Annotated in this window: 59 protein-coding genes and 5 pseudogenes (1 of these 64 cut by a window edge); 30 read left to right on the plus strand and 34 right to left on the minus strand. The window is 72.8% G+C overall.

Annotated features, from left to right (window positions below):
- Positions 1–262 carry the 3' portion of a 2TM domain-containing protein gene (locus EKO23_RS09785; RefSeq protein WP_134716694.1) on the plus strand. 20 nt of this gene lie to the left of the window's left edge, so the window shows 262 of its 282 coding nt (coding positions 21–282); the start codon falls outside the window, past its left edge; it ends in the stop codon at positions 260–262.
- A 39-nt stretch (positions 263–301) separates the two neighbouring features.
- Here EKO23_RS09785 and EKO23_RS09790 read toward each other — a convergent pair whose 3' ends face one another.
- The 4 genes from EKO23_RS09790 to EKO23_RS09805 all read right to left on the minus strand — a co-directional run bounded on the left by EKO23_RS09790 (position 302) and on the right by EKO23_RS09805 (position 3060).
- On the minus strand, positions 302–517 hold the full coding sequence (locus EKO23_RS09790; RefSeq protein WP_134716696.1) for an amphi-Trp domain-containing protein: 216 nt from the start codon (positions 515–517) through the stop codon (positions 302–304).
- A gap of 63 nt (positions 518–580) precedes the next feature.
- Positions 581–1210, minus strand: coding sequence for a carboxymuconolactone decarboxylase family protein (locus tag EKO23_RS09795; RefSeq protein ID WP_217702556.1), 630 nt, complete (start codon positions 1208–1210; stop codon positions 581–583).
- A gap of 88 nt (positions 1211–1298) precedes the next feature.
- On the minus strand, positions 1299–2609 hold the full coding sequence (locus tag EKO23_RS09800; RefSeq protein WP_134716698.1) for a phosphotransferase family protein: 1311 nt from the start codon (positions 2607–2609) through the stop codon (positions 1299–1301).
- A gap of 43 nt (positions 2610–2652) precedes the next feature.
- Positions 2653–3060, minus strand: a complete 408-nt coding sequence (locus tag EKO23_RS09805; protein WP_134716700.1) for a YccF domain-containing protein — start codon at positions 3058–3060, stop codon at positions 2653–2655.
- Between the two features lie 129 nt (positions 3061–3189).
- On the opposite strand from EKO23_RS09805, the gene EKO23_RS09810 reads away from it, so the two are divergent.
- Both EKO23_RS09810 and EKO23_RS09815 read left to right on the plus strand, forming a co-directional pair.
- Positions 3190–4026 carry a trypsin-like serine protease gene (locus EKO23_RS09810; RefSeq protein WP_134716702.1) on the plus strand — a complete coding sequence of 279 codons (837 nt, stop codon included), beginning with the start codon at positions 3190–3192 and terminating at the stop codon, positions 4024–4026.
- A gap of 71 nt (positions 4027–4097) precedes the next feature.
- On the plus strand, positions 4098–5366 hold the full coding sequence (locus tag EKO23_RS09815) for a hypothetical protein (protein WP_134716704.1): 1269 nt from the start codon (positions 4098–4100) through the stop codon (positions 5364–5366).
- Between the two features lie 61 nt (positions 5367–5427).
- Here EKO23_RS09815 and EKO23_RS09820 read toward each other — a convergent pair whose 3' ends face one another.
- Positions 5428–6018 (minus strand): carboxymuconolactone decarboxylase family protein, encoded by a 591-nt coding sequence (locus EKO23_RS09820; protein ID WP_134716706.1) that lies wholly within the window; start codon positions 6016–6018, stop codon positions 5428–5430.
- Positions 6019–6164: 146 nt separating this feature from the next.
- On the opposite strand from EKO23_RS09820, the gene EKO23_RS09825 reads away from it, so the two are divergent.
- The 4 genes from EKO23_RS09825 (at position 6165) to EKO23_RS09840 (ending at position 9884) form a co-directional block, all read left to right on the plus strand.
- Positions 6165–6737, plus strand: coding sequence for a DinB family protein (locus EKO23_RS09825; RefSeq protein WP_134716708.1), 573 nt, complete (start codon positions 6165–6167; stop codon positions 6735–6737).
- A complete protein-coding gene (locus EKO23_RS09830) occupies positions 6734–7543 on the plus strand; it encodes an isocitrate lyase/PEP mutase family protein (RefSeq protein ID WP_134716710.1) in 810 nt (269 codons plus the stop codon). Before EKO23_RS09825 ends, EKO23_RS09830 begins: the two co-directional genes overlap by 4 nt.
- Positions 7544–7678: 135 nt before the next feature.
- Positions 7679–8671: an HNH endonuclease gene (locus EKO23_RS09835; RefSeq protein WP_217702557.1), complete on the plus strand. Its 993-nt coding sequence runs from the start codon at positions 7679–7681 to the stop codon at positions 8669–8671.
- A gap of 256 nt (positions 8672–8927) precedes the next feature.
- Positions 8928–9884: an NAD(P)-dependent alcohol dehydrogenase gene (locus tag EKO23_RS09840; protein ID WP_134716714.1), complete on the plus strand. Its 957-nt coding sequence runs from the start codon at positions 8928–8930 to the stop codon at positions 9882–9884.
- 8 nt (positions 9885–9892) lie between these two features.
- Here the strand turns inward: EKO23_RS09840 and EKO23_RS09845 are convergent, their stop codons facing one another.
- Positions 9893–10303: a nuclear transport factor 2 family protein gene (locus EKO23_RS09845; protein ID WP_134716716.1), complete on the minus strand. Its 411-nt coding sequence runs from the start codon at positions 10301–10303 to the stop codon at positions 9893–9895.
- 174 nt (positions 10304–10477) lie between these two features.
- On the opposite strand from EKO23_RS09845, the pseudogene EKO23_RS26115 reads away from it, so the two are divergent.
- Positions 10478–10957: pseudogene (locus EKO23_RS26115) on the plus strand (helix-turn-helix domain-containing protein); the annotation flags it as partial.
- 326 nt (positions 10958–11283) lie between these two features.
- On the opposite strand, the gene malQ reads toward EKO23_RS26115, so the two are convergent.
- From malQ to EKO23_RS09865, 3 genes are read right to left on the minus strand one after another with little or no spacing between them, the layout of a single operon-like run.
- Positions 11284–12699: a 4-alpha-glucanotransferase gene (malQ, locus tag EKO23_RS09855; protein ID WP_134716718.1), complete on the minus strand. Its 1416-nt coding sequence runs from the start codon at positions 12697–12699 to the stop codon at positions 11284–11286.
- A 37-nt stretch (positions 12700–12736) separates the two neighbouring features.
- On the minus strand, positions 12737–13279 hold the full coding sequence (locus EKO23_RS09860) for a YciI family protein (protein ID WP_134716720.1): 543 nt from the start codon (positions 13277–13279) through the stop codon (positions 12737–12739).
- 10 nt (positions 13280–13289) lie between these two features.
- Positions 13290–13787, minus strand: a complete 498-nt coding sequence (locus tag EKO23_RS09865; protein WP_134716722.1) for a thioesterase family protein — start codon at positions 13785–13787, stop codon at positions 13290–13292.
- 74 nt (positions 13788–13861) lie between these two features.
- Here EKO23_RS09865 and EKO23_RS25680 point away from each other — a divergent pair, with 74 nt between their 5' ends.
- Positions 13862–14116 (plus strand): hypothetical protein, encoded by a 255-nt coding sequence (locus EKO23_RS25680; protein WP_175582682.1) that lies wholly within the window; start codon positions 13862–13864, stop codon positions 14114–14116.
- A gap of 677 nt (positions 14117–14793) precedes the next feature.
- The gene (locus EKO23_RS09875; protein ID WP_134716724.1) at positions 14794–15798 is read left to right on the plus strand and encodes an aldo/keto reductase family protein; all 1005 of its coding nucleotides are present in this window, start codon (positions 14794–14796) and stop codon (positions 15796–15798) included.
- A gap of 12 nt (positions 15799–15810) precedes the next feature.
- Here the strand turns inward: EKO23_RS09875 and EKO23_RS09880 are convergent, their stop codons facing one another.
- Both EKO23_RS09880 and EKO23_RS09885 read right to left on the minus strand, forming a co-directional pair.
- Positions 15811–16044, minus strand: coding sequence for a hypothetical protein (locus EKO23_RS09880; RefSeq protein ID WP_134716726.1), 234 nt, complete (start codon positions 16042–16044; stop codon positions 15811–15813).
- 739 nt (positions 16045–16783) lie between these two features.
- Positions 16784–17818 carry a C40 family peptidase gene (locus EKO23_RS09885; protein ID WP_217702558.1) on the minus strand — a complete coding sequence of 345 codons (1035 nt, stop codon included), beginning with the start codon at positions 17816–17818 and terminating at the stop codon, positions 16784–16786.
- Positions 17819–18067: 249 nt separating this feature from the next.
- On the opposite strand from EKO23_RS09885, the gene EKO23_RS09890 reads away from it, so the two are divergent.
- The 3 genes and pseudogenes from EKO23_RS09890 to EKO23_RS26120 all read left to right on the plus strand — a co-directional run bounded on the left by EKO23_RS09890 (position 18068) and on the right by EKO23_RS26120 (position 20514).
- Positions 18068–19093 carry a thiamine pyrophosphate-dependent dehydrogenase E1 component subunit alpha gene (locus EKO23_RS09890; RefSeq protein WP_134716730.1) on the plus strand — a complete coding sequence of 342 codons (1026 nt, stop codon included), beginning with the start codon at positions 18068–18070 and terminating at the stop codon, positions 19091–19093.
- Positions 19086–20018 (plus strand): annotated as a pseudogene (locus EKO23_RS26645) (alpha-ketoacid dehydrogenase subunit beta); the annotation flags it as partial. The gene EKO23_RS09890 and the pseudogene EKO23_RS26645, both read left to right, overlap by 8 nt.
- A 100-nt stretch (positions 20019–20118) precedes the next feature.
- On the plus strand, positions 20119–20514 hold the full coding sequence (locus tag EKO23_RS26120) for a hypothetical protein (RefSeq protein WP_134716732.1): 396 nt from the start codon (positions 20119–20121) through the stop codon (positions 20512–20514).
- On the opposite strand, the gene EKO23_RS25200 is transcribed toward EKO23_RS26120, so the two are convergent.
- Together EKO23_RS25200 and EKO23_RS09910 are read right to left on the minus strand one after the other, a co-directional pair.
- Positions 20492–21319: an SDR family oxidoreductase gene (locus EKO23_RS25200; RefSeq protein ID WP_167880406.1), complete on the minus strand. Its 828-nt coding sequence runs from the start codon at positions 21317–21319 to the stop codon at positions 20492–20494. The two genes, EKO23_RS26120 and EKO23_RS25200, sit on opposite strands and share 23 nt — an antisense overlap.
- A 161-nt stretch (positions 21320–21480) precedes the next feature.
- Positions 21481–22146, minus strand: a complete 666-nt coding sequence (locus EKO23_RS09910; RefSeq protein ID WP_134716736.1) for an AIM24 family protein — start codon at positions 22144–22146, stop codon at positions 21481–21483.
- 99 nt (positions 22147–22245) lie between these two features.
- Between EKO23_RS09910 and EKO23_RS09915 the strand changes: the two genes are divergently transcribed.
- Entirely contained in the window at positions 22246–23067 is an 822-nt protein-coding gene (locus EKO23_RS09915) for a DUF1684 domain-containing protein (protein ID WP_246051005.1), read from the plus strand.
- Here the strand turns inward: EKO23_RS09915 and EKO23_RS09920 are convergent.
- A complete protein-coding gene (locus tag EKO23_RS09920) occupies positions 23031–23621 on the minus strand; it encodes a dihydrofolate reductase family protein (protein ID WP_134716740.1) in 591 nt (196 codons plus the stop codon). The genes EKO23_RS09915 and EKO23_RS09920 overlap by 37 nt on opposite strands.
- A 101-nt stretch (positions 23622–23722) precedes the next feature.
- Complete coding sequence (locus tag EKO23_RS09925; protein ID WP_134716742.1) at positions 23723–24121, minus strand: nuclear transport factor 2 family protein; 399 nt, start codon at positions 24119–24121, stop codon at positions 23723–23725.
- Between the two features lie 89 nt (positions 24122–24210).
- On the opposite strand from EKO23_RS09925, the gene EKO23_RS09930 reads away from it, so the two are divergent.
- Positions 24211–24819 (plus strand): HAD family hydrolase, encoded by a 609-nt coding sequence (locus EKO23_RS09930; protein WP_134716744.1) that lies wholly within the window; start codon positions 24211–24213, stop codon positions 24817–24819.
- A gap of 12 nt (positions 24820–24831) precedes the next feature.
- Here the strand turns inward: EKO23_RS09930 and EKO23_RS09935 are convergent, their stop codons facing one another.
- Positions 24832–25554 carry a DUF4386 domain-containing protein gene (locus EKO23_RS09935; protein ID WP_134716746.1) on the minus strand — a complete coding sequence of 241 codons (723 nt, stop codon included), beginning with the start codon at positions 25552–25554 and terminating at the stop codon, positions 24832–24834.
- Between the two features lie 186 nt (positions 25555–25740).
- Positions 25741–25992, minus strand: a complete 252-nt coding sequence (locus EKO23_RS09940; RefSeq protein ID WP_134716748.1) for a potassium channel family protein — start codon at positions 25990–25992, stop codon at positions 25741–25743.
- Between the two features lie 543 nt (positions 25993–26535).
- Here EKO23_RS09940 and EKO23_RS09945 point away from each other — a divergent pair.
- On the plus strand, positions 26536–27318 hold the full coding sequence (locus EKO23_RS09945; protein ID WP_134716750.1) for an alpha/beta fold hydrolase: 783 nt from the start codon (positions 26536–26538) through the stop codon (positions 27316–27318).
- A 194-nt stretch (positions 27319–27512) separates the two neighbouring features.
- Here EKO23_RS09945 and EKO23_RS09950 read toward each other — a convergent pair whose 3' ends face one another.
- Entirely contained in the window at positions 27513–28193 is a 681-nt protein-coding gene (locus tag EKO23_RS09950) for a DUF998 domain-containing protein (RefSeq protein ID WP_167880407.1), read from the minus strand.
- 127 nt (positions 28194–28320) lie between these two features.
- On the opposite strand from EKO23_RS09950, the gene EKO23_RS09955 reads away from it, so the two are divergent.
- Both EKO23_RS09955 and EKO23_RS09960 read left to right on the plus strand, forming a co-directional pair.
- Complete coding sequence (locus tag EKO23_RS09955) at positions 28321–29472, plus strand: sensor histidine kinase (protein WP_134716754.1); 1152 nt, start codon at positions 28321–28323, stop codon at positions 29470–29472.
- Complete coding sequence (locus EKO23_RS09960; protein ID WP_134716756.1) at positions 29469–30155, plus strand: response regulator; 687 nt, start codon at positions 29469–29471, stop codon at positions 30153–30155. The genes EKO23_RS09955 and EKO23_RS09960 overlap by 4 nt, the downstream gene beginning before the upstream one ends.
- Before the next feature lie 8 nt (positions 30156–30163).
- Here the strand turns inward: EKO23_RS09960 and EKO23_RS09965 are convergent, their stop codons facing one another.
- Together EKO23_RS09965 and EKO23_RS09970 are read right to left on the minus strand one after the other, a co-directional pair.
- A complete protein-coding gene (locus tag EKO23_RS09965) occupies positions 30164–30814 on the minus strand; it encodes a LuxR C-terminal-related transcriptional regulator (RefSeq protein ID WP_134716758.1) in 651 nt (216 codons plus the stop codon).
- A complete protein-coding gene (locus EKO23_RS09970; RefSeq protein ID WP_134716760.1) occupies positions 30802–32766 on the minus strand; it encodes a sensor histidine kinase in 1965 nt (654 codons plus the stop codon). The genes EKO23_RS09965 and EKO23_RS09970 overlap by 13 nt, the downstream gene beginning before the upstream one ends.
- Positions 32767–32906: 140 nt before the next feature.
- Here EKO23_RS09970 and EKO23_RS09975 point away from each other — a divergent pair, with 140 nt between their 5' ends.
- Both EKO23_RS09975 and EKO23_RS09980 read left to right on the plus strand, forming a co-directional pair.
- Positions 32907–33590 (plus strand): hypothetical protein, encoded by a 684-nt coding sequence (locus tag EKO23_RS09975; RefSeq protein ID WP_134716762.1) that lies wholly within the window; start codon positions 32907–32909, stop codon positions 33588–33590.
- Positions 33542–35137: a hypothetical protein gene (locus EKO23_RS09980; RefSeq protein WP_134716764.1), complete on the plus strand. Its 1596-nt coding sequence runs from the start codon at positions 33542–33544 to the stop codon at positions 35135–35137. The genes EKO23_RS09975 and EKO23_RS09980 overlap by 49 nt, the downstream gene beginning before the upstream one ends.
- A gap of 100 nt (positions 35138–35237) precedes the next feature.
- Here EKO23_RS09980 and EKO23_RS09985 read toward each other — a convergent pair whose 3' ends face one another.
- The 3 genes and pseudogenes from EKO23_RS09985 to EKO23_RS26650 form a co-directional block, all read right to left on the minus strand.
- Positions 35238–36167 carry an MBL fold metallo-hydrolase gene (locus EKO23_RS09985; RefSeq protein ID WP_134716766.1) on the minus strand — a complete coding sequence of 310 codons (930 nt, stop codon included), beginning with the start codon at positions 36165–36167 and terminating at the stop codon, positions 35238–35240.
- On the minus strand, positions 36164–38098 hold the full coding sequence (locus tag EKO23_RS09990; RefSeq protein WP_246051006.1) for a helix-turn-helix transcriptional regulator: 1935 nt from the start codon (positions 38096–38098) through the stop codon (positions 36164–36166). The genes EKO23_RS09985 and EKO23_RS09990 overlap by 4 nt, the downstream gene beginning before the upstream one ends.
- A gap of 503 nt (positions 38099–38601) precedes the next feature.
- Positions 38602–39357, minus strand: a pseudogene (locus tag EKO23_RS26650) (ATP-binding protein); the annotation flags it as partial.
- Between EKO23_RS26650 and EKO23_RS26655 the strand changes: the two are divergent.
- Both EKO23_RS26655 and EKO23_RS10005 read left to right on the plus strand, forming a co-directional pair.
- A complete protein-coding gene (locus tag EKO23_RS26655; protein WP_425464389.1) occupies positions 39310–39750 on the plus strand; it encodes a hypothetical protein in 441 nt (146 codons plus the stop codon). The pseudogene EKO23_RS26650 and the gene EKO23_RS26655 overlap by 48 nt on opposite strands.
- Positions 39751–39884: 134 nt before the next feature.
- The gene (locus EKO23_RS10005; protein WP_134716774.1) at positions 39885–40799 is read left to right on the plus strand and encodes a glycerophosphodiester phosphodiesterase; all 915 of its coding nucleotides are present in this window, start codon (positions 39885–39887) and stop codon (positions 40797–40799) included.
- Between the two features lie 54 nt (positions 40800–40853).
- On the opposite strand, the gene EKO23_RS10010 is transcribed toward EKO23_RS10005, so the two are convergent.
- The 4 genes from EKO23_RS10010 to EKO23_RS10025 all read right to left on the minus strand — a co-directional run bounded on the left by EKO23_RS10010 (position 40854) and on the right by EKO23_RS10025 (position 42587).
- Positions 40854–41081, minus strand: a complete 228-nt coding sequence (locus tag EKO23_RS10010; RefSeq protein WP_134716776.1) for a hypothetical protein — start codon at positions 41079–41081, stop codon at positions 40854–40856.
- 60 nt (positions 41082–41141) lie between these two features.
- On the minus strand, positions 41142–41717 hold the full coding sequence (locus tag EKO23_RS10015; protein ID WP_134716778.1) for a GNAT family N-acetyltransferase: 576 nt from the start codon (positions 41715–41717) through the stop codon (positions 41142–41144).
- A complete protein-coding gene (locus tag EKO23_RS10020) occupies positions 41714–42019 on the minus strand; it encodes a DUF6191 domain-containing protein (protein WP_134716780.1) in 306 nt (101 codons plus the stop codon). The genes EKO23_RS10015 and EKO23_RS10020 overlap by 4 nt, the downstream gene beginning before the upstream one ends.
- A 100-nt stretch (positions 42020–42119) precedes the next feature.
- Positions 42120–42587 carry a hemerythrin domain-containing protein gene (locus tag EKO23_RS10025; RefSeq protein WP_134716782.1) on the minus strand — a complete coding sequence of 156 codons (468 nt, stop codon included), beginning with the start codon at positions 42585–42587 and terminating at the stop codon, positions 42120–42122.
- Positions 42588–42703: 116 nt separating this feature from the next.
- Here EKO23_RS10025 and EKO23_RS10030 point away from each other — a divergent pair, with 116 nt between their 5' ends.
- A complete protein-coding gene (locus EKO23_RS10030; RefSeq protein ID WP_246051007.1) occupies positions 42704–42955 on the plus strand; it encodes a hypothetical protein in 252 nt (83 codons plus the stop codon).
- 10 nt (positions 42956–42965) lie between these two features.
- Here the strand turns inward: EKO23_RS10030 and EKO23_RS10035 are convergent, their stop codons facing one another.
- From EKO23_RS10035 to EKO23_RS26665, 3 genes and pseudogenes are all read right to left on the minus strand, one after another.
- A complete protein-coding gene (locus tag EKO23_RS10035) occupies positions 42966–43505 on the minus strand; it encodes an amidase family protein (RefSeq protein ID WP_281280899.1) in 540 nt (179 codons plus the stop codon).
- Positions 43411–43737, minus strand: a pseudogene (locus EKO23_RS26660) (amidase family protein); the annotation flags it as partial. The gene EKO23_RS10035 and the pseudogene EKO23_RS26660, both read right to left, overlap by 95 nt.
- A 17-nt stretch (positions 43738–43754) precedes the next feature.
- Positions 43755–43874: pseudogene (locus EKO23_RS26665) on the minus strand (amidase family protein); the annotation flags it as partial.
- A 433-nt stretch (positions 43875–44307) separates the two neighbouring features.
- Here EKO23_RS26665 and EKO23_RS10050 point away from each other — a divergent pair.
- The 3 genes from EKO23_RS10050 (at position 44308) to EKO23_RS10060 (ending at position 47076) form a co-directional block, all read left to right on the plus strand.
- Positions 44308–45045, plus strand: a complete 738-nt coding sequence (locus EKO23_RS10050; RefSeq protein WP_134716788.1) for a dienelactone hydrolase family protein — start codon at positions 44308–44310, stop codon at positions 45043–45045.
- Positions 45046–45115: 70 nt separating this feature from the next.
- A complete protein-coding gene (locus EKO23_RS10055; protein WP_134716790.1) occupies positions 45116–46282 on the plus strand; it encodes an adenosylhomocysteinase in 1167 nt (388 codons plus the stop codon).
- A 35-nt stretch (positions 46283–46317) separates the two neighbouring features.
- Positions 46318–47076, plus strand: coding sequence for a hypothetical protein (locus tag EKO23_RS10060; protein WP_134716792.1), 759 nt, complete (start codon positions 46318–46320; stop codon positions 47074–47076).
- 5 nt (positions 47077–47081) lie between these two features.
- Here EKO23_RS10060 and EKO23_RS10065 read toward each other — a convergent pair whose 3' ends face one another.
- Together EKO23_RS10065 and EKO23_RS10070 are read right to left on the minus strand one after the other, a co-directional pair.
- Positions 47082–47735 (minus strand): response regulator, encoded by a 654-nt coding sequence (locus EKO23_RS10065; RefSeq protein WP_134716794.1) that lies wholly within the window; start codon positions 47733–47735, stop codon positions 47082–47084.
- Between the two features lie 39 nt (positions 47736–47774).
- The gene (locus tag EKO23_RS10070; RefSeq protein WP_134716796.1) at positions 47775–49235 is read right to left on the minus strand and encodes an MFS transporter; all 1461 of its coding nucleotides are present in this window, start codon (positions 49233–49235) and stop codon (positions 47775–47777) included.
- 233 nt (positions 49236–49468) lie between these two features.
- Here EKO23_RS10070 and EKO23_RS10075 point away from each other — a divergent pair, with 233 nt between their 5' ends.
- The 4 genes from EKO23_RS10075 (at position 49469) to EKO23_RS25210 (ending at position 52762) form a co-directional block, all read left to right on the plus strand.
- The gene (locus tag EKO23_RS10075) at positions 49469–49702 is read left to right on the plus strand and encodes a cation transporter (RefSeq protein WP_217702560.1); all 234 of its coding nucleotides are present in this window, start codon (positions 49469–49471) and stop codon (positions 49700–49702) included.
- Positions 49703–49773: 71 nt separating this feature from the next.
- Positions 49774–50703: an AAA family ATPase gene (locus EKO23_RS10080; RefSeq protein WP_167880408.1), complete on the plus strand. Its 930-nt coding sequence runs from the start codon at positions 49774–49776 to the stop codon at positions 50701–50703.
- Entirely contained in the window at positions 50697–52496 is a 1800-nt protein-coding gene (locus EKO23_RS10085) for a helix-turn-helix domain-containing protein (RefSeq protein WP_134716800.1), read from the plus strand. The genes EKO23_RS10080 and EKO23_RS10085 overlap by 7 nt, the downstream gene beginning before the upstream one ends.
- A gap of 113 nt (positions 52497–52609) precedes the next feature.
- Positions 52610–52762 carry a hypothetical protein gene (locus EKO23_RS25210; protein ID WP_167880409.1) on the plus strand — a complete coding sequence of 51 codons (153 nt, stop codon included), beginning with the start codon at positions 52610–52612 and terminating at the stop codon, positions 52760–52762.
- Between the two features lie 7 nt (positions 52763–52769).
- On the opposite strand, the gene EKO23_RS10090 is transcribed toward EKO23_RS25210, so the two are convergent.
- Both EKO23_RS10090 and EKO23_RS10095 read right to left on the minus strand, forming a co-directional pair.
- Complete coding sequence (locus EKO23_RS10090; protein WP_134716802.1) at positions 52770–53063, minus strand: putative quinol monooxygenase; 294 nt, start codon at positions 53061–53063, stop codon at positions 52770–52772.
- A gap of 124 nt (positions 53064–53187) precedes the next feature.
- Positions 53188–54048: an alpha/beta fold hydrolase gene (locus EKO23_RS10095; RefSeq protein WP_134716804.1), complete on the minus strand. Its 861-nt coding sequence runs from the start codon at positions 54046–54048 to the stop codon at positions 53188–53190.
- Positions 54049–54213 lie beyond the last annotated feature (165 nt).

Raw genomic sequence — 54213 nt, forward strand, 5'->3', positions numbered from 1 at the left:
GCGTGAGGAGCTGCGCGAGCGAGCCGTGCGGCGGCTCAAGAAGAAGCGGGACTTCCACATCCACCTGACGATCTACGTGATGGTGAACGCCTTCCTGCTCGCCATCTGGGCGATGACGGGAGCGGGCTTCTTCTGGCCGATCTTCCCGATCGTCGGGTGGGGCATCGGCGTGGTCGCCAACGCGTGGGACGCGTACGGCGACGACGTCCCGACCGAGGGTCAGATCAGCAAGGAGATGGACCGGCTGAGCCGGCGCCGGTGACCCGGGGCACGTCTCTCACGTGAGACGCACCCTCGTCGGTCACCAGGTCAGCTCGACCTCGAGCTCGTTCTCGTCGCCGACCTCGACCTCGATCTTCAGATCGACCTCGTCGGGGACCCGGACGGTGATCCGCCGGCCGTCACGCTCGAACTCGACCGTGTTGTTGCGCGCCAGCGCGTCGGCGAGCGCGTGCAGCCGTGCGGCGGCCTCTTCGCGGCTCATCCGCCTGGTCTCGTCGATCTCGAACAGGTCCATGTCGTCTCCCTCGTCTCGGATCTCGGCTCCTGCCAGGAACGGTACCGACGGGCCGCGGTGTCGTCAGGCCGGTGCGGCTGCGTCCGGGCTCGCCCGCGGCTCCAGGCCGCAGGCCGCGGCGAACTCCTGCGACCGGATGCCGAGCGCGATGTTGCTGCGGGCGCTCATGTTCATGAAGCCCACCCGGGCGGTCAGCTCCAGCAGCGCCGGAGCCCCCAGGTCCGCCAGCAGCGCGGCCGACATCTCGTCGGTGACGCCGACCGGCAGCCGGCACATCGCCACGGCGTACTCCGTGACCCGCCGCTCCAGCGGCGTGAAGGCCTCGGACGTCCGCCACCGCGGCACCTCGCGGGCCTTCGCCTCGTCGAGCCCCTTGTCGTGCGCCAGGAAGTAGCCGAGGTCGAGGCAGGCGCTGCAACCGATCTCGGCGGCCGCAGCCATGCCGGCCAGCGAGCCGAGACCGGGGTCGAGCTCCGACCACTTCTCGGCCTTGCGGCCGATGCCCATCATGTCCTTGAAGACCCGCGGGTTGTTCCACATCACCCCGGCCGACTCGGGCACGCCGCCGACCATCTTCTTCATCACCATCTTCAGCAGCCCGCCGTAGACGCCGGTGATCGGCGTGGTGGGGACACGTGCGCTGTCCGTCATGTCTGCTCCCGTCGTCGTGGTCGTGCCCTCGGTCGTGGTCATGCCATGGAGACACCGCCCGGCCCGCCTGTGTGACAGCGCCCCTGTGACAGCGCCGCCGGACAGCGCCGCCGGACAGCGCCGAGGTGCCTCAGCGAGGGGCGTCGAGGCCGAGCCGGTACCGGGTGACGCTGCGGTCGACCCAGTCGACGTCGGCGCCGGTCAGCCCGGCGTCCGCGCCGTCCCGGGGAAGCGCCGGGAGGAGGGAGCGGTAGGTCTGCACCTGGTAGAGCGCGCCCACCACGAGGCCGAGGGCAGCCGCCTCGCGCAGCGTCTCCTCGGGCGCCACGCCGGACCAGGCGTCGACGTAGGCGTCGACCAGCTGCCGGCGTACCGCCACGTCCTCGGTCCGGAACACGTACGTCGCCAGGTCGACGCAGGGGTGCGAGACGGCGGCGTCGGTCCAGTCGAAGACCCGCGTGCCGTCCGGGCCGGACGTGACGTTCCACGGGTGGAGGTCGCCGTGGACCAGGGTCGGGCCGGGTCCGAGGAGGTCGAGACGCCGGCACGCGGTGACCAGGTCCGACGCGGTCGCCAACCAGGCCGTGCGCAGCTCGGGCGCCATCCGCGCGAGCAGCCCGACGTCCCGGGTCATCCGCCCGACGTCCGCGGCCAGGTCGGCCAGCGAGCGCACCGACAACCCGAGCCCGACCAGCTCGTCGGTGCGGTCGAGCCACGTCCGCTGGATGCTCGCGTGCGCGGCGATCCCGGCGGGCCACAGCGCATGGTCCTGCTCGCCGAGCTCGGGTGCGCCGAGGTCGTGCATCAGCAGCCAGCCGCGGTCCGCGTCGACGGCGACCACGTCGGGAGCTAGTCCCGGCATCCGCTCGGCGAGGGCCAGGGTCACGACCGCTTCGTGCCGGAACCGGTCGTTGCTGCACTTGAGGTAGAGGTCGCCCTCCGCCGACGACGCCCGCAGCACCACCGAGACGTCCCACAGGTGGTGCTGGTGCGGCGGCGCCAGCGCCGGGTGCCCGTACGCCGCCATCCGGTCCACCATCCACGCCGACGCCTCCGCGAACCACCCGGGGCGCGAGTACGCCGGCCGCGACGGCGCCCAGCCCTCGTCGCGCTCACGGGCCCACGAGGTCACGGCGGCGCGGGACGTCTCCGGCTCCAGCCGGGCGATCGCGTCCCCGTCGAGGTCCAGCCAGGTCCAGCCGGACGGCGGGTCGGTGGCGACGGCCTCGAGCTCCAGCAGCAGCTCGTCCTGGGCCTGGCGGGGGGACGTCACAACCTGCCTCAGCACGGTCGCGGACGGGGCGACGACATGGCCGGCGGCGGCCAGGATCTCGGGCAGGGTCGGCTCCTCGTCGTCCAGCCGGACCGTCGGCAGGCGCGGCGGCGAGCTGTGCTCGACCAGCACCGCCGTACGGCGCGGGTGCGGGGCAAGCAGGCTCACCCGGCAGCCATCGGCCGGGTCGCGTGCCGCGTCCGGTCGAGCGTCAGGTGGGGAGTCCATAGGGGTCCCGGTCCACCGCGGAGATCGGCACGATCTCGCGCCCGAGCGGCGTCAGCGAGAGCGGGATCATCTTCCAGCAGGCCACCCCGAACGGGATGCCGATGATCGTGACCATCAGCAGCAGCCCGGTGACCAGGTGGCCGAGGGCCAGCCACCACCCGAAGAAGATGACCCAGACGACGTTCCCGATCGCCGACCAGATGCCGGCGCTCCGGCGCCAGGTCGTGGTCCGTCCGAACGGCCAGATGACGTACGCGGCCAGCCGGAACGAGGCGATGCCGAAGGGGATGGTCACGATGAGCACGAACGCGAGCAACCCCGCGACCGCATAGCCGATGGCCAGCCAGAGCCCGGCGAGCACGAACCACAGGATGTTGCCGATCGTCCGCATGGGCTCACCCCAGCAGATCGCGAGCCGCACGCACAGGGCCCTACGGCCCGGTCGGCGAAGACTGGGGTGGTGCCGGGCGTGACGCGGAGTGACCATGCTCGGTGGAGACACCTACGGAGGGAGAGGTCCATGAGGCGGATTCGGGTCGGTCGTCTGGCCACGGTGTGTGGCGGGTTGCTGCTGCTGGCCGGCGTCCTGAGCGCCACGCAGCCGGCAACAGCGATCACCGGGGGAGGGCAGCGCGACGAGGTGCACACCAACGTCGGCGTCATCCGGTTCACCACCCAGGACGGACGGTTCCGCTGCTCCGGCACGCTGATCGCGCCGACGGTGGTGCTCACCGCGGGCCATTGCACCGGGGACACCGGCGCCAGCCCGGCGACCAACGTCTACGTCTCCTTCAACACCGACCTGCCCCTCGACCCGCTGGCCCCCGGCATCCCGCCGGCGGAGAGCGCGGCCCGGGCCGCCAGCTACATCACCGGCACGGCGCACCCGGACCCTGCATGGGACGGCGCGCTGAGCATCTCCAAGCAGCACGACCAGGGCGTCGTGGTGCTGGACGCGCCCGCCACGACCAAGTGGCCGGGGATCACGCCGGCGCCGCTGCTGCCGGTCGGCACCCTCGACGCCAACCAGGGCGCGCTCAAGAACGAGACGTTCACGCTGGTCGGCTACGGCGTCGACATCGGGGAGAAGAAGCAGCAGATCGTGGTCACCGAGCGTCGGTTCACCACGTCGTACCTCAAGAACGTGCAGTCCGAGGTGGTCACGTTCCAGATCAACGACCGCGACTCCAAGGCGGGCGGCGGGTCCTGCTTCGGTGACTCCGGCGGCCCGGTGTTCCTCGGCCGGTACGTCGCCGGGGACTCGTCGTTCGTGAACTCGCTGACCTGCAATGCGACGTCCGGCTACCAGCGCGTCGACACGGCCTACTCCCGGGCCTTCCTGGAGCAGTTCCTCTGAGCCGCGCCCGATGAGCGGACGCGGACGGAACCGGCGCGCCGGCACGCGGCGTACCGGCTAGGGTCGCGGGCGTGGGCACCAGCGACTCCACGACCGGCTCCGTCGGCTTCGCCGCGGCCATCGGCGGGGTCGCCGGCGCGTCCCTGGCCGCCCACCGGGGCGTCGGTACGGCGGCTCGCGCGGCCCTCGGCGGCGCCATCGCCCTGGGTGCCTCGGAGGCGGTGGCCCGCGCCGTCCAGCGGGAGGGCGAGATCCCGCCGCTGTGGCAGCGGATCGCGGTGAGCACCGCGCTGGCCGCGCCGCTCGGGTGGACCGCCGGGAAGGCCGGCGCGAGCCAACGGGCGATCGGCGTCGGCACGGGCGCGCTCGTCGGGGCGATGGGGGTGCGGCCGCAGAAGGTGGCGATGGGACCGCTCGTGGGGCTGGCCGTCGGGCAGGCGCTCGCGGGCAGGGACGCCCCGGGGGCGACGGTGGCGAGCAGCACCGTCCTGGCCTACCGCGCCCTGTCCGCGCTGGTCTTCCGGGATGCCCAGGTCAGCCTGCTCGCGGACCGGGTCAGCGCCGCGGACCTGCCGTTCGTGGTGCCCCGCCCGGCCCGGACGAGGTACGTCGGCACCGGCTACGTCCGCGACCTGGCTGCCGAGCTGGGCGCCGTGCACACCCCCGACGCGCAGGACACCGGGATCGTGGCCTCGCTCGACCCGCTGGCCGGGCCGGACCTCGACCCGGCGTCGGTCCACCCGCTGGTGCGGGAGTTCTACGAGCACACCACCCGTTTCGCCCTCGACATCGAGCCGGAGTGGCGGATGTGGGTGCGGCCGGGCTACCTCCTCTACCGCACCCTGGTCGCGCGGCCACTGGGGCAGGCCAGCCTGCCGATGAACCAGCGCGAGGCGCAGCGCGGCATCCGCAGCCGCATCGACACCATCACCGGCGTCGACGGCACGGTGTCGGTGCGGGGCTGGATCCGGTCGTTCGCGGACGACGACGAGCCGATCATGACCGGGATCTACACCACCTACGCCCACGACGGCCGCGGCTACGTGAGCGTCGGGTTCCCGGTCCCGGAGGGCAGCTTCACCGCGACCCTCCTGCCGCAGGGCCGACCGGACGGCGGGCTGAGGCTGACCAGTCGCGCCGACGACGACCAGTCCGGGCACTACCTCACCTACATCGACACCCACGCGGACGAGCTGACCGCGCTGGCCGTGCACGGCTTCGAGGAGCAGCTCGACGTGTACGTCGACGACGGCACGCTGCGTGCCGAGCACGCGTTCTGGGTGTTCGGTTTCCCGTTCCTGACCCTGGACTACCGGATCTCGCGCAAGCCCACCGGCTGATCCCGGCGGCCCGACGCCCAGCGAAGGCTGAGGCTTCGATGAGCGACGAACGGGTCCTCGCTCATGACGCCGACGCCACTCCGGGTCGCTCGGCCAGGGGCTTCAGGCCGCACGCGGCGGCGAAGCCGTCGGACTCGATGCCGAGCGCCACGTTGCCGCGCGTGCTCATGTTGGCGAACGCGATGACCGAGGTGAGCTCGACCACGGCGGCAGGTCCGAGCTCTTCGCGCAACCGGGCCACCAGGTCGTCAGTCACGGTCGGCGGGGTCTGGCTCATCGCCTCGGCATAGTCCAGGACGTCCCGCTCCAGCGGCGTGAAGACGTCGGCATCCCGCCACCGCGGGATCTCGCGCGCCTTCTCCACGTCGAGTCCCTTGTTGCGGGCCTCGAAGTAGTTGAAGTCCAGGCACCACGTGCACCCGACCAGTGACGCGACCGCCATGTGGGCGAACGACTTCAGGCCCTCGTCGCAGGCGTCCCACTTCTGCAGCTTGCCGCCGAGGCCGAAGCTGGCGAACAGCACCTTGGGGTTGTGCCAGTACACGCCCACCGCCGTCGGCACCTTGCCCAGCTTCCTCTCGATCATCCGCTTGATCAGCGCCCCCTTGACGCCGGTGATCTCGGCCGGGGGGATGCGGGTCGTGTGTTCCATGGTTCCTCCTGTGTCGGTGGCGGTGCGGACGGGTTGGAAGGTCGTCGCTGCCATGAAGACACCGGCCGGGCCGAGGATGTGACATGGACCGGGGCGGACGGCTGGTAGGCAGGCTCGCCGCGGACGAGCCCGCCTACCATGAGGTCATGGGCGTCTGGGGAGCGTTGTTGCTCGACCAGCTGGACTTCTACCTGAACGCGCACCTGTTCCCGCGGCTCGAGGGCCTGACCGACGAGGAGTACTTCTGGGAGCCCGTCCCGGACTGCTGGTCCCTCGTCGAGGGGCCGGACGGATGGGAGATGCAGGGCTCCTGGCCGGAGCCCGAACCCGACCCGCCGCCAGTCACCACCATCGGCTGGCGGCTGGCCCACATCGGCGCCGCGAACATCGGTGCCCGCACCAACGCGTTGTTCGGGGCCTCCGAGCCGGACCGGCCGATGTACGACCCGCGCTTCGTGTCGCCGATCCCCGGGTCGGCCCGCGACGCGATCGCGCTGCTGCACGAGGTCTGGGGTCGGTGGCGCGACGGGGTCGCCGGAATCGACGACCTGCACCTGCTCGCGCCGCTCGGCCCGGCGGGAGGGCCCTACGCCGACGACCCGCTGGCCGGCCTGGTCCTGCACGTCTCCCGCGAGACCATGCACCACGGCGGTGAGATCGGCGTCCTGCGCGACCTCTACGCGCGCCGTACCCCGGACCGACCAGGAGGCTCGACGTGAACCAGAACAACGACCGGACCGCCACCTTCCACCGCCTCCACGCGTCGGGGTGCTTCGTGATGCCGAACCCCTGGGACGTGGGGAGCGCGCGGGCGCTGGAGCGGCTCGGGTTCCCGGCCCTGGCCACCACCAGCGCCGGCTTGGCCTGGACGCTCGGGCGCCCGGACACGCAGGTCACCCTCGACGAGGCCCTCGCCCACCTGCGGGAGGTCGCCGGGGCCGTCTCGGTGCCGGTGAACGCCGACTTCGAGGGCGGGTACGCGGTGGCGCCAGCAGACGTCGCGGCCAACGTCGCGCGTGCCGTGGAGACCGGCGTCGCCGGGCTGTCGGTCGAGGACGCGTCCGGCGACGACGCCGACCCGCTGTACGCGTTCGCGCTGTCCGTCGAGCGGATCGCCGCCGCCCGGGAGGCGATCGACGCGAGCGGCACCGGCGTGCTCCTCACCGGCCGCTCCGAGGGCTTCGTGCGGGGCCGTCCCGACCTCGACGAGACCATCCGTCGGCTCCGCGCCTACGCCGACGCCGGCGCCGACTGCCTCTACGCGCCCCGGATCGACACGCCCGCGCAGGTCACCGCGATCGTCGAGGCGGTGGCACCGAAGCCGGTCAACCTGCTGGTCAACGCGCCGTTCACGACGGTCGCCGAGTCGGCCGCGCTCGGGGTACGCCGGATCAGCGTCGGTGGCACCCTCGCCCGCACCGCCTGGGGCGGCTTCCTGTCCGCGGCCCGCGAGATCGCCGACGCCGGCACGTTCACGGGGTTCCAGGACCTGCCGAACGTCGACGCGCTGCTCGGCGAATCCTGACCTCGTACGACGCGAGCATCGGCGATACTGCCGGTGATGTCCGAGAGCCGACTGGAACCCCTTCTCCTGGGGCAGCGGGTTGTCGCGATCCTGGAGACGGGACTCCGGACCGCGACGTACAAGTTGGGCTCCTTGATGGCGCTGATCGACTACGCCATCGAGCACGTTCCGGACGATCCCGACGCGTCCGTCGAGGTTCCGATCCCCGACCTGGCCCAGCGGGTCCTGGAGCTCTACTGGCGTCAGGTGAGGCCGTTCGCCGGCAAGGAGCTTCGGCAGTCCACGCAGGCCCGGGCGCGGATCCCGCGGGCGGCGATGGAACTTCGTGCCGCGGCCGGCATCGGGACTGGAGGAGCGTCCCTCGCCGTGGCTGCCACGCGTGCGCCGACCGTGTACGAGAAGGCGCTGGACGAGGTCACGCTCTGCCTGGCCCAACAACCCCTGCAGCGCTTGCAGCGACTGCCGGGAGCAACGGTCAGTGACTGTTTCCTGTTTGAGGACTCCTTCCTGCACGACCACGTCTCGCGCAGCACCCTCCGGGCTCATGGTGACTCGATCGTGCTCGGCCCTGGCGTAGCCACTGGACTCGCACGTCTCGCCGGGCTGCTGAAGCCAGCGCTGGAGATCATGTGGGTCGAGGATGTCCGCCGCATGAACCGCTTCCTGGACGAGGACGTTCCCGACGTGGCGGGCCACCTGTTCGGCCGGGAACGGATCTCGTTGGCCTCGGTGCGCGAGCCTTTCAAGGATGCCTTTGGTGCCCGATGCTTCTACTGCGACCTGCCCTTGGCGGTGGACAACCCCGTCGACCACGTCCTGCCGTGGTCCCTGCTGGGCATCGACGGCCTCGCCAATCTCGTGCTGGCCTGTCGACGGTGCAACGGCGACAAACGACATTCCTTGCCCGCTACGTCGATCGTCGACCGTGTGCTCGAGCGGGACCGTGACGTCCTCGAGGCCATCGCAGCCGAGATCGAGTGGCCCACCCAGTTCGACCGCGTCGTGGCGGCGGCCCGAGGCATCTACCGCAGCCAGCCCGACGGGAGCGTCACCTGGGCTGGTGTCCGAAGCAGCCAGCGGCTCGACCTTGCCTTTCCGCATTGGTGGCTGGACATCGACCCGCGGTGACCTGCAATAGGTTGCATCCCGGAACGGAGGGTTGCTCACGAGCCGGGCAGGTGCAGGCCGACGAACGGGCCAGTGCCGCCGTCGAGCAGGTAGCCGGTCGTGCTGACGAACCCGTGAGCAGCGGCGTGGGACAGGCCGTCGACGGTCGACGCCTGTGCCAGCGGGCAGGGTGGGACGGCTCCGGGCGTGCCCCCTGTCAGGTACGGGGTTGCTACCTTGCGGCCATGACCCACCCGGCTGCCCCACGACGGCGCCGATGAGGGCCGTCGTCCGCGACCGGTACGGCGCGCCGGACGTGCTGCGGGTCGAGGAGGTCCCGGTTCCGGTGCCGGGCGCCGGGCAGGTGCGGGTGCGGGTCGCGGCGACGTCGGTCAACCTCAGCGACTGGGAGGGACTGACCGGCCGGCCGGGGTACGCGCGCATCGGCGGACTGCGGACGCCGGCGCACCGGACGCTCGGCTCGGACATTGCCGGCGTGGTCGATGCGGTGGGCGAGGGGGTGACCCGGTTCCGCCCCGGCGACGAGGTGTACGGCGACAACCTGGCGCTGATGGGCGGGTTCGCGGAGCTCGCGATCGCGCCCGAGTCCGCGCTGGCGCCCAAGCCGGCCGGGCTGACCTTCGCCGAGGCGTCGACGATCCCGCAGTCCGGTGCGATCGCACTGCGCGGCACCGAGCCCGTGACGCCGGGCAGCCGACTGCTGGTCAACGGCGCCGGGGGAGGGTCGGGGTCCTTCGCCATCCAGCTCGCCCGGCGACACGGCGCCCACGTGACCGCGGTGGACAACGCCGCCAAGCTGGACTTCATGCGGTCGGTCGGCGCCCACGAGGTGATCGACTACCGGGCCGAGGACTTCACGCGCACGCACGCGCCGTACGACTTGATCCTGGACCTGGTCGCGCACCGCTCGGTCTTCGCCTACCGGCGGGCACTGGCCCGCGGCGGCCGGTACCGCTGCGTGGGCGGGTCGGTGCGTTCCCTGCTGCGGGTGCTCACCGCCGGCTCGGTGGTGGGAGCGCTCACCGGGCGCTCGATCGGCGTGCTCGTCGTGAGGCAGGGCCCGGACCACTTCGCGCCGCTCGCCGAGCTGGTCCTCTCCGGGGACGTCCGGATCCATATCGACCGGGTCTTCCCGCTCGGGGAGACGCCGGCGGCCCTCGCCCGGGTCGGCGAGGGCCGTGCGCTCGGCAAGGTCGTGGTCCAGCCGACCTAGCCCACCCCTCAGTGGTGCGCGTCGGGGTCGAAGCCCTCCGGGGCCTGGTCGAGGAAGCCCGTGACGGAGGCGATGCGACCGGCGGCGTCGAGCTCGAGCACGTCGGTCCCCGTGGCGAACGTCGCGCCACCGGCCACCAGCTCCCACTGGAGCCGGGCCCGGTCGTGGTGGGTGTCCGGCTCGGTCCGGGCCCGGAACACGTAGTCGGGCGTGCGCTGGGCGAACTCGTTCCGGAAACCGATCAGCTCGTCGACCCCGCGCATGACGCCGAGCGGAACGTGGGAGCTGACGCCGTCGGCGAACGTCTCGGGGGCGAGACGCTGCTGGGCGTCGGCAGCCCCCGTGTTCCAGAACTCGACGTATCGCTCGACGGCGTCCCTGGCGGTCGTCGCCGGGCTGGTGGTGGTGGCTTCGGTCATGGCGGATCTCCTTGTGTGGTTGGGATCTGCCGCCCGTGGTCGGTGCGGCGACGACCACTGTGACGTCGGCCCCGATGACGCGCAATGACCTCGGAGGTCATTGCCCGGCGACGCGTCGGCGCCATCGTTGCGCCCATGACTGCGATCGCGGCGACCCCGGAGGAGACGGTCGGGATGCTGGTGAAGCGCTGGCGCGAGCGACGCCGCCGCTCCCAGCTGGACGTGTCCCTGGCTGCCGACGTGTCGGCGCGGCACCTGAGCTACATCGAGACCGGCCGCGCGCGGCCGAGCCGGGAGATGATCGAGCGGATCTCCGACGAGCTCGACGTGCCGCTGCGCGAGCGCAACCGCTGGTACCTCGCCGCCGGCTTCGCACCGGCCCACCCCGAGCGCGCGTTCACCGACCTCGGCGCGGCCCACGACGCGGTCCACGCGGTGCTCCGGGGGATGGAGCCCAACCCGGCGGTCGCGGTCAACGGGTGCTGGGACCTGCTGGCTGCCAACGACGCGATGCTGGCCTTCCTGGACGGCCTGCCGGACGAGCTCGGCCGCATGCCCGTCAACATCCTCCGCGCCACCCTGCACCCGGACGGACTCGCCCCCCAGGTGCGCAACCTCGACCAGTGGCGGGCCCACGTGCTGCGGCGGGTACGCCGACAGCTCGAGCGCACCGCCGCGGACGGGCTCGGCGAGCTGCTGGCCGAGCTCGAGGGGTACGGCGCCCCCGACCCGGTGGCCCCGCCACCGCCCCCGGCCGACCAGGACCTCGTCGTGCCGCTGCAGCTGACTGGCCCTGCTCTACGCGGCCACCGTCTTCGGCTCTCCCCGCGACGTCACCCTGGACGAGATCGCGATCGAGACCTTCATCCCCGCCGACGACGGCACCGCCCGGATCCTGCGGTCGATGGCGGACGCGCGGGACTGAGCCGGCTCGTCCGCATCAGGAGGGGTCCTGCACCCTCGCGGGGCGGACGACCTGCTCAGGCCAGCCGGTCGGCCTCGGCCACCAGCGTCCGGACCCGAGCCGCCAGGTCGTGGTCGAAGGCGCCGGCCGGGGCCTGCCAGCGCCAGTTGCCCAGCCCGGTGCCGGGGGTGTTCATGCGGCCCTCGCTGCCGAGCCCGAGCAGGTCCTGCGCCGGTACGACGGTCAGCCGGGCGGTGGAGGCCAGCGCGAGGCGGACCAGTGCCCAGGGCATCGCCTCGCCCGGGTCGACGAGGCAGGAGCGGACCCGGTCGCGGGTGTGGTCGTCGAGCTGGCTCCACCAGCCCACGGTGGTGTCGTTGTCGTGGGTCCCGGTGTAGACGACGCTCTGCTCACCGTGCCGGTGGGGGAGGTACGGGTTGTCCGGGTTGCCGTCGAAGGCGAACTGCAGGACCTTCATGCCGGGCAGGCCGAAGCGGTCGCGGAGCTCCTCGACCTCGGGGGTGATCACGCCGAGGTCCTCGGCCACCAGGGTCCCCGGTCCGGCGGTGTCGACCAGCGCGGTCAGCACCTCGGTGCCCGGTGCGCGGACCCACCAGCCGTCCCGTGCGGTCGGCGCGTCCGCCGGCACGTGCCAGGCGGCCTCGAACCCGCGGAAGTGGTCGATGCGGACCAGGTCGAACAGCTCGCGCTGGCGGGCGATCCGGCGCCGCCACCAGGCGAACCCGTCGGCCGCCATCGCGTCCCAGTCGTAGTGCGGGTTGTTCCAGCGCTGCCCCTCGGCGGCGAAGTAGTCCGGCGGGCACCCGGTCACCGTGGTCGGCCGACCCTCCTGGTCGAGCTGGAAGAGGCCGCGCGAGGCCCACACGTCGGCGCTGTCGAGGGACACGAAGATCGGCAGGTCACCGAACAGCAGGAGGCCCTTCGACGCGGCGTACTCCCGCAGCCGGGCCCACTGCACGGCGAACACCCACTGCTCGAACCGCAGGTCCCGCAGCCGGTCCTCCAACGGCCCGAGAGCCTCGCGTACGGCGTCCGGGTCGCGGTCCCGCAGGTCCGGCTCCCAGGTGGTCCAGCGCGCGTGGTCGTTCCGCTCGCGGAGCGCGGTGAACTCGGCGTACGGGTCCAGCCAGTCGGCGTGCTCGTCGCACCACGCGGCGAACGCCTCCCGCTGCCGGTCGTCCAGCGCGGTGCGGTCGCCGAGGCCGTGGGCGGCCTGGTGCTCCCGGCTGATCAGTGCCGGGTTGCCCGCCATCGCCGACGGCGCGTCGTACGGCGAGCGGCTCTCCTCGTGCGTCGGCACCAGCGGCAGGACCTGCCAGACCGAGCAGCCGGTCGCGGCGAGGAAGTCGACGAACCGGTACGCCTCGTCGCCCAGGTCACCGGTCTCCCGGTCCGGCGCCGCCGGCAGCGAGGTCACGTGCAGCAGCACGCCGGCCCGGCGCACGTCGGACGCCCTGCCCGGCTCGCTCATGGGGTCTCCCTTCGTCGCTCCCGCGAGCGTAGTCGGGTCAGCCCGGACGGCCGCCGACGGTCCAGCGGTGCACCTCGGTCCCGACGAAGCGGTCGGGGTCGAGCACCTCCCGCGCCCGGTCGGCGTCCGGCGCCTCGAGCAGGACGGCCATCCCGAGCAGCCGGGACCCGTCGTCGGACAGCAGCGGCCCGTACGCGATCAGGTCGTCCCGCGGCGGCGGCGCGGGCGCGGCCTCCGCCGGCTCCAGCGTGAACCCGAGCACGAGGAACCGCTCCGCGCCGATGCCCTCGAAGTCCCACATGGTCCGCCCGAGCGCGTTGTGCCAGCGCCGCACCAGCACGTCGCGGTAGGCGCCCGCCTGGTAGCCGGGCTCCCCGAACGCGAACGCCCGGGCCGCGGCGGGGTCGGGCAGGTCGAGCGCGTGCACGCTGCCGGTGAGCGTCTCGTCGTCGGCGTACGTCGGCCCACGCGCGATCATCGTCGTCGCGAACCGGTCCATGTAGGCCCAGTGCTGCTCTGCCATCGCGACCCGCAGCGGCGTCGACCCGGCGCGGTCGCGGTGGTAGCAGAAGAACTCCATGCAGAGGCCCTCAGCGCAGCGCGAGGGATCCGGAGACGTCCGGCGCCCAGGGCAGCGTGGCGTCCTCGGCGATGCGCTTGTCGAGGGCGGCGGCGACGTCCTCGGGCCACGGCGCCGTACGACGGGTCTCCATGTCGATGTGGAGGAAGATCTCCTCCATCACGAAGCTCAGCCGCTGGTGCGACTCGTCGAGCAGGTAGGCCAGCGCGTGCGCGGCGCGCTCCGAGCGACCGAGCAGCCGCACGCGGGTCGACATCATGTCGCCGGTGCGCATCTCGGCGAGGTAGGTCAGGTGGTGCTCGGCGGAGAAGCACGCGTGCCCGCGGGCCGGCCAGTTGTGCGGGATCCCCAGCGCGACCAGCGACTCGTCGAGCCCCTCGCTGGCGATGCCGGTGTAGTGCCGGACGTTGAGGTGGCCGTTGGCGTCCTCGAAGGCCATCGGGACCGGCTGCTCGGCGTACGCCGGGAGCGCGGCCAGCTGCTCGTACGACGGGTGGGGAGGCTTCACGGGCGTGACGATACCGGGGCCGAGCCCGGACGGAAGTCCGGCTCGAAGAAGCAGCCGGACCGTACGTCGCGTCGGTGGCGGGGCAGCTCGCGGCGACCGAGGCGGGCGTCGGCTTCTGGCCGGTGCTGCTCCAGGCCGCGAGCGCCCGGACCGCGGCGGCGTACTCCGAGTCGCTCAGGCTGCTGTGCTCGGACTCCTGCGTGAAGGTCTGCACGAGGGAGCCCGCCGTGCCGGCGCCCCCGCGGGTCGCGCGGTACGCCGCCTCGTGCTCGACGAACGCCGTGGGGTCGTCGATCGCGTGCACGGTGAGCGTGGGCAGCGTGACCTGACCGGTCAGGTCGCTGTCCCAGGACAGGTCGCGGACGGCGGTACGGTCCGGGCCGAACCGCTCCACCCCGGCGTTGAGAGCCCGGTCGTCGTGCGACCCGACGTACGTCACGCCCCGGTTGCCGAACGGGTTCCGGCCGTCCAGCCGGGTCGAGACGATGTCGAGGAAGGTGAAGACCGCGAACCGCAGGTGCGACTCGAGGGTGCGCTCCGGGAGCCTGCTCGGTCGGGCGCGTCAGGTTCCGGCAGTAGTACTGATAGACCACGCGCAGGTCTCGGCGACCTGGCCGCCACGTCTCCGCCCCAGGACTGGCCGTGCAGCAGGGTCCGGCCGGGCCGCCCGAACTCGTCGACGAACAGGCGGCGTACGGACTCGGTGTCGGCGGCCGCCATCCGGACCCCGTAGCCACCGCGTCGATACGACGAGCCGGCCCAGGCGTAGCCCTCGCGGACCATCACCAGCGGCCGAGGTCCTCGACGCTGCGCGCGGGGTCCGAGGCGGATCGTGCGGTGGTGCGAAGCATGTGCGTCTCCTCTGGCTCATCCGCGGGCAGACGCGCCCGAGGTGTGAAGCAGGACCCGTCGGCAACGGTGGTGGCGAGGTTGCGTGCACAGAGTTCGCGGCCGCCGGCCGACAGCGACACCGGAGCGCTGGATCGGGGTCACTAGGGTCGGAGGCATGAAGACTCGGAACCTCGGTGGCAGTGGACTGAAGATCTCGGAGATCGCGTACGGCAACTGGCTGACGCACGGGTCGCAGGTGGAGGAGGACGCGGCGACGGCGTGCGTGCGGCAGGCCCTCGACGAGGGCATCACGACCTTCGACACGGCGGACGTCTACGCCAACACCGCGGCGGAGACCGTGCTCGGCAACGCGTTGAAGGGGCAGCGGCGCGAAGGGCTCGAGATCTTCACGAAGGTGTACTGGCCGACAGGTCCGCGCCAGCACAACGACCACGGCCTGTCGCGCAAGCACATCATGGAGAGCATCAACGCCTCGCTGGACCGGCTGCAGACCGACTACGTCGACCTCTACCAGGCGCACCGCTACGACCACGAGACGCCGCTGGAGGAGACGATGGAGGCGTTCGCCGACGTCGTCCGCCAGGGCAAGGCGCTCTACATCGGGGTCAGCGAGTGGCGCGCGGAGGAGATCCGTGCCGCGCACACGCTCGCCCGCGAGCTGCACGTCCCGTTGGTCTCCAACCAGCCGCAGTACTCGCTGCTCTGGCGCGTGATCGAGGACGAGGTGATCCCCACCAGCCGCGAGCTCGGCATCGGCCAGATCGTCTGGTCGCCGATCGCGCAGGGCGTGCTCACCGGGAAGTACAAGCCGGGCGAGCAGCCGCCGGCCGGGTCCCGGGCGACCGACGAGAAGGGCGGCGCGGACATGATCAAGCGCTGGATGCAGGACGACGTGCTCGAGCGGGTGCAGCGGCTGCAGCCGGTCGCCGAGGAGACCGGGCTGAGCATGGCCCAGCTCGCGGTCGCCTGGGTCCTGCAGAACGACAACGTCTCCGCCGCGATCATCGGAGCCAGCCGTCCCGAGCAGGTCACCGACAACGTGAAGGCGTCGGGGGTTCGCCTGGACGAGGCGACGATGAAGGCGATCGACGAGATCGTCGACCCGGTGATCGAGCGCGACCCGGCGAAGACCCAGTCGCCCAGCCGTCGGGACTTCTAGCTCGCGGGCTCGTCAGCCGGGGCCGAGCCGGTCGCGGAGGTGGTCGCGGCGCCGCTCGAGCTGGCCGATGATCGCCTCCTGCTCCTCGGCCTGGCTGAGGACGAGCGAGCGGTCCTGCGGGTCGGTCGGCCCCGCGTCGTTGAGACCGGCCCGAAGGTCGCGGACGGTCTGCCGGAGGTCCGCGATCTGTGCCTCGACGCGGTCGAGCTCGGTGCGGGTGTCGTTGTCCGTGATGTCGTCCGCCACCCCTCCACGGTAGCGGGCTGCTCGGAGGAGCGGACCGCGCCGCGTGAGGTTAAGATCGTTCCGAAATGTCCGGAAAGCGGAGTTCGCCGTCGATCTGGGCGTGGCGCGGGGTCCTGGTCGCCGTGGTGGCGACCACCGGCCTCGTCATGGTGGCCGCGCTCGGTGCCTGGCTGCTGTTCACCCAGCCGGACGGCGACGGCTCGACGGCCGGCCGGACTCCCGGCCCGGCGACGACGTCCCGGAGTCCCTCGGGCGCGCCGTTGGCGGCGATGGACGTGCTCGTCCGACGGAGCGAGCCGGCCGCGGTGGGCGCGCCGGACGCCGGCGGCTCGGTGCTCCCGGGCGCCGTTCGTGACACTCCCCCCGTCCCGACCTCCCACGCTCCGTTGCGGGACTCCGGTGCGCCATCGTTGCCTCCACCGTGGGTCGAGGTGAAGGCGTCGGCCTCGAGTCCCGCGGGCGGGATCCTGTCGGGCACGGGCCACCCCAGCAGCGACGCGGGGTCAACCGGGCCGCCCGCCACTCCATCCGGGACGCCGCCCTCCACGCCGTCGACCACCCCGTCGACCTCGACGTCCGGACCGACACCTGGCTGCTCCGGCCTGGCTCCCGGCCGGAGTCCCTCGGGAGGCAAGGACGGGCGCGCCGGCGTGGACGACGAGCCGGGCGGACCCACGGTCAAGCCGGGACGAGGCTCGCCGCCGGACGTGCGGGACTGCCGGGGAGGGCCGGCTCCGGCTCAGGGCCAGTAACGACGGGCGCCGACGTACTCCCGGCTCAACGTCGAGGTGGGCACCTCCTGCACGCGTTCCCCGGTCCCGGGCGCGTGGATCATGGTCCCGGGGGCGACGTACATCGACACGTGGTGGACTCGTCCGTCGCGCGCATAGAACCTCAGGTCACCGCGCCGCAGGACCGAGACCGCGGAGCCGTGCCGGGCCTGGGCCGAGGCGTCACGGGGGATGGTGATGCCGTGGACGCGGTACACCAGCCACGTCAACCCCGAGCAGTCGACACCGAACCCGGACGCGCCGGCCCACAGGTAGGGGAGGCCGAGGAAGACCTCGGCGGTGCTCACCAGGCTGCTGCGCGAGGGCGGACGCGCCGGCTGGCCGGCCTCGTGCACCACGACGGCCGACCGGGCGAGACGTCGTACCGTTCCCTCCGGTGTGACGACGCGGACGAACCCCTGGGGCAGTCCGACGACGGGGAGCCGCGTTCCGAAGCTGATCCGGAAGAGCCGCGACGGCGTCGACTGGTCGGTGAGCAGCCAGGCAGTCCGGTTCACCACGGTCGCCCGCGTCGCGGAGGCCGCCGGGCGGCTGGCCGTGAGCTGGCGGCGTGGGACCCACCCCGGGTAGCCGCGCGCGTCGAGCGGGCTCGGCTGCGACGGGACCACGACCCTGGCCCACCCCTCGCGCAGCTGCACGACACGCACCCGGTCGCCGAGCAGCGCCTGGGTGTCGGCCCGGCCCGACAGGGCACGTCGCTGGGCCACGGTCATGCCGGCGAGCCACTGCCCGATCCTGGCGGGGTGGGCCAACGCCGGCGCATCGGCCTGGCGCGGCGAGCTCGGAGACCGCCAGAGGGTTGCCACCGACACCGTGACCCAGGCCGGCTGCCCGACGGACAGCGTCGGGCGGGAGGCGGCCGGGGCGATGGCGCCGTCATGGCCGTTGTCGGCCCGCTCCGGTGCCGGTGACAACGAGCAGCCGACCAGCGCCAGCAAGGCGACCATCGTCCCGAGCCCGGTGCGCAACAGACCCTGCCTCATGCCTCCACCCTCGTCTGCCGGCTCGCGGCCCTCCAGAGCCGATGGTCCCCCCACCATCGACACTCGTGCCTGCATGATGCGACACGACCGTCGCGCAGCACGTGGCGACGCACCGACGGCGCGACCCCGGAATACGCCGGTCGCCGGAATGCGCCGGGTCGCTGGGCACCGCGGCGACGGACCTTCGGCACTGGCCGCCCCCGGTGCCGGGCGCGAGGCTGGCGGCAACGCCGACGAAGGATCACGACCGTGGCCGACCAGCCTGATCTCGAGCAGCTGTACCTGCAGATGTGCCGGGTCCGGCTGGCGGAGGAGGCGATCGCCGGGCTGTGGCGCGACGGACGGATCTCCGGCGAGATGCACCTGGGCGCCGGGGAGGAGGGCGCGGTGGTCGGTGTGCTCGCCCACCTCGAACCCGGGGACCGGCTGTCCGTGGACTACCGCTCGACCCCGCCCTTCGTTGCCCGGGGTGTGCCGGTCGACGCGATCGTCCGCGAGCTGCTCGGCGACCCCGACGGGCTGGACGGGGGATCGGCGGGGCACATGCACCTGCTGTCGCGGGAGCACCTGGTCGCGTCGACGGGCATCGTCGGAGCACCGGCTCCGGTGGCGTGCGGCTTCGCCCTGTCCGCGCAGCAGGAGCATCGCCGCCGGGTCGCGTTCGCGTTCTTCGGCGACGGTGCCGTGAACGAGGGCATGGTCATGGAGTCGCTCAACCTCGCCGCCGTCTGGCGGTTGCCCGTGGTGTTCGTCTGCAAGGACAACCGCTGGGCGGTGACCACCCGCTCACGCGACGTGCTCGGCGGCGGCCTGGTGCGTCGGGCACGCGGTCTGGGACTCCGCGCGGTGCGGGTGGACGGGCGCGACGCCGTGGCCGTGTGGCGGGCCGCGGGCAGGGCAGTACGCCGCGCCCGCCGGGGCGGCGGCCCGACCTTCCTGATCGCGCGGGTCGACCGCCTGGAGGGTCACTTCCTCGGCGACCCGCTGGTCCGGGTCGCCAACGACGCACGCGTGCTGCGGAGCGAGACCGCCCCGCTCCTGGAGGCGGTGCGCCATCCGGACGGAGCAGCGCTGGCCAGCCGGCTCCGGGCGGTGCTCGGCGTCGGTCGGACCATTGCCGCGGCGCGGCTGGACGGCCTGCACCGGCGCCGCGACCCGCTCGACCTGCTCCGGTCCCGGCTCCCCGCCGACGTCGCCGCCGCGGTCGAGCAGTCCGCTCGTGACGAGATCCGGGCGGCGGTGGCGGCCGCGACCGAGGAGGCGACCCGTGCCTAGCCTCACCTTCTCCGCAGCGATCGAGATCGCGCTCGCGCAGGCGATGGCGGAGGACCGTCGCGTCCTCGTGCTCGGCGAGGACGTGCGGATGATGCGGCGCTCGCTCTACCTCCGGTTCGGCCCGGACCGGGTCCGCAACACCCCCATCAGCGAGTCCGCGATCCTCGGTGCGGGCCTGGGCGCGGCCATGGCCGGCCTGCGACCGGTCGTCGAGATCATGTTCGTGGACTTCGTCCCCGTCGCCATGGACATGCTGGTCAACCACGTCGCCAAGCTCGCGGACTTCAGCAACGGCGACTGGACGGCACCGCTGGTGGTCCGGGCGGCCTGCGGCGGCGGGTACGGCGACGGCGGCCAGCACCAGCAGGCGCTGTGGGGGCTGCTGTCGGGGATCCCCGGGTTGGTCGTGGTCGTGCCGTCGACCCCCGCCGACGCCGCCGGGTTGATGCTCGCCGCGGTGCGCCATCCCGGTCCGGTGGTGTACCTGGAGCACAAGCTGCTCGCCCGTGAGTGGTTGGAGGTGGTCGGCGGCAGCGCCCGGTCGATCGTCGGCCTGGACGTCCCGTACGCCGGCACCACCGGTCAGGTCGCCGACCCGGTCGAGCCCGTCGAGCTGGGGCAGGCCGCGCTGCGGCGCGGCGGCTCCCACCTGGCGATCATCTCCCTCGGTGTGGGGGTGCACCGCTCGCTCGCGGCGGCCGAGCAGCTGCAGTCCGGGGGACTCGACGCCGCCGTGCTCGACCTGCGCTCGGCCGCACCGGTCGACGTACCGGCCGTCCTCGCGCTCGCGGCAGCGACCGGACACGTGCTGGTCGTGGACGAGGACTACCGCCGCGGCGGGCTGTCCGGCGAGATCGCGGCCCGGTCGCGGAGAACGGCATCGGCGCACGTTTCGCCCGCGTCACCTGCGACGGCACCATCCCGTACGCCCGCGCCCGTGAGCGGCAGGTGCTGCCGCACGTCGACCGGATCGTCGCCGCCGCCCGAGACCTGGTCGGGACGACCCGCGGGGCGGTTGCGGACCAATGACCACCCTGCTCGCGGCCCTGCTGCTCCTGACCGGAGTCGTGACCGTCGCCTACTGGGTGGACTTCTTCGTCCGGGGGTCGGTGAACGTCGTCGAGGAGGAGTGGTACATCCGGTTCGAGCGCTCCTTCCCGGTCGCGGACGGCTTCATGTCGATCTGCGCGGCGCTCGCTGCCGTCGGGCTGCTCGCCGGCGCCGACTACGGCGTCGGCTTCGCGCTGGTCGCCGCGGGCGCGCTGATCTTCCTCGGGCTGATGGACGTGACGCTCAACGTGGACAACGGGCTCTACCGGCTCCTGCGCACCTCGGGCCCGATGCGGGCCGAGCTCGTCATCAACCTCTGGTGCCTCGGCCTGGGGGCGACCCTGCTGGTCACGATGCTTCCGGAGGTCTGAGTCCCTCGCGCGCCGCGCGGACGCGCCGGTCGAAGGCGGCGAAGTAGGTCCCCCGCAGCAGCCCGGACGTGCGGGCCAGCAGCCGGGTCTGCCAGTCGGTCGTGATCAGGAACTCGCGACGCTCGACGCCGCGGACGATCCCGGCAGCCATGCGATCGGCCGTGATCGGCTTGATCTGTCCCGAGATGGCTCGGGTCTCGGCCGGCTTGAACCGGTTCTCGTAGTCCAGCTGCGGGGTCCGGGTGTCCGGCGGGCAGACGCACCCCACGTGCACGTCGTACGGCGCGAGCTCGCAGCGCAGCGCCTCCAGCAGCCCGCGCACCGCGAACTTCGCCGGGGCGTACGGCGTGTAGCCGAAGATCCCGACCAGGCCGGCCGCGGACGAGATCCCCACGACGCTGCCGGCGCGGCGCGCCATCATCGACGGGACGACCTCGCGCAGGGCGTGGAGCGTGCCGAAGTAGTCGACCTCCATGGTGCGCCGGAAGATCTCGTCGTCGAGCCGCTCGAAGTAGCCCGGGTGCGCGATCCCCGCGCTGGTCAGCAGCACGTCGCACGCCCCCAGCGCCTCGGTGGCGTGCGCGACGGCCGCGGCGACCTGCTTCCGGTCGACCACGTCGGCCGGCGCGACGACGTACGGCGCACCCCGGTCGCGGAGCTCTGCCTCCGTCGCCGTGAGATCGGGGTCGTCGAGTGCGATCACGGAGACGCGGGCCCCGAGGTCGAGGACCCGGCGCACGAACGCCAGCCCGATCCCGCTCGAGCCTCCGGTGACCACGACATGCGCGTCGGCGAACGCACCCACCTTCACAGGATGCACGCCCGGTCCGGTCGCGGCACGGGACCATGGTCCGCGCGGTGGGCACCGATCGGTCCTCTTCCAGGCGCCTGGCCGCCCGCGTGGGCTGCCTGTTCGCGCGGCTCTCCGAGGCGATGAGCGCCGATCCGTGAGAGAGGCCGAGGCTCTCAGTGGCTGTGCGGAGCCACGATCCGGCCCTCGCTGGCCTGCACGACGACGAAGCCCTGGCCGTTGAAGACGAGCTGGAACGCCTCGCCCGAGCCGCGTCCGATCAGCGCGCCCGCTCCGGCCGTACGGCGCACGCTCGTGGTCAGCGACGTCGACCAGGCGATCGCGGCCTGGATGTCGGCGTACGTCGGGGCGTCGACGTTGAGGACGACCGGGGTGCCGTGCGAGGTGATCGCAACCGTCCCGGTGCCGGTGAAGGTGGTGTTGAAGACGCCACCGGCCATCATCGACGCGCCCTCGACCCGCTTGATGTCCCACGTGAGCGCGGAGTCGAAGGCGATGACGTTGCTGCCGTTGACGGTGAGCGAGTCGTTCTCGAGGTTGACCAGGTGGATCTCCATGGCGTCGTCGGCGAAGAACACGTCGCCGCGGCCGGTGACCTTCATCAGGGACATGCCCTCGCCGGTGAACGCCTTCTTGAACATCCTCCCCATGCCGCCGGAGCCCTGGTAGGCGAAGTCGACCTCGCCCTGGTAGGCCACCATCGACCCCTGCCGCGCCATCACCTCCCCGTCGAGCGCGACCCGCAGCATGCGGGAGTTCTGCAACGTGAAGCGGTCGGTGGTGGCCGACTCGAGGTTCGTGCCGAACAGCTCGCTGCGCATGGATGCTCCTCCGGGTCGCGTGGACCTGCACGGTACGACGGAAGGCGGGGCGGCGTCAGGCCCTCGCTGCGCGTTCACCCCGGGTGCGACGATGTGCCCGTGACGGACTTCCTGCAGGACTGGCAGGCCTACGCCGACCGCCGCGAGGAGCGGCTGCGGTCCGCGGTCGGGTACCTCGCGATCACGGCCATCCACTGGCTGTCGACCACCCCGGAGCGCTTCACCGACGTGCCGGGGCAGTGGTGCCAGGACGAGCGCGGCACCACGGTCACGCTGGCCCCGGGCGAGACCCTCACCCTCGACGACGACGTCCTGACCACCGGCCCGCACGTCCTCGGTCCGCTGGACTACACGGGCCTGACCATCTCGTTCGACGGCGGCACTGCCGAGGTCGCCGACCGGGGCGGCACGGCGATCGTCCGCCCCCGGCGCCCGGACTCGGCCACCCTGCGCGCCTACCGCGGCACGCCCCGCTATCCCGCGGACGCCAGGTGGGTCCTGTCGGGCCGGTTCGAGCCGTACGACGAGCCGGTCGCCGCCCCCGACGCCGTCGGCGAGGTCGTCTTCGAGCACGAGGGCGCCGGGCACCGCCTCGTCGCCTGGGGCGAGGACGACGGCAGCCTGTGGATCCTGTTCCGCGACGCCACCTCGGGCGTGACGACGTACCCCGCGAACCGGCAGATCCTGGTCGCGCCGCCGACACCCGACGGCACGGTCACCATCGACTTCAACCGCGCCATCAACATGCCCTGCGCCTACACCGACTTCGTCACCTGCCCGCTGCCACCCGCGGCCAACACGCTGCCGTTCGCGGTCGAGGCCGGCGAGCAGGTCCCGACCATGGCCGACGCCGACCGGGTCCCCTCGGGCACCGACGGCGAGCGTCAGACGGTCTCTGGAGGGCCCTCGAGGCGTCGGTAGCGCAGCAGCATCGCCCCGGCGGGGAAGGCCCGTGGCGGCTCGGCCGGCTCGAACCGGCTGGGCGTCGTGCCCTCGGGGAAGAGCCGCTTGCCCTGCCCGATCACCACGGGGCACACCCACAGGTTCACCTGGTCGACCAGGCCCTCGCGGAACAGGGTCTGCAGCAGGTCGGCGCTGCCCCACGTGTGGATCTGCTCGTGCCGCTCCCGCAGCTCGCGGACCTCGGCGCCCGCGTCGGTGACCTGGGTGCTGCCGTCCCAGGACAGCTCCGGCGTGCCGCGGGACGCGACGTACTTCGGCACCCGGTCGAAGGCCCGCCCGATGTCGTCGGTCTTGCCCGGCCAGTAGGCGCGGAAGATGTCGTACGTCGTGCGGCCCAGCAGCAGCGCGTCGGACCCCTGCACGTCCGTGATGATCTGCGCGCCGGACTGCTCGTCGCCGTACGGGCGCTCCCAGCCGGCGTACTCGAAGTCCGCGTCCTGCTCGGTGGGGCCGCCGTTGGCCTGGATCACGCCGTCGAGCGTGATGTTCATGTTGACGTGCAGCTCACCCATCGCGCCTTCTCCTCGTCGTTCTCGAACCCTCCCTGCGCACGTGAGGACCTGCGTCGCTGCGGGAACTCATCGGAGGCGTGCGGCGCCGGTCGCGCTGCGGATCAGGCCGGCGGCGCGCTCCCGTGCCGGTGCGCCACCTTCCACGCGCCGTCCTCCCGCCGGTAGATCTGGGTCGCTCTCAGGGTGTACGTGCTGGGCACCCCGTTGACCGACGCCGACGTGTGCTCGAGCGCCACGGTGTAGGCGACGTCACCGAGCACCTCTGCCTCGAGGAGCTCGAGCTCGTACGACGTGCAGGCCGAGAAGCTGGTGGCGAGGTGCGCGAACAGCCCGTCGATCTCCGCCTGACCGGCGGCGTTGCGCCACGCGCCCAGGACCGTGACCGGGTCGTGGCGTGACCAGACCGCCCGGCGCGGCGCCGCGTCGCCGTTGTGGACCGCCACCTCGGCGTCGGTGAGGACCGTCTGCACCCAGGTGATGAACTCCTCGCGTTCGCTCATCCCCTCATGGTCCCCCCTGTCGTCCGCGACGACATGAGCGTGACGGGTAGCGTGCGGGTCACTCGGACGACTCATGGGGGAGGCCAGGCATGGCGACGGTGGTGTTCGACCTCGGCGGAGTGGTCGTGCAGTGGGATCCCGTGCCGGCGGTCGCCGCGGCCGTCGGGCTGGAGCGGGCCGAGCGGTTCGTCCACGGCGGCGAGTTCGACTTCGCCGCGTGGAACCAGGCCCAGGACGCCGGCCGGTCCTTCGCCGACGCCGAGGCCGCGGCCCTGGCCACGCACCCACACCTCGCCGAGGAGATCACCTCCTACCGCCCCAACTTCGCCCACGCGCTCACGGGCCTGGTCCCGGGGACGGCCGAGGTCCTGCGCGCCCTGCACGAACGCGCCGTACGGCTGGTCGCCCTGACGAACTGGTCGGCCGAGACCATCCACCACGGACCCGAGGCGTTCCCCGACGTCTTCGCCCGCTTCGACGACGTCGTCGTCTCCGGCGCGGAAGGCGTCGCCAAGCCCGACCCGGAGATCTTCCGGATCCTGGCCCGCCGGCTCGGGCACCCGGTCGACGGCGTCGTGTACGTCGACGACAGCCCCCGCAACGTCGACGCCGGTCGCGCCGCCGGCATGGACGCGGTCCGCTTCACCGGCGCTGCCGCCCTCCTCGAGGAGCTCCGGAGGCGGGCTCTCCTCGAGTGACGGAGACGCCGGTCAGCGGGCTTCGTCGACCGGGTCGCCGGCGTCCGCGATGCCCTTGAGCAGCAGGTAGCCGATCATCCAGAGCTCGGCGACGGTCGCGGGCACGAGCAGGAGGTCGGCAGGCCACGACGTGTCGGGCAGCAGCGCCTGGGCGTAGGTGCTCAGCACGTACCCGACGCCACCGGCGACGAGGGTCCAGCCGAGCACGCGGGGCATGGATCCGGACCGGACGGCCAGCCAGCCCATGGGGATCAGCCACAGGCCGAAGAACAGCCCTCCGGTCAGCCAGGCGGTGTGCTGGAGGTCGGACAAGAGCATCGTCCGGTCCAGGGAGCCGGCACCGCCGCCGAGGGCCGTGTCCAGCGCGGTGGTGGAGAAGACGGTCGCCACCAGGATCATCGCCGCGTTCACCAGGCCGAAGGCGGTGACGCAGGCGGCGGCCACCGCGTGGACGTGCCGGAACAGCACGAAGAAGCCCACGGCCACCAGCGCCTGGGTCAGCACGCTGCCCAGGTCGGCCGCGATCCCGAGTCGCGCGAGTCCCTCGTGGGCGACGAGGTTCGCCCGGGTGCCTGCGGCGTCTGGGGCGTCGAGCTCGTTCCTGATGAGCTGGCCGGTGAGGCCGCAGGCGGCCAGGCCGAGATAGGCCAGGCCGGTGATCCGGGCCACCGACCATCGGTGGTGGCGCTCCCCGTCGGAGCGGGTCGTCGGCGAGCCGGTCGCGATCGTCGCCATGGGACACCTCGATTCAGCGTCGGTGGCCGCGTCCGCGCGGAGGGGGCAGCGCGGCCCCTCGACTCACATGATTCGCCGGTCGTCCGGGGGTGCGGCAGAGGTCAAGGTCCCCGGGCCCGATGACCTAGGTCACGGCCTGACCTGTGGGAGACGGGCAACCTCTCGCCGACCCCAGGGGTCCGTGCGTCAGGGGTTCGGGGTCGTCCTGGTGGTCCCGGATCTGTGGAGTCTCGTGCGCACGGCGGTGACGAGCCGGCGCACCACGGCTCCGAGGATGACCAGGTCGAGGATCATCTGGGTGCTGACGAGGGCCCGGGAGCGGTCGGTCTCTGCGGTGATGTCGCCGAACCCCACGCTGGCGAACACGGTGGTGGTGAAGTAGAGCGCCCGCGTGTGGTTGAGGGGTTCGCTGAAGGTGGACGGGGCGCTGTTCGAGATGGAGAGGTAGAGCGCGGCGAAGGGAGCCCGAGCGCCGCGACGTCCTCGGTGACACGTCGGTACAGGAACGGGTGGTCATCCAACCACCGGGTCACGCCGCGGGCGTCGACTCCAGGGTCCCGGGCATGGCGACGGGGGTGCAGCCGCAGGTCTCCGAGCAGGGGAGGTAGAGGTGTCCTCCGTGCCCGCAGTAGGGGCAAGGCATGTCGTGTGACAGCGGCGGGCCGGCGGCGGTTCCGAGGACGTCCCACATGGTCCTGCTCCTCTCGGGGGCTTCGGGCGGCGCGTACGGCGACCTGAGGTTGGTGTCGGGGCGCGCCCCAGCCTCTCCCGTGGTGCTGAGCAACCGCTGAAGAGAGGCTGAGGTGAACCTTCGATGGCCCGCGGGCGGGCTGGCCCGACTTCGGCATTGCCTCCTCGACCTCAGCTGGAGAACACTGCGAGCTGGGGCCATGGCGACGCGGACGCCTGCGCCGAGCTCGCGCACCGACCGCCACGAGCGAGGCCCCGAGACCTCTCGAGCGAGCCGCGAGGAGGTTGTCCGTGAGGGAAGCCTGGGAGATCGTGACCTCGGGGCCCCCGGACGCGACGCCGGCCGTGCTGCTGCTGCCGGGTGGCGCCATGGCGGCCCGGTCGTTCGACCTGGTGATGGCGGAGCCGGCGTTGTCGGGTGTTCGCCTGGTGGCCACGACCCTGCCGGGCATGGCCGGCGCGCCGATCGCGGAGGACGTGACCATCCCCGCCCTGTCCCGCCGTGCGGCCGAGCTGGCCCGGGACCAGGGGTGCAGCGTGGTCGCGGGCTTCTCGCACGGCGCCACCGTGGCCCTGGACATGGCGCTGTCCGGGCAGTTCCAGGGTCCGATCGTGCTGCTCGGGCTCAGCCTCACCCCCGAGGACGAGGCCTGGTTCTTCCGCGGCGTGGTCCGGGCCTCCGAGAAGGTCGGACGGTGGCCGATGGCCCTGCTGTTCCGCGTCATGCCCCTGATGATCCGGTCCGCGAAGACCAGCGAGGTGCACAAGCGGGAGCTGGTCGAGGACGTGAAGGCCAACCGGGCCGGCGACGCGCTCCGGGTGTCGAGCACCTACCTGGACTACATCGCCGAGGACCGGGACCCCGCCGCACTCCTCGCGGCCTCGGGAACCAAGGCGTGGGTCGTCCACGCCGAGAAGGGGGACGGCGGCCTGACCGAGCGCGAGCGGACGCTCCTCGCGGCCGCGCCCGACGTGACCCTGGTCGTGCTGCCCGGTGCGGTGTTCTTCCTGCCGGACGAGGCCCCACGGGAGACCGCCGAGGTGATCGCCGCCGCCGTCGCGCAGGCGTCGTGAGGTCCGACCCCGGCCGCGGGGCGCTACCCCGTCATCGGGTGGTGCGGCCGTCGGTCCCGAGGGAGAAGGCGACCAGGAGCGAGACCGTGACGGTGTAGGCGATCCCGACCGGACCGAGGCCGCGGCGTACGCCCACCAGAACGGCATCCTTCCGCCGCCCGCCCCCTAGGCCGGTGCGGCCCCGCCCCGCCGTCTCAGAGGAGCCCGGGAGCGGCGGCGTCGGGCAGGGTCGTGGTGCTGCGTGGTGCGCCGTCGGTCCGGGCGACGCTCGCCAGGTGGCCACCCATGAGGCTGACCCACGCCCAGACCAGCCCGACGAACACCATGAAGCCGAGGTCGCCCGGCAGGCCGAGGTTGGTGAACGCGATCGCGACCAGGAGCGCCGGCCACCAGCCGAGCAGCCGCCACCCGCGCCAGGAGTCGTTGTTGCGCAGGGCCAGCCCGGACGCCGGGTAGGCCACCAGGACTCCGAGCAGGACGCCGAGGAAGCCGAAGTCGTGGACGTGGCCGGGCCACGTCGTCGGCTCCCCGGGCAGGTCGGTGGGGGAGGCGTTCATGACCACGCCCACCGAGAACAGCGCGAACGCGACGGTCGCGACCCAGCCCGAGACCCGGTGCCGGAACTCGCGCCGGAAGCCGAGGGCGAACACGGCGACCAGCACGCCGGTCACCACGAAGTTGAGACTCTGCAGGAGCCCGACGTCCCCACGGAGGGTGGCGCTGGGGTACGGCACCTCGTTCGAGCTCGTGGCGGACCACCCGATCGAGTGCAGGAAGTCCCACTCGAGCGAGGACACCAGCGCGGTGACGCCGATCCACAACGGAGCGGTGACGAGGCCGGCGAGGCCGGCGGTACGACGTGACAGGTGCGACATGGCGGGCTCCTTCGAACAGGGTGCCACGACCGTAGGCTCGCGTGAGCCCGCCGACATCGGCTCGCAGGGCGAACCGGCTCATCCTGGAGGATGAGCCGGGCTCCCACACCGAGCCCTACGATGAGACATGGCCCCGTTCGCGGGCGTCGACCGCCGCGATGTCGCACTGGCGGCAGCCCTGATCGTGCTCGGCCAGGTCGACGTGCTCGTGCCGAACCTCTTCAGCACCAACGTCGTCGGCTCGCGGTGGGTCGTCTCGGCGACCTACCTCGTGGCGGCCGCGGCCGTGCTGGTGCGTCGTACCCGGCCGGGCACCGCCTTCGCGATCGGCATGGGAGCCCTGGTCACGCAGGCCCTCTGGGTCGGTACGTCGGAGGGGAACGGCTCCCTGTTCCCCGCGCTGGTGCTCAGCTACTCCGTCGCAGTCCACGGAACCCGGCGAGTCGCCATCGCCGGTCTCTGCGCCATCCCCGTCATCGCGACGATCCGCGAGGTCAGCAATCCCCAGAACACGACGTACGCCGCCGTCGTCAACGGTCTCGGCTGGGACCTCACGCTCGTCGCCGCCTGGCTGCTGGGCGCGTACGTGCGAACCCGGCGGCAGCTGGTCGCCGAGCTCCGGCAACGCGCCGTGGACTCGGCCGAGGCGGCCGCGGCTGCCGAGCGGGCGCGGGTGGCCCGCGAGCTCCACGACGTGCTCGCGCACACCCTGGGCGTGGTCGTCGTCCAGGCCGAGGCGGCCGAGGAGGCCCTCGCGTCCCGACCGGACGTCGCGGCGGAGTCGATGCGGTCGATCCAGCGGACCGGGCGGGAGGCACTCGTCGAGGTACGTCGCCTGGTCGGCGTGCTGCGCGAGGACGAAGCGACCCGCGAGCCGGTCCCGGGCGCAGCCGCCGTGGCCGCCCTGGTGCGCCGGGTCAACGCGGCCGGCCTGCCGGTGGAGCTCGAGGTCCACGGGTCCCTGGAAACGCTGCCGGCGGCCCCCGATCTCGCGGTCTACCGGATCGTGCAGGAGTCGTTGACGAACGTCCTCAAGCACGCCGACGCGTCGCATGCGCGGGTCGTCATCGACCGACGACCGGACGCGGTGTCGGTGGAGGTGATGGACGACGGACCCGGCGCATCGGCGGACCGGCGTGCGGCCCACCGAGATCGCGGCAACGGGCTGCGCGGCATGGAGGAGCGGGTCAGCGCCCTGGGCGGGACCTTCTCCGCCGGCTGCACCGACGACCGCGGGTTCGCCGTACGCGCGGTCCTGTCCCTGGAGGAGCCGTCGTGATCCGCGTGCTGCTGGCCGACGACCAGGAGCTCGTCCGGGAGGGATTCGCCACGATCCTCGACCTGCAGCCGGACATCGAGGTCGTGGCATCGGTGGCCGACGGCGTGGACGCGGTGACGGTGGCGCGCGACCTGGCGCCGGACGTCGTCCTGATGGACGTCCGGATGCCCGCGATGGACGGGATCGAGGCCACCCGCCGCTTGCTGCGGAGTGGGGCAGCCGACGCGCCACGGGTGCTGGTCCTCACCATGTTCGACCTCGACGAGTATGTCTTCGCGGCGCTCCGGGCCGGCGCGAGCGGCTTCCTGCTCAAGGACACCCCGCGGGCCGGTCTGATCGCAGCCGTCCGCGCAGTCGCATCCGGCGAGACGCTGTTGTCCCCGTCGGTCACCCGGCGGCTGGTCGAGCAGTTCGCCGAGCGCCTTCCCGCCGGATCGTCGGACTCGGAGTGGCTCAAGCTCAGCCCGCGCGAGCTCGACGTGGCCAGGCTGATGGCCCGCGGGCTCTCGAACGCGGAGATCGCCGCGGAGCTCGTGCTCAGTGGAGCAACGGTGAAGACCCACGTGGCCCACGTCCTCACCAAGACCGGGATGCGCGACCGGGTGCAGGTCGTGGTACGGGCCTACGAGACCGGGCTGGTGGGGCCGGGGGACACAGGTTCGTCGGGCGGTCGAACCCACTGAGCAGGGCGTCAGCCGACGTCGCGCAGGGCCGCCAGCACGGCGAGCACGCGGCGGTGGTCGTCCGGTGCGTCGTGCAGGTCCAGCTTGGTGAAGATGTTGGCGATATGGCTCTCGACCGTCTTGCCGGAGACCACGAGCCGTTCGGCGATGGCGGCGTTCGACCGTCCTTCGGCCATCAGCCCGAGGACCTCGCGCTCGCGGTCGGAGAGGGCCAGCAGCGGGTTGTTGCGGGTGTGCGCGCGCACGAGGCTCCGTGCGATCTCCGGGTCGAGCACCGTGCCGCCGGCGGCGATCGTGGCCAGGGCCTGCATGAGCGTGGGGACATCGACGACCCGGTCCTTGAGCAGGTAGCCGAACCGCTCGGCGTGCCGGTCCAGCAGCTGCGCGGCGAAGTGTGTCTCGACCGCCTGGGAGAGCAGCAGGATGCCCAGGTCGGGGTGGGCGTCTCGAAGGTCCAGCGCCGCGGCGGCCCCCTCGTGCGTGAAGGTCGGGGGCATCCTGATGTCGACCACCGCGACGTCGGGCTGGTGGTCGCGGACAGCCTCCGAGAGTGCCGCGGCGTCAGCGACCGTCGCGCACACCTCCACTCCTGCCTCCGACATCAATCGGGCGAGGCCCTCGCGGAGCAGCGCGGAGTCGTCGGCGATCACGACGCGCACGGGAACACCGCCTGGACACGGGTGCCGTGCGGGACCGCGTCGGAGACCTGCAGCGAGCCCCCGACGGCGGCGACCCGGTCGGCAAGCCCTTGCAGGCCGTTGCCGGCGGCGTCGGCGGCACCGGTGCCCTGGTCACAGACCTCGACGCAGAGCGCTGAAGGGGTCCGGCGGACCAGGACCGCGACCTGGTGTGCGCCGGAGTGCTTGACGGCGTTCGTCACGGCCTCGGCGACCACGAACCAGGCCGCGCTCTCAAGGTCCGCCGGGAAGCGTTCGTCCACCACGTCGTAGGAGATCGTCAGAGGAGCACGTGCGGCGAGCTCGGAGACGGCGGCGAGCAGCCCACCGCCGGCGAGAGCGGCGGGTTGCAACCCGGCGGCGAGGCTGCGCAGCTCCTGCACGGTGGACTGCAGCTCCGCGATGGCCCGGTCGGTCTCGGCGTCGAGCACCGCGCTGTCACCGTTGAGCCGCGCCGACTGCAGGTGCAGGGCGATCGCCAGCAGACGTTGCTGCGCGCCGTCGTGGAGGTCCCGCTCGATGCGACGGCGCTCCTCGAGGTGGGCGGTCGACAGCCGGGCTCGTGACTCGCGGATCAGCGCCACCTGCCGTTCGAGCTCGGCCCGCAGCGCGACGTTGTCCATCTCCGCGCCTGCCTCGCGGGCCACCGCGTCGACGACCTCGCGGTCGTTCTCGCGAGGATCGAACTCCAGGCGCGCGACGAGGTCCTGGTGCCGGCGTACGTCCACGCCGTCGGTCGATGGTTCGGCGGACAGACCGGAGGAGGTGACCCAGCCGCCGGTCGCGGTCGGATAGATGACGCGCGCCCGTGGTCCCAGCACGCCCGCGACGAGCTCGTCGAGATCGGGTGACGGGTGGGCGAGTCCCGCCCGGACCGCCTCGACGGCGCGGAACCGGGCCGGGTTGACCCGTCTACCGATCGCCCGCCGTCCCCACAGGTAGGAGACCCGCGCCACGCCGACCCCGGCCAGGGTCGCCACGATGGTCGTGGGCCGGGACCCGGCGTCGATCGAGGAGCTGCGGCTGACCACGACGACGACCGCGACATAGGCGAGCAGGACTGCGGCAGAGGCGATGGCCCACGCCGCGGACTCGGTGACCACCCGCTCCACGTCGTACAGGCGATAGCGGAGCACCGACAGACCGGCACCCACGACCAACGAGACCATCGCCGCGCCGAGGACGAGAGCCGCGACCTCGGTGTGATCGGTCACGGAGACGACGAAGGCCGCGATCACGGCCGGGGCGAGGGGCAGCGCGCCGGCCACCAGCCAGAGCAGCTGGCGCCGGGTCTCTCCCTCGGCGCGGCGCCAGGCGCCCACCAGCAGCACGACCGAGGCCAGCAGGCAGGTGGCGAGGGCGTAGAGCGCCACGGCGCCCAACAGCTCCGCTGCGCTGCTGACGGCCGGGACGGCCAGCGGACTGGACAGCTCCTCGCGTGGCCGGTCCAGCGGGGTGGACCGCAGCAGGGCCATCACCTGGAACACGACCCCGGCGAACACCGTGACAGTGGGGAGCCAGCGGGCCATCCCCCGACGCGGTCCCGGTGGCGTGTACAGCAGCACCAGCGTGAGGAAGACGAACCACCAGACGAAGCTCGTGTCACCCAGGGTCGCGAAGAGCTTCCACGCGGGTACGTCGCGTTGGTCGAGGCGGCCGAGCTCGGAGTACTCGTCGCAGAACGCGCTCCAGGCCAGCGCCGTCCCGAGCCCGAGGAACGCCCAGCCGGCCGGTTGGTCGGGTGCTTGACCCGTCACGACCAGGCCGACCAGCCAGCAGGCGACCATCGTCGCGACCACCACCGCGTCGGCCACCAAGGCTGTCGACCGGACGCCGTCCGCTCGGGCCACGTCCGAGGCGAATGTCCCCAGCATCAGCGCAGGCACCAGTGGCCAGGTGACCCACCTCGCCAGGACGCGCCTCGGCGGCTCCATGTGGCCATCGTGGCAGCACGGAGCCGCACAGTGCTCCGGGTCAGCCCTGATTCGAGGACCCGGGGCTGCCCGGTCGTGCCGGACCTGCCAGGACGCCGACGCTGGAGGCCACCCATCGGCACCCGACCAAGGAGCACACCATGACCGTCACCCAGGCCCCCGCGGCCCCTGTCCAGCACGCGCCCGGCACGACGGCGACGAAGGTGGCCGCCGGTGCTGCGGCGCTCCTCGCCGTCTCCCTGTTCATGACCGTCGCGGTCATCAACGTCCCGCACGACCCGTCCGACCAGGAGCTGCTCGCCTGGTGGCAGGACTCGGGCAACCGGTGGTCGGGCGTCCTGTCCGGAGCGTGGGCGCTCGGCGTCGCGGTCACGGTCCCCGTGATCCTGAACCATCTCCACCGAATGGACGCTGCCGCCCGGTCGCCCCAGTGGCTGTCGTTCGCCCGGTCGATGGGTGGCGCCGTCACCGCGGTCTGGCTGGTCACGGGAGCAGCTCGGGGAACCCTCGGCCACCTCGTCGACACGATGGACGAACCCCTGCCGGGGGTCGACGTGCTCCGCTTCTCGACCGCCCTGAACTACACCCTGCTCGGGCAGTTCGGGATGGCCGTCCTCGCGCTGTGCATGCTCGCGGTCTCGGTCGTGGTCCTGCGCACGGGGGCGTTCGGTCGCTGGCTCGGGTACGTCGGTGCCGCCTGCTCCGCCGTCATGATGGCTGCCGTCCTCGCCCAGGTCGGCGCGATCGCCGAGCCTGTGGCCATCCTGTGGGCCCTGTGCGTGGCCGTGGCGATCTGGCGCCAGCCGGTCATCGACGCGTCGTAGCGGCAGACCGCGTCGCCGCTCGACGCCCCCACGTGCACTGGTCTGCCTCGCGATCCAGTGGGTGGCCGGTCCGCACCGCGGCGTTTCAGCCCGTCCGGGCCATGGCGCCCCGCGGGATCCTGTGGCAACACTGGCAGCAGGTTGCTGTACCTGTCACCCTGAGCGAATCGAGGTCGCACATGGGGAACCAGATCCGCCGATGGGCGGCAGCTTCGCTGATGGCACTGGTCCCGGCGGTGGCCGTTGCCACGACGACGGCCTCAGCCGAACCGGCCGCGGACCCGACAAGCTGGCGTCCTGAGGAACGGGTGTCACCGGACGGGTATCGCGCTGTCGACCCGGCATTGACCATCGATTCGGCCGGCAACGCCACGGTCGCCTGGATCGGCTCGACGGTGACCTCGGAGTCGCCGCCCGGACTGGCGGTGGCTCGGCGCCCCGCGGGCGGCGCGTGGAGTGCGCCGGTCGAGGCGGATCCACTCGGACACGACCGCCCCCGCCTGGTCGCGACACCGTCCGGCGAGCTGGTCGCCCTGTATCGGACCTGGCACACCGGGCCTCGGCTGCGGACACTGACGATTGCACCGGATGGCACGGTGGGCACCCCGGCCCGTCTCGGGTACCAGCCGGCTCGGGCCCTGGACTTCGACGTCGACGTCGACCTCACGGGGACGATGACCGCCGCCTGGGTGGAGCGGCTGCCAGGCAAGTACCGAGCGGTCATGGTGTCGCGTCGCCCTGACGGCGGCGACTGGTCGAGGCCGCACGCGCTCAGCCCGGCCCACGTCGCTGTGGCCCGGGTCAAGATCGACGTGCACTCGTCCGGTGCGGTGGCCGTGGCCTGGGAGGGGCGACGGAACGACGCCAGGCGGCAGGGGCGGCGTGTCTTCGCCCGAACGCTGGTACCCGGCGCGGGCTGGTCGCGGAGCGCAGGGCTCTCGGAAGCCGGGAACGACACGCAGGACTTCACGGTGCTGGCCGGCCCCGACCGGCGAGCCCGGGTTGCGTGGACGATCGAACGCGGTGCACTGGACGTGCCGTCCCGGCTGCGCATGGCCACCGGCCGCCCTGACGGGTCCTGGACCACACCGCGGATGATGACCACAGGCCGCACCTACGCCCCCTTGCTGGCGCGCGGGCCTCGAGCGATCTCGCTCACCTGGGAGAGGTTCAGCGATCGGGCCGGGCAGACGTGGGTGCGAGTGCGGGACAGCGGCACCTGGGGCCCGCAACGTCGCCTCTCACCAGCCACCGGCACCGCAGAGCAGGCGCAGGCCGTGTTCCACTCCGACGGCCGTCTGACCGTGGTCTGGCTGTACGCCCCGGACCGGGGCGCGGCCGGCGACGAGTTCGGCGTGCAGGCGCGCACCAGGTCGGCGGACGGGACGACCTGGGAGCGACGCGTGGACGTGTCCTCGCGAACCGTCCTCACCTACTACGGGCCTGTCATGGCGCTTGCCGCGTCCGGCGCGGTCGAGGCTGTGTGGGTCTCGCGCGGTCAGTTGTGGGGCGCTGCGCAGGAATCGGCGCCGAGTGCCATCAGCTGACCCTCACTGGCGCCACGGATCGCGCGCCGCTCCTCTCGCCAGGTGGAGAACCCAGGTGGTCCGCCCCGGTGACCAGCGCGATCGGTGTCGATCGGAAAGATCAGGAGCGCCATGACTCCTCCCCACCTGCCGCCACCTCGCGCACGAAGCAGTACGCGCGGCCGCGGCGTTCGACGTGACCGATGCCAGTCATGTGGTACGCGATCACGCGGCCCCCGTCGCGCGCGGACTCGTCCAGCAACCGCCGTCGGGTGTGCTCCGTCGTCTCGGGGTCGACGTCGACGTAGCTGACCCAGTCCGGGTGGGTGAAGTTCAGGTCGTCGAGGACCGCATCGGCCAGCAGGGTCGCTCGTTCGCCGTCGGACTCGAGGGCGACGACGCAGTGCCCGGGCGTGTGTCCCGGGGCCGGCACGAGCCTGACGCCGGGAACGATCTGGTCCTCACGGTCGAGCAGGTCGACGGCGTCGGCGTCGCGCAGCGGTGGCAGCAGGGCACGGGCAGGTGCGGAGAGCATCTCGTGCATCCGGGCGAGACTGTCCGGGTCAGTCCAGAACGCCCACTCGGTGGCGGACATGACGTGCCGGGCGTTGGGGAAGGCGAGCCTGTTGTCGTGGACGAGGCCGCCGATGTGGTCGGGATGGGCATGGGACAGGACGACCGTGTCGATGTCCTCGGGCGTGAATCCGGCAGCGGCCAGGGCCGGCCGGAGGTGGCCGGCGGGTGCGCCCATGACTTCGGCGAGCGCACCGAGGCCGGTGTCGACGAGGACCGTGTGTCCGGCAGTCCGCAAGACGATGCACTGGTAGTGCGAGGTCACCTCGCCCTGCTCGTCCAGGCGCCCGGCGAGCGACTCCGCCCGTTCGGCATCGCCGATGTTGGCGAACAGGAAGTCCGGGGGGTACTGGGCGTTTCCGTCGGCGATGACGAAGCCGGCGACCTCGCCGACCTGGAACGTGGGAGCGACCAGCGGGGCCGGGCCGCCAGCGGGAATGCTTGCCGGGTCGGATCCCGGGCCTGACTGCTTCTTCACGGGTCCCTCCTGGGTGGCGTCGAGTTCGTTTCACCGTAGGTAGCACTGCGCGGGCGCGCATCGGGGGTTTCCCCAGGAACCGCAGGGGTTCGCTGGGCGGTCACCCGGCCAGCGAGCTCCGTGCGGGAACGCAGGCCGAGCTTGCGGTAGATGTGAGTCAGGTGTGCTTCGACGGTCTTCGGGCTGACGTACAGCGTCGTGGCGATCTCGCCGTTGGTGCGGCCGTCAGCGATGAGGTGGGCGACCTGGGTCTCCATGGGGGTGAGCTCGCCCAGGGTCGCCGACGTGCCGTCGAGTCGCTGCAGCTCTGTCCGGGCGCGATCGACCCACGCAGCAGCATTCCCTGCGGTGAACGAGGTCAAGGCCCGCTGTCCGGTGGCGCGAGCTGTGGCTCGTTGGTTGCTGCGTCGCTGTACGGTCGCGAGGGCCAGCAGCGTCCGTCCGGTCTCGACGGGGTCGGTCTTTCGATCCAGCGCCAGCGCGGTCTCCAGCAGCTCGCGGGCCTCGGGTAGGTCCGCACATCGGGCCGCGAGGAGGCCGCGGCACCGGTGTGCGGTCATGGTCGCCCACGGGTTGTGGCTGCGGTCGGCCTGCTCGAACAGGGTTGCGGTGAGCCGTTCGGCGTCATCGACGTGTCCCGCAGCGAGCCGTGCCTCGATGTGGTCGGCGGCGCTCCGGATCACGGCCGGGTTGCCGTAGCCGCGCTCCTCCTGGAGCTGGCGACTCAGCTCGAGCGAGGCGACTCCTGCGGCGCCGTCCCCGGAGGAGAGCTCCACGAACCCGTGCACGGCCAGGGCTCGCATCAGGTTGCGTACGTCGCCGCTCTCGCTCGCCTCCGCCCTGCACGCCTCCGCCGCCACCCGTGCGGCGGCGAGATCTCCGATGCGCGCGCTCAGCGTGGCGTTGAGGACAAGCGACATCGCGCGCATGGCGGGCACGCCGGTGCGTTCGCAGGTCTGCTCGGCAAGCCGGGCGAGGTCGCGGGCCCGGTCCAGCCGTCCGCTCCAGCACTCGAGCTCGCATAGCTGGAACAGCGGAGGCATCAGCAAGCCGTCAGCCTGCCGGTTCCACAGCGTCTCCACGAGCTGGTCGAGGAGCTCGCGGGCGTGGTCGAGCTCGTCGAGCCACTTCAGGCTGGCCGCGGCCTCCACCACCCGCATGCTGGAGGCCTCGTCCATGCGGGGCGTCTGGATGGCCGCGCGACCGAGGACCACGAGCCGTGCGGTCCGGTCCTCACGTGGTCTGTCGCCTGAGGCCACCTCGTGCATGATCGCCGCCACCTCGACGTCGGCCGCGATCTGCTCGTCGATCCCGCGGCTGCTCCACGCCTCGGCCGAGCGGACGTGGGGTTCTGCAGTGCGGAGGTCGCCGGCCTGCATCTCGGCGACCGCGATCACCTGTTCCAGCTCGGCGCGCCTGGTGGGGTCGTCCCCTATCTCGTCGAGGGCGCGTCGCATGCTCCTCAAGGCCTGTGTCCAGCTCCCGGTACCCCGTTCGAGGAGCCCGATCAACAGCAGCACCCGACCCCGCTCCGGGCCCGGCTCCGCGAGCTCTGCGAGGCCGCGGAGGACTTGCTCTGCTCGATCGCTCTGCCCGGCCAGCACGCACTGGTGCGCCCCGGCGAAGAGGCGCCGACGGCGCCCGTCGGGGTCGCTGTCCGGCGTGAGGTCGCCGGCGGCGGTGAAGAAGTCCGCGGCGGCCTCCGGAGCGCCCCTCGCGCTGGCGTCGAGGGCTGCCGCCTCCAGGACGGCAGCCACCTGCTCGTCGGGGAACGTCGTGCCGGCGTGCAGGTGCGCGGCACGGACCTCGATGCTGTCGGCCATCTCGGCCAGCGCGAGGTGAAGACGACGCCTCCGCGCCGGGTCGGCCTGGGCGTACGCGGTCTCGGCAAGCAGCGGGTGGCTGAACCGGACCTCGCTGCCGTCGAGCACGACGAGGCCGGCGTCGAGCCCACGTTGCAGGGCCGCCTTGGCCCGTGGGCCGGCGACTGCTTCGAGTACGGCGAGCGTGGCCGGCTGTGCGGTCGCTGCCCGAGGAGGACCTCGCGGGTCGCGGCCGGGACCGACGCGAGGCGCCGACCGACAAGGTCACTCAAGGTAGGCGGGAGGGGCAGCCGGCCGCGGCCGGGGACGGGGTCGGGCTGCAGCAGCACGTGCCGGGCGAGCTCGAGCGCGTAGAACGGGTTGCCCCCCGAGGCGGCGTGCACGCGGGCGGTCATCGGCCGCAGGAACACGACACCGAGCTTGCGGCGGACGAGCTCGGTCATCTCGTCGACGGTCAGGCCGGACAGGTCGAGCGTCCAGACCCGCTCGGGCGGGACCGCATACCGGACCATGTCGGACACGGCGTGACCGCGCTGGCAGGCGAGAAGCCCGACGGGACGATCCCGCAGCCGCCGCAGCGCGTAACCGATGACCCGAGCGGTCGCGGGGTCGAGCCACGGGAGGTCGTCCACGGCGAGCAGGACCGGCCGCTCGGCCGAGAGGTCATCGAGGAGGTCGGCCGCGGCCATCGCCACGGCGACCTGGTCCATGGAGGCGTCCCCTGCATCGAGGCCGACCGCTCGGTTCAACGCGGTGCGTGCCAGCCCGGGGAGGTTCGCGATGTCCTCCTCGCGGCCGCGGAGGAGATCGGTGAGCCCGGAGAAGGCGGCGCGGAGATCCAGCTCCGACGGCCGGGCCACGAGGACCTGTGCCGCAGCTTCGGCGGCCTGGATGCCGTACGCCCACAACGACGTCTTGCCGATTCCGGCGTCGCCGAGCAGCAGCAGGGCGGCGGGGCCACCGGCCAGTGCTACTGGAAGGTCATCGAGCTCACGGCGTTCGAAGCCGCGGCCCACCAGGGAACGCTCCGCTGCACCGCCGAACCGGTCCATGGCCCCATCCCCCTTGCCCGGGATCCGTTCAGCATGGCAGACCGGGGCGACCACCGCCGAGGATGGGCTGCCCGTCCTCGCCGAGGCGTTCCTGTGAGGGATTCCCCCGACGTGCGACACACCCTCACGGCGCTGCACTGGGGAATGTCCCCATCGCACGCCCGAAGGAAGGCGCAGACCATGAACCGCTCGCCCAAGACCACGACTGCCGTCACCGCTGCTGCTGCAGCACTCGTCCTGGCCGCGCTCACCGGCCCGGCGTCGGCCATGAGGCCCGACAACCAGGGCATCCGCATCGACGGTGCGAGCTCGCATGCGCACGGCGACTCGACCACGCTCCGGTTCCGGGCGCCAGCCTTCGACCAGACCCGGGTCCCCACGCCCTCCACGCCAGACGCGCCATTCGCCGCGGGAGACGAGCTGTTCTGGGTTGCTGAGCTCTACCAGGGGGCCAAGCACGTCGGCTCGGCGCCGCACCAGTGCACGGCCGACGGCGCCGGGTTCCTGCTCTGTCAGGCCAGCGCCGTGCTGCCGGGAGGGGAGGTCACCTTCCAGACCGCGCTCGACCTCGACTCCGCCGCTGCGGTCCCGGTCCCGGTCACCGGTGGATCCGGCTGCTACCGCCACGCCTCCGGCCAGCTGGAGATCGACTTCAACGACGACGGCAGCAGCCGCTGGGCGCTGAGCCTGCGCGGCGTCTGCAGCTGACACAACACCGCAGCGGTCCTCGCTCGGGCGGCCCGAAAGCCCGCCACCACCACATCCCGAAGCCGGCGGCCTCCTGTCCGCCGGCGGGGGACTCTCGCGCGCGCCCGACGCGCGCCACGCACCCGGAGACAGTCATGCACCGCAACATCGCCGCCGTCATCGTCCTCACCGCCGCATTGCCCGCGGGCGCCGCCATCACCAGCACCGCGCTCGCCCGCACCGAACCTCCTGAGACCGCAGCAGAGGACCGAAGGCAACGCTCGCGCGACCCACGCGTCGTGCCCGACGCTGCCCGGTCGGCGCCGTCCACCGGGTGCGCGCGGGACCGGGTCATCGTCATCGGCCATCGTGGCATCGGTCCGGGCACTCGAACCTTGTACGGCGCCGCCCGTTCCGAGGACACCGTTCCCGCGTTCCGGGCCGCGATGCGCGCCGGAGCGGACGGCTTCGAGACCGACTTCTGGCCGACCACGGACCACACCGTGGTCAGCCACCACGACGCCACGCTGGCCCGGATGACCAACGGCACCGGGGAGATCCGACGACGCACCTCTGGCTACGTCCACGGTGTCCGGAACGTCAGCGGCGCACCCGTCCCCACCTTCCGGGGCACGCTGACCAGGCTCCGGGCCACGCGGCCGCACGTGCAGCAGGAGTTCAAGGACGGCTGGCTGTTCAGCAACGCCGTCCTGCGACGGCTGGCGCGCCACGACCGCGACCTCGTCGGCGACGTCAGCCGGAAGGTCCTGTGGACGACCTCGGAGCGCAGCACCCTGCGGCGGTTCCACCGACTGGCCCCCGACATCCCGATCGGTCTCATCGACCGGTCCTCGCGCCGGCCACGGCTGGCGACCGTCCCGGCCTGGGTGGACGTCGTCCTCATCGAGTTCGGAGCAGCGGACGCCCGCTACATCCGACGGGCCAAGGCTCGTGGGCACCAGGTGTCGCTCCGTGAGGTCAACACGGTCGACCGAATGCGGCGAGCCGCTCGCATGGGCGCGACCCGCGTCGTCACCGACCATCCCGAGGTACTCGGCCGCGCTTGCTGACGCCAGGGGACCCCACCGTCGTTGGGAGTGGAGAGTGGCTGCCGCGGAATGCGGCTAGTCCACCTGCCGCTCGACGATCGTCCGTTCCTCCGTCGTGCCGCCCGGGCCGTCGGTCTCGCGCGTGACCACCTCGCGCCGACGCGCCCGGGAGCGCCAGATGAACGCTGCTCCGCCGAGCATGAGGATCAGGCCGAGGACACGCGTGTTCAGCCAGTCGGACTCCGCTTTCAGTGCGAAGGCGAAGACCGCGCCGATGATGATGAGGACGATTCCAGGACCCATGGTGGTGCGGTTCCCCCGAGCCGCAGTCCTGAAACGACGCGGCGGCCCATGCGGTGCTGTTCAGGCGCGATCGCGGCTGGCAGAACCGGCCTCCCCGGCGGGCAGCACCAGGACCTGGACGTCGGGCCCGTCGTCGCCACGGACCGCCCGGAGCCACTCCGGTCGGGTCCGCACCACCTCGAGCCAGCCCTCGCTGGTGTAGAGGCCGAGGGCTGCGGGACGTGCCGGGTACACCTCGAGGCAAGGGCGCCGCCCTGCGGCGCGGAGGTCGGCCACCACCGCGTGCATCAGCCTCCGGCCGACGCCCAGCCTGCGGGCGCTGCGGCCGACGTACAACGTGGAGACCCAGCCGAGCTCGTCGACTGCGCACCCGTGCGCTGCGGCGCAGGCTTGCTCGACCGCAGGATCCGGGTGCCCGGTGGTCCGGCACACGTGCCCGACCGGCCGACCGTCGAGCAACGCGGTCCAGGCGGCGTCGGCGTCGTCGGCGTGCAGGAACGCCGTGGTGGGCATCGGCAGCGGGTTGCGCAGCGGGTACGACGACTCCGGCTGCTGGTCCCACAGGATCTCCACCAGCGCGGGCAGGTCCGCGATCGTGCGGGCTCGGATCTCGACGCGCTGCCGTGCGTCGGTCATCGACGCGTGATGCGAACAGTCCCCGCGTCGAGGGCCACGCGGTGTCCGTCGGCGGGAGCGTCGTCCTCGGACCCCACCCGCCGAACCTTGTCCGACGCTCGCTGGTCCAGCTCGATCTGCTTGTCCGGCATGGTCAACACGGTCATGAAGTCCAGCCCGGTCGCGGTCCGGCTGGTCCGGCGGCGCCGGGTGACCACGCTCCGACGGCGCAGGCGTGACGCCGGCTGCTCGACGATCGCCAGCGCGAGCAGCAGGACGACGAGCCCCGGGAAGGTCAGGGCCACGAGCATCCCGCTGGTCACGGCTCCACGGTACGTGCCAGCCGTGTGCCGGGTGCGTGGATGGCCGTCCTCCGTCGGCCAGGCGATGGGCACCGGCCGCGCTGCGACCTCGCACCTGTCGTCAGGTCTCGCCCCCGATGTCGAACTCGTAGGCCTCGAAGACGAGGTCGGATCCTCGCTGACGGTGCCGGACGAGCCGACCGAGCAGCGTCGTACCCAGGTCGCGCACGGTGTCCACGCCCCCGATGTCGTCCGGTGCGGACAGTCGGGCGAGCAGGTCGTCGACCTGACGGCAGATCTGCCCGTGCTCCTGGGTGAGGCCGGCAACGACGCCGGACAGCCGCGGCGAGGTCTCGAGGACGTCGCGATAGAGCCCGTCGTGCCCCTCCGTGATCGCGATGTGCCCACGAAAGTCCCCGGAGAGCTCCACCAGGGCGACGTGAACACGTTCGGCCCAGCGCGCGCGATCGGCGGTGGCAGGCGCGGCCAAGGCATCCTCCAGCGCGCTCATCGACTCGCGCAGCTCCGCGCGGTGACGCCGGAGCTCCTCCAGGAAGTCCTGCTCCGGTGTGGACGAACTCGGTTCCATCACGCCTCCCGTCCGCCGGTCTCTCGTCCACCAGTGTCGCGCGTTGCCGGTTCCCGTGGCGATCGACTGATGCAGGGATCCCGGCGCGGTACCGTGAGCACGTGCGGGGTGACCGCGTGGAAGTCGTCATCGATGCCGGCGGAGAGGTCCGGACGTACGACGTCGTGGCCACCCGCAACGGCCGCCGGGTCGAGATCGAGACCGGGCGTGGCGTCGTCACCGTGTCCGAGGTGACCCGCAGCGGCACTCCCGTCCGGACCGCCCGCTTCATGGCCAACCGGATCCTGGCCCTGGTCGAGCACCCCGCGGCGGACCAGAACATCGCGCGCGAGGACATCGAGCCGCACCTGCCCGGCTCCACGGGCTGACCGGGCAGCGTCAGGCAGACACGACGGGCCTGCGATCGGCCCACGGGCGGGCCTGCTCGAGCTGGGCGGCCAGCCGGAACAGCACGTCCTCGCGACCGAACCGGGCCATGAAGTGCGAGCCCACCGGCAGGTCCTCCGCGGTCCAGGTCAGCGGCACGGACATCGCGGGGTTGCCGGTGACGTTCGCGGTCACGAGGGGGAACGCCACGAGGTCGGCGGCCACCTTGTTCCCGCGCCACGGTTCCTCCTCCGTCGACGTCATGGTCCCCAGCTTCGGAGGGAGGGTGCCCAGCGTCGGCGAGAGCCACAGGTCGAAGCCGGCCATGGCCTCGGCGACCTTTCGGGTGAACACCTGCAGGGTGGTCTGCGCCATCAGGTAGTCCCCGCCGGTGACCTGCGTGCCGTGACCCCACAGCGCGCGAGTGAACGGGTCCAGCTCGTCGTCGGTGGGCTCGCGACCCGGGGTCGCCCGGGCTGGGGCCCGCGGTCGCGTCCAGCAGGCCGGCGCTGTCGCGGACCGAGCGGGTGACGGAGTGCTCGACGCAGCCACCGCCCAAGATGTCTCCGTAGTGCGGCCCGTAGGGAGTGCGCGCGCGGGTCGGCTTCAGCCCGAACACGCCGCTGGCCGAGGCGGGGATCCGGATCGATCCGCCCGCGTCGTTCGCCCCAGCCATGGGAACCATGCGGCTGGCCACCGCGGCTGCTGCGCCACCACTCGAGCCTCCCGTGCTGCGGGCCAGGTCCCAGGGGTTGTGGGTGGTGCCGTGGAGCCGGGTCTCCACGGTCGGATCATGCCGAACTCGGGAGACCCGGTGCGGCCCAGGATCACCAGGCCTGCCGCGCGCAGCCGGGTGACCAGGGTGCTGTCGCGGGTGGACACGTAGTCGCGCAGGAACACCGACCCCTCGTGCAGTGGCAGGTCAGCTCGCCCGCGCGCACGAGGTCCGCCTGGCCGGTGGCCTCGAGCGCCGCGAAGCGCTCGGCGTCCGAAGCGGTCAGGGCTCGGGTCATGCGGTCAGTGTCCACCCGATCCGCCCACGCCCCGTCGGCGACCACCGCACGGGACTGCCGGTCACCCACGACGAGCCCGAGCCGAGACCCTTGTCGTGAGTGCAGCACTGCGTGGACGATGAGCCGTACGACGCGTCGTTGCGTGATTCCGGATGTGGGGGTGCACGTGAGCTACGAACGCACCAAGGCAGTTCTCGTCCTGGGGGCCGCGGCGGTCCTGCTCGGCGCCATCGCCATCTGGTGGTTCGTGAAGCGTCCGGCTGCGGGCCGCTAGGCATGTCGCCGACAGGCATGTCGCACCCGAGGGGGACCGAGTCTCGGCCCGGCAGGCGACCCCATCCATGAGCTCGCTCGAGTCGTGGAGCCTCGGCAGCCACACGGCAGACGGGATCACGCACCCGACGTACAGGAAGGGCAGCGGGCCCGGCGTCGTCGTGATCCACGAGATCCCCGGCATCACGCCCGCGGTGCTCGCGTTCGGCGAGGACCTCGTGGCCTCGGGCTTCACCACGGTGATGCCGTCGCTCTTCGGTCGCCCCGGGGCCGAGGCCACGATGGTCAGGACCGCCCAGAGCATCGCGCACGTGTGCGTCAGCCGGGAGTTCACGATGTTCGCCCTGGGCCGCACCACACCGGTGGCCAGGTGGCTGCGGTCGCTGGCCCGTGCGCTGCACGATGAGCTGGGAGGACCAGGGGTCGGTGCCGTCGGCATGTGCCTGACCGGCGGTTATGCCCTGGCGATGCTCGCCGGCGCGCCAGTGGCCGCGCCGGTGGTCGCTCAGCCCGCCGCGCCCGCTCCGCTGGGCAGGGCGCGTCGAGGCGACCTCGGACTCAGCGCCCGCGACCTCGAGTCGGTCAGGGCCAAGGTCGAGGCAGGCTGCCAGGTGCTCGGACTGCGCTACGAGAACGATCCAGCTGTCGGCACACGCTTCGACACCTTGCGCCGGGAGCTCGGCGACAGCTTCATCGCCGTGGAGTTCCCGGGGCGCAAGCACGCGACGCTCACCGAACACCGCCAACAGGCAGGCGTCGACCGGGTGCTCGCGTTCTTCCACGAGAAGCTCTCGCCGGCACCCTGAGCGCGCATCGGCTCGACTGGGACGGACCTGGGCACCAGCACGGCGTGCGCCATCGAGAGGTCCCCTGGTCGTGACCGCACGCGTGCTGCCCGTCAACTGGTGTACTGGGGTGATGGACGCCGCCGAGCTCGAGTGGATCGCGTGGACGACGCCGATCACCACCTCGTTCGGTGCGGCGCTGGCCACCTCCGACCTCGGGGGTCGCACCGTGGCCTGCCGCCAGCACATCACGGCCGACACGATCTGCATCCTGACTCCGTTCGTCGAGGCCGGGGTCCGGGTGCGGCTTGCGCCGTGCAACCCCGACAGCACCGACGACCGCGCCGCGGCCCACCTCGCATCGATCGGCGTGGAGGTCCGGGCGCGTGCCGGGATGAGCGCCGACGAGCTCGACGAGTCCCTGGCGTGGCTCGTCAGCGAACCGGCCGACGCCCTGTGCGACATGGGCGGCGACCTGATCGCGGCCGCGGCCGCGGCCGGCCACCGGCCCGCCGGAGCGCTCGAGGCGACGACCACGGGTCTGCACCGACTCCGTGGACTGGCGATCCCGTTCCCGGTGCTCGACTGGAACGGGATCGCGCTCAAGGAACTGATCCACAACCGTCACCACGTCGGCGTCGAGACGTGGCCCGCCTTCACGGCGATCACGGGACTCGCCCTCTACGGGCGCGAGGTGGTCGTGGTCGGGTACGGACCGGTCGGCCAGGGCGTCGCCGACTCCGCCCGCGACCTCGGCGCCGTCGTGACCGTCGTCGACCTCGATCCGGTGCGGCTGGTCCAGGCACGGCACGCCGGGTGCCGAGTCGCCGAGATGACCGCCGCCCTCCGCACCGCGAGCGTCATCGTCACGGCCACGGGGTTCGACGGGGTGCTGGGCGAACGGCAGCTGTCCCAGGTCGCGGAAGGCGCGATCCTCGTCAACGTCGGCCACAGCGACCGAGAGATCGACGTCGCCTGGCTCGACCGCCATCCGAGCACCCGAGTCCGACGACATCTCGAGCGCTACGAGCTCGACGGTCGGCGGGTGTACCTGCTCAACCGGGGCAGCCTGGTCAACCTCGCAGCCGGCCTCGGGATCGGTGCTCCCCAGCTGTTCGATCCGTTCGCGGCGATCATGCTGCTCGGGCTCGACGCCATCCTGAGCGGGCAGACCGCAGACCTGCCGAACGGCGTGCAGCGCTACCCGCATCCGCTGGAGGCGCGCGTGGCGCGGGCGCTCGCCACAGGCTCCGCCTGATCGGTGCTCCGTCGTCGCTGGGCATACTGAAGGTGATGACCGAACAGGTGGACGCACCGGAGAAGGTCCAGATCGACTGGATCAGGGCGTTCGCGGGTGCTCTGGCCGCCGTGGCCTCGGCGGTGCTGCTCTCGACCCTCGGAGCCGCCGGGACCATCATCGGAGCTGCCATCGGCAGTCTGGTGGTGACCGTGTCGAGCGCCATGTTCACCCAGGGTCTCACCACGAGCAGGCGCCGGCTCGCGAAGAAGCAGAAGGGGGCGGCCGAGAAGGTCGGCATCGCGCAGGCAGAGGTGCTCCGGGCGGCGCGGGCCAGTGACACCGCTGCTCAGGACAGCCACCTCGAGCACGCCGAGGAGCGGCTCGCCGAAGTGCGCGACGAGCTGGACGAGACGCTGCTGGCAACCGCGCCGGTCAGCTGGCGCGAACGCCTCTCCCGGCTGCCGTGGAAGCACATCGGGCTCACGACGCTGGGACTGTTCGTGCTCACCCTCGTCGTGATCACCGTCTTCGAGCTCCTCGCCGGACAGAGTGTCTCGTCGATGACCGGCGGTTCCGACTCCGGCAGCACCACGATCGGGAACGTCGGCAGCCGCGACTCCGGTGGGGACGACCGGCGCGACCCCGACGAGCAGCCCAGCGGGTCCACCAGCCCGAGCGAGTCGGTGGAACCGTCCGAGGAACCGACCGGGAGCCCGTCGACGACGGAGAGCCCTGAGCCGTCTCCCACCGACTCGACGCCCCCGACGGTCGAACCGCCGTCACCGACGCCCGCGGAGACCACGGCACCCTGACCGGGTCAGCCGCGCCGGTGCTTCCCGGGCGAGCTCCGGCTCGTGAGGTGGCCCTGCTCGGGAGCCGGGCTCGTGATCCGACCGATCAGCGCCGCGACCTCGGCTCCCGTGGGTCCGACCTCCATTCCCATGCGATCAGCGACCTCACTGTCCGTGAGCCCGTCGAGGACGTGGCCGAGGACCAGCTGCTCGTGGTCGTCCAGCGGTGGAATCGGGATCTGCGAGCGCAGCCGTCCGATCACGGGCTCGGCCAGGGCCGGGTCGATCATCGACCGGCCGCCGCTGAGTCGGCGAACTGCCCCGATGAGGTCGGCGCTCCGACTCGCCTTGACGATGTAACCGCCTGCCCCCGCCAGGATCGCGGCAGCCAACGCCTCGTCCTCGTCGAACGACGTCAACAGCAGTCCGCTCACGGACGGGTCGACGGCACGAACCTCTCGGCACACCTCGATGCCCGTGCCGTCCTGGAGCTGGAGGTCGAGCACCATGACATTGGTCCCGAGCTCCAGGATCGCCCGCGCGGCCCCCCGCGCGGAGCTGGAGTCGCCCACCACCTGGATGTCGCGCGCGGCCGCCAGCAGGTCCCGCAGGCCGCGCCGCACGAGGTCGTGGTCGTCCAGCAGGTAGACCTTCACGATGTTGGAGACGTAGCCCGCCATATCCCGTTTCTACTCCTCGGACCGAGCCTGCGACTACCGTCAGCCGTCCCCGCCCCAGCGGCGCACGATGGTGCACCCCAGGAGCGCGGTGACGAGCGCGACCACCGCGGCTGCGGTGAACGCCATGGGGAACCCCGCCGGGCCGGGCGCCCCGGCGGACGACCCTGCCGAGAGCGCGATCGCGGTGAAGGAGGCCGTGCCGAGTGCCGCACCCACCTGGGTCGCGGAGCCCGCCAGCCCCGAGGCCAGGCCGGCGTACGTGTCGGGCGCGGCGGCGGCGATGACCATCGACGTGGGCGTGAAGCTGAGCGCGACCCCGGTGGCCACGAGCAGCAGTCCCGGGAGGACGGCGACCGGGTAGCCGGCTCCGGCCGGCACGTTGGCCAGCCACAGGTGGCCGGCCGAAAGCACGACGAGGCCGGCGACGAGGCTGCTCCGGGGTCCCAGGGTCCTCAGCACCCGGGGGAGAAGCGTGAGGGAGACCACGAACCCGGTCAGCGACGTCGGGACCATCGCCAGCCCGGCCCGCTGCGGGGACATCGCGAGCGCCGACTGGAGGTAGAGCGCCACCAGGACGAACGTCGAGGCCCGGGCGGCTCCACCGAGAACGGCGAGGGCGACGCCGGTGGAGAGCACCCGGGAGCGGAAGAGGTCCAGAGGCACGAGCGGGTCGTCGGTACGGCGCTCGACGACGACGAAGGTCGTCAGCAGCAGCGCGGACCAGGCCAGGCTCGTGATCGCCGACGGCGAGGCCCAGCCGCCCTCGGCGGCACCGACGGCGCCGTGCACGAGAGCGACGACCGCGGCGGTGATGGTGATGGCGCCGCAGACGTCGAACCGGCGTCGGGTGCTGCGCACGCCCTCGTCGAGGACCCGGTGGGCGAGCACGACGGCGGCGACCGAGACCGGAACGGTGACCAGGAACACCGAGGACCAGCCGAGGTAGCCCGCGAGCAGGCCACCGGCGAGGACACCGGTCGCCCCGCCTACCGCCGAGGCCGCTCCCCAGATGCTCATCGCCCGGGCCCGCCGGTCCCCGGGGAAGGTGAGCATCAGCAGGGACATCGCGGCCGGACTGAGTGCCGCCGCCCCTGCGCCCTGGACGACGCGGCCCGCGACCAGCGTCCACTGGTCCGCGGCGCCGGCGGCGACCAGCGTGCCCACGGCGAACAGCGCCGACCCGACCGTGAACATGCGGCGCCGGCCGACCAGGTCGGCCACCCGACCGAACAGCAGCAGCAGGCCGCCGAACGTCAGCACGTAGGCGTTGACCACCCAGCTCAGGCCGGTGGGACCGAGGGTGAGGTCTGCCTGGATGGAGGGCAGCGCGACGTTGACGATCGAGGTGTCGAGCATGACCACGAACTGGGCGGAGGCCAGCAGGCCCAGGGCGATGGCGCGGCGTCGGCGCTCGTGGGGCGGAAGGGGCGGGGTGATGGGCGCGGCGTGCGCCGCCACGGGTCGGGACCGCGTGGGGCGGGGCACGGTGCTGGTCGTCATGGCTCTCACCTGGGTCGAGGGTCGGTCGGTCGCCCCACCGTCCCGCCCGGGCGGCCCCGGTCGCGCCGGGAAGATCGCCGGGTGGCTCGACCCGGCGTGCCCCGGACCGGCCCGGCACCAGCTGACCCGATCCCGGCGGTTTCCCCGGTGTGACGCCGTACGCCGAGGACCGACGCTGGAGGCGCGTCCCGCCGGGGCGTCAGACCCGCACGACCCGACCCCCAGGAGTCCTCATGATGCGCGAGACCCCACGCACGTTCGTGGGCTCGGTGGTCCTTCTGCTCGAGGGACCGGTGTGCCCCCACGTCGCCGCGGAGGTGCGTGCCGAGATCGGCCGGCTGGCGGGCGTCAGCCACTGCCATGTCGACACCGGGGCAGGGACCGTCGTGGTGACGGCCGAGGCGCCGGTGGACCGGACCGACATCGTCGGTGTTCTCGACCGCCTCGGCTGCCGGGTGCGGGCCTGACCCCCCGGCGCCGGCGACCAGATCACGCGATCGCGTCGCGGGCGCGGACCGCCCTGACTAGGGTGGCGATCGTGTTGCGGGGGCGGGAGAGGGAGCAGGCAGAGCTCCACGAGCTCGTCGACCGTGCCCGGGCCGGGCGCGGGTCGGCGATGCTGCTGCGCGGCCAGCCCGGCGTCGGGAAGTCGGCGCTGCTCGAGCACGCCGTCTCGGTCGCGGCCGACGTGACCGTCCTGCGCACCCGGGGCGTCGAGTCCGAGGCGCCGCTGCCGTTCGCGGCGCTCCACCGGCTGCTCCGCCCGGTCCTGGGACACCTCGACGACATCCCCGCGCCGCAGGCGTCCGCGCTGCGCGCCGCGTTCGGCGAGACCGCCGAGAGCGTCGGTGACCGGCACCTGGTCTTCCTGGCCACGCTGAACCTGCTCTCCGAGGTCGCCGGCGAACGGCCGGTCCTCGCCGTGGTCGACGACGCGCACTGGCTCGACGACGCCTCTGCCGCCGCGCTCCTGTTCGCCGCGCGACGGCTCGAGGGCGAGTCCGTCGCGCTGGTCTTCGCCGTCCGCGACGACGAGGGGGGCCGGTTCGACTCACGGGACCTGACTGTCTTGGGGGTGGCCGGCGTCGACGTGGACGCCGCCGACGCGCTGATCGCGGACCAGGTCGCCGTACCGGTGGCTCCGCAGGTGCGGGCCGAGCTGCTGGAGGTCACCGGGGGCAACCCGCTCGGTCTGCTCGAGCTGACCCGCGCCCTCACCGCGCAGCAGCTGTCGGGGCAGGAGCGGCTGCCGGACCGGCTGCCCCTGACCGAGGGCGTCGAGCGCGCCTTCCTCGACCGCTACCGCCGGCTCCCCACCGACGCGCAGACGCTGCTGCTGGTGGCCGCGGCCGACGACTCGGGACGCGCCGCCACCATCACCCGGGCGGCCGGGACCCTCGGCGCCGGACCCGATGCGCTCGACACGGCCGAGCAGTCCGGCCTGGTCGAGGACGGTGACGTGTGCTGAACCTGCGCCACCCGCTGGTCCGCTCCGCGATCTACGGCGCCGCCACCACCTCACGCCGCCGCCAGGCCCATCGTGCCCTCGCCGACGCGCTGGCCGGCACCCCGCAGGAGGACCGGCGCGCCTGGCACCTCGCCGCCTCCGTCGACGGCCCGGACGAGGAGGTCGTGGCCGCCCTGGACGACGCGGCCGAGCGGGCCCGGCGCCGCGGTGGCCACGAGGCCGCGTCGGCCGCATGGACCCGCGCAGCCGAGCTCACCCTCGACGCCCACGCCCGGGCCCGTCGGCTGTACGCCGCTGCAGGCTCCAGCCTGGCCGCGGGGCGCCCCGCCGAGACCGATCGGCTGGCCCGCGCGGCTCTCGCGGACGCCACCGACCCCCTGCTCCGGGCCGACCTGCTGCAGCTGCAGGGTCAGGTGGAGTGGAACACCCGCTCGCTCGACGACGGCTTCCGGATCGTGTGCCAGGCCGCCGCCACCGCCGCACCGCACGACCCCGCACGTGCGCGTGTGCTCGCGATGCTCGCGGCGTCCCTGGCCGCCTTCGGAGCGCACGCCGAGGACGCCCCGGACCCGGCCACGATCGTCCCCGGCCCGGGGTCCGACGCCCCCGCGGAGGAGCGGGTGGCCGGGTGGCTGCTCGAGGGATTCTCGGCCATGCCACGCAACGACTGGGCCACGGCGACGCCCGCGCTCCACCGTGCCTGGGACACGCCCGTCGGCCCGGCCGCACCGCACCTGCTGCACTCGAACCTCGCCATCGCCACGATGCACCTCGGCGACGACGTCCGGGCAATCCGGCTGCACGACCTCCAGCTCCAGCAGGCCCGGGACGCCGGAGCGGTGAACATGATCGAGCACGCCCTCACCCGCGGCGTCCTCTTCCGGATCGCGACCGGTGCCTGGAGCGACGCCGCCTCCGCGGCCCAGGAGGCGCTGGTGCTGGACCGCAACCTCGGCCTCGACGAGCTGGCGCCCCTGCCGCTGGCCGAGCTCGCCGTCGTCGCCGCGCTGCGCGGCGACCCGAGGGCTCCCCAGCACCTCCAGGAGCTGGAGACCGCGCTGGCCGAGAACCCGCCGCGCGGCGTCGTCGCCGGGCTGGTCACGGGGCTCGTGCACTGGGCCTCGGCACGCCAGCTCGACATCGCCCCGGCGACCGCCCTGCACCACCTCGAGCAGGTCGACCTGCCCGTGGTCCGCGGGCTGTCCGCCCTCGACCGGATCGAGACCGCGGTGCGGGCCGCGCGCCGGGACCTGGCCGACGAGTGGCTGGCCGAGCTGGTCGTGTTCGCGGAGGGCACCGGCATGCCGTGGGCCTGGGCCGCCGTCCACCACTGCCGGGCCGTCCTCGGTGACGCCGATCCCGAGGGCGAGTTCCGCCAGGCCCTCGAGTGGCACGCGCGGTCGCCGCGCGTGCCGGCGCGGGCCCGCACCCAGCTCGCCCTGGGCGAGCACCTGCGTCGGCACCGGCGCCGTACCGATGCGCGGGTCCCGCTCCGCGAGGCGCTCGACACCTTCGAGACCCTCGGAGCCGGCTTCTGGGCCGAGCGGGCGCGCCAGGAGCTCCGGGCCTCCGGGGAGACCGCGCGCCGGGGAGCCGACCTCGTGCCGACCGAGCTCACCGCCCAGGAGGCCCAGGTCGCCGGGCTGGTGCGGCAGGGCCTGTCCAACAAGGACGTCGCCGCGCGGCTGTTCATCAGCCCCCGGACCGTCGACTTCCACCTGCGCAACGTGTACACGAAGCTCGGCATCACCTCGCGCACCGAGCTCGCCGCGCTTGCCCTCGATCCGGCCTGACCGGCTGACCCCCGGACCGCTCGACCCCGATCCCGGCGAAATGACCGGCGCGACCTCGGGTACGCCGGTCGGACGATGGCTGCTCCGCACCACTCCGACCCGAGGAGACAGCCATGAACCCGCTCCACCCCGTGCACCCCGAACTCGCCCGCCACGAGATCGACCAGCGGCTTCGCGACGCCGACCTCGAGCGCCGCCGGCGCCTGGCCCGTCACCGTCCGGGCCGGGCGCGCCGCAGCCCGGCCCGACCCACCCCCGCGTGGTGACGGTCGCTCAGGACAGCGGCTGCACCACCGTCGCCCGGAACGGCTCGGCCAGCAGCTCCAGCACCGGGGCGTAGACGCCCGCCGCCACGGCCTCGGCCATGTGCGTCGTCCGGGCCTCGGCCGACTCCCAGTCGGCGACCTCGACCAGCGCGTCGGGGTCGTCGAGCACCTCGTAGCGGGTGCTGCCCAGGAAGCCGGCCTCGGCGGCGCCGGCGGTGCCGACGAGCTCCTCCAGCACGTCCCTCAGCTCGTCGCGCCGGCCCGGGTGGGCCTTCAGCTCGACGATGACCTTGACGGCCATGCCACCCTCCCTCCGTCGGGCGGTCGCCCCGCGGCCGCGCCGTTCCAGCAGCCTAGGTTCCAGCAGCCTAGGACCGCTCGTCTCTGGCGCGCTCGGGCATCTGGACCGTTCGCCGCGGCAGCCGTCAGCCCAGCACCTCCCGCAGCCTCGCGGCGAACGCCTCGGGCTCGCCGGGGTAGCCGAGCTCCCCACCCATGAACCCGCCGTGGTGGCTGGGGAACACGACCAGCTCCTCGCCGAGCGCGTCGGCCGTGCCCGCCGCCGTACGCCAGGTCAGGGTGTCCTTGGACTCGACGCCGGCGGCGATGACGACCCGGGTGGGGGCGGCCCTGACGGCGTCGAAGTCCGGCGTCCAGCCGGAGACCGCGTCGGAGCTGTCGGAGAGCAGCGGGTCGTCGCGCGAGCCGTCGTCCTCGGTGGGCATGCCGTACGCCGCAGGGTCCGGCAGGTCCTGCGCGAAGTACGCGTCGGTGAACTCGCCCTGCCACGACGTCAGCTGGATGAACGCCGCCATGCCGTGCCCCCAGCCCCTCTCCATGTAGACCTTCTCGACCCGCTCGCCGGCCTCGACCGCGCGGTCGGCGTCGGGCAGCACCGGGATCAGCGGCGGCTCATGGGCGACCAGGGTGGCCACGTCGTCCGGGTACGCCGCGACCAGCGCCAGGGCGTTGATCGCCCCGCCGCTGCTGCCGAACAGGTCCACCGGACCGACCCCGAGCTCCGCGATCACCGCGTGCACGTCGGCCGCGCTCCACTCCGGCCGCTGCTCCTCCGACCCGTCCGAGCGGGTGCTCCGACCGATGCCGCGCGGGTCGTAGGTGACGACCGTCCGGTCCGGGAAGTGGGAGGCGAGGGAGGTGAAGCCGGTGGCGTCCATCGGCGAGCCGATCATCACCAGCGGCGGCCGCCCGTCGGCGGTGGGCACCCGCCCGTGCACGTCGAACACGATCGTGGCGCCGTCGGTCCCGAGGTGGTGGGTGGTCATGAGTTCTCCTTGGCTCCGGGGTGATCCGCTGCCCGTACCGACCGGCATCTCCGCCGGAAGTCATCGCACGGGACGCGATCGGCCGATGGCCCCACACCGGTGTCATCGCGTGACACCGCAGCGGGACCATCGGAGCGCCGCGCCTCATGAGGGTGGCGGCCACGC

The organism is Nocardioides guangzhouensis (assembly GCF_004519545.1).
In the GTDB taxonomy this organism is placed as follows: domain Bacteria; phylum Actinomycetota; class Actinomycetes; order Propionibacteriales; family Nocardioidaceae; genus Nocardioides; species Nocardioides guangzhouensis.

Coding starts and splice junctions, on each gene's coding strand:
- EKO23_RS09790 (WP_134716696.1), bottom strand. CDS start 517: ATGGACCTGTTCGAGATCGACGAGACCAGGCGGATGAGCCGCGAAGAG.
- EKO23_RS09795 (WP_217702556.1), bottom strand. CDS start 1,210: ATGACCACGACCGAGGGCACGACCACGACGACGGGAGCAGACATGACG.
- EKO23_RS09805 (WP_134716700.1), bottom strand. CDS start 3,060: ATGCGGACGATCGGCAACATCCTGTGGTTCGTGCTCGCCGGGCTCTGG.
- EKO23_RS09810 (WP_134716702.1), top strand. CDS start 3,190: ATGAGGCGGATTCGGGTCGGTCGTCTGGCCACGGTGTGTGGCGGGTTG.
- EKO23_RS09820 (WP_134716706.1), bottom strand. CDS start 6,018: ATGGAACACACGACCCGCATCCCCCCGGCCGAGATCACCGGCGTCAAG.
- EKO23_RS09825 (WP_134716708.1), top strand. CDS start 6,165: ATGGGCGTCTGGGGAGCGTTGTTGCTCGACCAGCTGGACTTCTACCTG.
- EKO23_RS09835 (WP_217702557.1), top strand. CDS start 7,679: ATGGCGCTGATCGACTACGCCATCGAGCACGTTCCGGACGATCCCGAC.
- EKO23_RS09840 (WP_134716714.1), top strand. CDS start 8,928: ATGAGGGCCGTCGTCCGCGACCGGTACGGCGCGCCGGACGTGCTGCGG.
- EKO23_RS09845 (WP_134716716.1), bottom strand. CDS start 10,303: ATGACCGAAGCCACCACCACCAGCCCGGCGACGACCGCCAGGGACGCC.
- malQ (WP_134716718.1), bottom strand. CDS start 12,699: ATGAGCGAGCCGGGCAGGGCGTCCGACGTGCGCCGGGCCGGCGTGCTG.
- EKO23_RS09860 (WP_134716720.1), bottom strand. CDS start 13,279: ATGGAGTTCTTCTGCTACCACCGCGACCGCGCCGGGTCGACGCCGCTG.
- EKO23_RS09875 (WP_134716724.1), top strand. CDS start 14,794: ATGAAGACTCGGAACCTCGGTGGCAGTGGACTGAAGATCTCGGAGATC.
- EKO23_RS09885 (WP_217702558.1), bottom strand. CDS start 17,818: ATGAGGCAGGGTCTGTTGCGCACCGGGCTCGGGACGATGGTCGCCTTG.
- EKO23_RS26120 (WP_134716732.1), top strand. CDS start 20,119: ATGACCACCCTGCTCGCGGCCCTGCTGCTCCTGACCGGAGTCGTGACC.
- EKO23_RS09910 (WP_134716736.1), bottom strand. CDS start 22,146: ATGCGCAGCGAGCTGTTCGGCACGAACCTCGAGTCGGCCACCACCGAC.
- EKO23_RS09920 (WP_134716740.1), bottom strand. CDS start 23,621: ATGGGTGAGCTGCACGTCAACATGAACATCACGCTCGACGGCGTGATC.
- EKO23_RS09925 (WP_134716742.1), bottom strand. CDS start 24,121: ATGAGCGAACGCGAGGAGTTCATCACCTGGGTGCAGACGGTCCTCACC.
- EKO23_RS09930 (WP_134716744.1), top strand. CDS start 24,211: ATGGCGACGGTGGTGTTCGACCTCGGCGGAGTGGTCGTGCAGTGGGAT.
- EKO23_RS09935 (WP_134716746.1), bottom strand. CDS start 25,554: ATGGCGACGATCGCGACCGGCTCGCCGACGACCCGCTCCGACGGGGAG.
- EKO23_RS09950 (WP_167880407.1), bottom strand. CDS start 28,193: ATGTCGCACCTGTCACGTCGTACCGCCGGCCTCGCCGGCCTCGTCACC.
- EKO23_RS09955 (WP_134716754.1), top strand. CDS start 28,321: ATGGCCCCGTTCGCGGGCGTCGACCGCCGCGATGTCGCACTGGCGGCA.
- EKO23_RS09970 (WP_134716760.1), bottom strand. CDS start 32,766: ATGGAGCCGCCGAGGCGCGTCCTGGCGAGGTGGGTCACCTGGCCACTG.
- EKO23_RS09975 (WP_134716762.1), top strand. CDS start 32,907: ATGACCGTCACCCAGGCCCCCGCGGCCCCTGTCCAGCACGCGCCCGGC.
- EKO23_RS26655 (WP_425464389.1), top strand. CDS start 39,310: ATGAGGCCCGACAACCAGGGCATCCGCATCGACGGTGCGAGCTCGCAT.
- EKO23_RS10005 (WP_134716774.1), top strand. CDS start 39,885: ATGCACCGCAACATCGCCGCCGTCATCGTCCTCACCGCCGCATTGCCC.
- EKO23_RS10010 (WP_134716776.1), bottom strand. CDS start 41,081: ATGGGTCCTGGAATCGTCCTCATCATCATCGGCGCGGTCTTCGCCTTC.
- EKO23_RS10015 (WP_134716778.1), bottom strand. CDS start 41,717: ATGACCGACGCACGGCAGCGCGTCGAGATCCGAGCCCGCACGATCGCG.
- EKO23_RS10025 (WP_134716782.1), bottom strand. CDS start 42,587: ATGGAACCGAGTTCGTCCACACCGGAGCAGGACTTCCTGGAGGAGCTC.
- EKO23_RS10050 (WP_134716788.1), top strand. CDS start 44,308: ATGAGCTCGCTCGAGTCGTGGAGCCTCGGCAGCCACACGGCAGACGGG.
- EKO23_RS10060 (WP_134716792.1), top strand. CDS start 46,318: ATGACCGAACAGGTGGACGCACCGGAGAAGGTCCAGATCGACTGGATC.
- EKO23_RS10065 (WP_134716794.1), bottom strand. CDS start 47,735: ATGGCGGGCTACGTCTCCAACATCGTGAAGGTCTACCTGCTGGACGAC.
- EKO23_RS10070 (WP_134716796.1), bottom strand. CDS start 49,235: ATGACGACCAGCACCGTGCCCCGCCCCACGCGGTCCCGACCCGTGGCG.
- EKO23_RS10075 (WP_217702560.1), top strand. CDS start 49,469: ATGATGCGCGAGACCCCACGCACGTTCGTGGGCTCGGTGGTCCTTCTG.
- EKO23_RS25210 (WP_167880409.1), top strand. CDS start 52,610: ATGAACCCGCTCCACCCCGTGCACCCCGAACTCGCCCGCCACGAGATC.
- EKO23_RS10090 (WP_134716802.1), bottom strand. CDS start 53,063: ATGGCCGTCAAGGTCATCGTCGAGCTGAAGGCCCACCCGGGCCGGCGC.
- EKO23_RS10095 (WP_134716804.1), bottom strand. CDS start 54,048: ATGACCACCCACCACCTCGGGACCGACGGCGCCACGATCGTGTTCGAC.